The following is a 49525-nucleotide window of genomic DNA, read 5'->3' as shown; positions in this document are numbered from 1 at the left end:
TTTGCCAAAGGAACGGTATAAGAAAGACGTTTCTCCATTTCTGGAGAAACGTTTCAGATTGTTGACAAAGGGCTAAAATGCTTGATTTTAGCCCTTTGTCTTCATTTCAGCGTGATAGAAAACCTTTGCAGTCTAGGAAGGACGAGAACCGGAGCGGAGCGAATTTGACATTCGTGAGCACCGGAGCGCAGGACTGCGGGCGAATGCGAGGGTTTGTCTACACGCTGAAACATGCATCTGGCATGTCTTTTCCTATTTATTAGCGATTATCAATCGTTTCTGGATACATATCATGGTTCATCATACGATACGATGCCATTTCTTCATACTTTGTCCCAGGTTTCCCATAGTTCGTATACGGATCAATTGAAATACCGCCTCTTGGCGTAAATTTGCCCCAAACTTCAATATATCTTGGGTCCATCAATTCGATTAAGTCGTTCATAATAATGTTCATACAATCCTCATGGAAGTCACCATGGTTACGGAAGCTGAACAAATATAATTTTAGGGATTTACTTTCGACCATGATTTCATTTGGGATATAGCTGATATAAACTGTTGCAAAATCCGGTTGTCCTGTTTGCGGACATAGTGATGTAAATTCTGGGCAGTTGAATTTCACAAAGTAATCTCTATTTGTATGTTTATTTGGGAACGTTTCAAGCACTTGTGGTGCGTAATCAAACAAATAATTGGTTCCTTGGTTTCCTAGTAACGTGACACCTTCTAATTCTTCCGGTTTTCTTGTCGTCATGACATCTCTTCCTTTCTATACGCCTCGTTTATTTCCCCACAATAACGTGTGCAGCTGCGGCAGCACTCTTACGCGGTTTAAGTCTGGATCTTGTGCGACTTGATCTACAAGCGCTTCATATTTCTTTAATAAATGCGTCAATAAGTACGCATCATCACCTGTCGTCGTGTCATCATTTCCTACCTGCAAATAAAAAGGAAGCTCAGGGTATTTCGCATGAACATCCTTCGCATACGCTAGATCACGATCGTCAAAAATCACGACCTTCAGGCTTGCATGCTGCAATCTATTTCCGTTTTTCAGCTCATCTATGATACGTGTTAGTTTCGTAAAATCTGTTTTCATATTCGAGCTTGGCGGCTTAGGGGAAATGGTTAAGTCATCAATTTTCAAAAACCATTCCTGATACATCGTCCCTTGTGTTTCAAGCGCTGTATCAATCCCTTCTTCATGCAGCAAATCAATGAGGGATTCCATTTGTTTTAAAAGCGCAGGATTTCCTCCTGAAATGGTGACATGAGAAAAAGCCTGTCCGCCTATTCTTTTTAATTCTTTGACAATGTCTTCTGCCTCAAGCCACTGAATGTCATGCTTCGCTGAGCCGTCCCATGTAAAGGAGGAATCACACCAGCTGCAAGAGTAGTCACAGCCAGCCGTTCTGACAAACATTGTTTTTTGTCCAATCACCATTCCTTCTCCTTGAATGGTTGGACCAAAGATTTCTAATACAGGAATCGCTTTAGCCATTGATCTCAACTCGTTTCGGACGGTAAATGCAGTAGCTTGTTGGTGTCTCTCTGACAAAGACTTGAACACATGTTGGCTTGTTCGCTAAAGTCGATAAATACGCTGCGACTTTGTCATGTACGGTCTTTGCCACCACCTCAGTGGTTGGCATCGCGTATCGATCGTTTGATGAGAATTCCTCATGATCATTGAGCAGCGTGTGATCGTACTGCCCATGAATGAGCTTCTTCAATGTACTAAAATTGACAAGGAAACCCGATTCATCTAGGTCGTCGCCCGCAATTGTGATGTTGATGGTGTACGTATGACCATGAACACGGCTGCATGCGCCTGCATCTTCTCGCGGGATGAAATGGGCAGCCGATACATGCATGTCTTTATTCAATTCAAATGAAAATGGATGATCGGTTTGTGGATAGATTTGAGAAAGCATTTATTTTGCCTCCTTCATTTCCATATAAGTGTCATAGCCGTTTTTCCGCAGCTTACACGCAGGACATTCCCCGCAGCCATCAGAAATAATGCCGTTATAGCAAGTGAGCGTTTCATTTTTCACAAAATCCAGTGCATTGAGCTCATCTGCAAGCTTCCATGTTTCTGCTTTATTCAGCCACATCAGTGGTGTATGAATCACAAATGGTTTTTCCATTGCTAAATTCACTGTGACGTTGCAAGATTTCACAAACTCGTCACGGCAATCTGGATAGCCGCTAAAGTCTGTCTCACAAACACCAGTGATGATATGTCTTGCTCCAATTTGATACGCCAGAATAGAGGCAAAGGATAAGAACACTAAGTTTCTTCCTGGCACAAATGTGGAAGGAAGCTCTCCGTCTTTTTCCTCAATGTCAATGTCATCTCTTGTTAAAGCATTAGGTGCCAGTTGATTTAAAAGTGACATATCTAATAGATGATTCTTCACACCTAACTTGTCAGCAATTCTTTTGGCGACATCAATTTCTTCTTGATGACGCTGATTATAATGAAAGGTCACTGTTTCTACCTCTTCAAATTGTTGAAGTGCCCATAATAAACATGTCGTACTGTCCTGTCCCCCGCTGAAGACAACGACTGCTTTTTCATTTTTCATTTTCTGTTCTCCTCCTTTTGCAGATGCGTACAACCGTACAACACTGCATCTGAAAGGCTCCTGAAAACCCCTATTTTTCTCAAAAGAAAAGACACCTTTACATGAGTATGAGGTGTCCCAGCCATAAAAAATAAAAAATGCCACATCCAAGGATACGGCAAGTCCTTAGTTTTTTATAGAGGGTTTTGCTAGAACCTCTCCCGTCTTCACGGATTTTTGTTCAATTTTCACAGAGGATAGTGTACCACATATTTTTCATGCAGGCTATCCTTTCTTTACTTACCTAGCGATGCAGGCACTTTTTTTAGACAAAGAAAGAGAATAAAAAAGATGCTGACATATCCAAAAACCGGGTAAACCGTTGATATCAGTGTACCGTAACCAATTTTACTAATCACATAGCAGCATATGAGAATAAGGGATATCGTAAAGATGCTGTTCATTCGGATATATGCCCTTACTTGTCTCTCCAGCCCGTATAAATTGCCTATGACGGATGTAAAAACTTCACCGAAGATGACAAATAAATAAATGAGATGAATGGAGTTTGCAACTTGATACACGACCTGGGCCATTGGAATATCAAACGCCTCCAGCATATCTAATGAGGAAAGAGATAAAAAGCAAGCAAGCAAAATGAGTGTCAGCATGACGCCCCCAAGCACCGCTCCCTTTTTAATGACTGCTTCAGAGGTCATTTCATTTGCAACGGGTACTAACACTGCCTGTGACAGTGCTAAATTAAAGGCACCATAGGACACTGCTGATAGTATCCACTCGCCCTCACCCATTTGCAGCGCAAGAACATAACTTTCACTGCTGCTAAAAACAAATGAATCAAGAAACACAATCAATGAAAAGAAAATCAGCATTGGAACGACAAGGACGTTAACACCAAATAGTCCTTTTGAACCTTTAAAGAGTACAATGACGCTCAGAATGATCGTCAAAAAGATCCCATACTCCTTGGATATGCCAAGCTGTTCTTCAAAAATAGCCCCTGCACCTGAAATCATGACTGAGGTAACACCGAGTAAAATAAAAAACATCACAATATTAATATATCGACTCGCAGCTGCGCCAAATAAAAACCGGTTCATATCTTGATAAGATTCTGCTTTGATTCGTTTCGAAATCAGCATCATTTTTGCACCAAGGCCAGTAAAAATAACACCGCTAATCAGAATCCCTAATAGTCCAATCCAGCCAAAACGAACAAAAAACTCTACGATTTCTTTTCCTGTCGCAAACCCAGCTCCAACCACTGTTCCTACATATACAAAGGCAAGCTGAAAAGCGGATTCATTTGAACGTTTCATGTGACCCCTCCGCACCCATCACTTTCGATTGTCTCTTTTTTATCCTATGAGACAAGTTCCTTGAAAAGAAGGACAAACCATGATTAAATGCAAAAAAGGATTTTTATCCGTCTTTGAGCAAAACAGTTGAAAGTCAAAATAGGTCAGAGTATACTATAGTCAAAGATGGTCAAACAACAGACCATTTTCTTTAACATTCATTGGTCAAATAAAGTCAAACTTTATTTTAAGGAGGTCATGGCAAATGCGTTGTCAACATTGTCAAGTAAATGAAGCAACTATTCGCCTGAATATGCAAGTAAATTCGTCCCGGAGCCAAATGGTTTTATGTGAAGACTGCTATACCTCTTTGATGGAGCAGTCAAAAATGAAAATGGGACCTCAGCTTTTTGGAGGAAGTTCATTCTTCTCTCAGCAGGCAGGTCATGCCCCAAACATGGAGCAGCCAAAACAAAAAGGCTTACTCGATGAGCTTGGCCGTAACTTAACAGATGGAGCAAATGCTGGCTTAATTGATCCAGTCATTGGCCGTGATGAAGAAGTCGCAAGAGTCATTGAGATTTTAAATAGAAGAAATAAAAATAACCCTGTTCTTATTGGTGAACCAGGTGTTGGAAAAACAGCGATCGCAGAAGGACTCGCACTGAAAATTGCGAGCGGCGATGTACCAAATAAATTAAAGAACAAACAAATCTATTTATTAGATGTTTCTTCACTTGTCGCAAACACAGGTGTACGCGGTCAATTTGAGGAAAGAATGAAGCAGTTAATTAAAGAACTGCAGAGCCGTAAAAATATCATCTTATTTGTAGATGAAATCCACCTTCTTGTGGGCGCAGGATCTGCAGAAGGATCAATGGATGCTGGAAACATTTTAAAACCAGCCCTTGCAAGAGGCGAACTGCAGCTAGTAGGTGCGACGACATTAAAAGAATATCGCCAAATTGAAAAAGATGCTGCACTCGAACGACGCTTCCAGCCCGTTATCGTGGATGAGCCAACACCAGATGAAGCGATCGACATCTTAAAAGGTATTCAAGAGAAGTACGAGGCCTATCATGGTGTCACCTATTCAGATGAAGCCATCAAAGCGTGCGTTCAATTATCTTCCCGGTATATTCAAGACCGACATTTGCCGGATAAAGCCATTGATCTAATGGATGAAGCTGGTTCAAAAGCGAACCTCTCCATTGATGCAGCAAGTGAAGATGAACTGACAAACCGACTTGCGCAAATTGCCGCAGAAAAACAGGCTGCGCTAAAAGAAGAACAATATGAAAAAGCAGCGAAGCTTCGCGATGAAGAAGAAGCCATTGAAGCAAGACTTCAAAACAAAACAACTGACAAAGAGCATATCGTCACAGCAGAGGACATTCAGGCCATTGTGGAACAAAAAACAGGCATTCCTGTCGGCAAACTACAAGCAGACGAACAAACCAAAATGAAAGAAATTGATGTCCGTCTAAAAGCACGAGTAATTGGGCAGGAGCATGCGGTTGATAAAGTGGCGAAAGCCGTGAAAAGAAGCAGAGCTGGATTAAAATCGAAACATAGACCGACAGGCTCCTTCCTTTTCGTTGGACCAACAGGTGTCGGGAAAACCGAATTGTCTAAAACGCTGGCTGAAGAATTATTCGGTTCCAGAGATGCGATCATTCGTTTAGATATGAGTGAGTACATGGAAAAACACTCTGTGTCCAAACTCATCGGTTCTCCTCCTGGTTATGTTGGACATGATGAAGCTGGCCAGCTGACTGAAAAAGTGCGCAGAAAACCTTACAGCATCATTTTGCTGGATGAAATCGAAAAAGCACATCCAGATGTACAGCATATGTTCCTTCAAATCATGGAAGATGGGCGTTTAACAGACAGCCAAGGCAGAACTGTCAGCTTTAAAGATACAGTCATCATCATGACAAGTAACGCAGGCAGCGCAGATAAAACGGTCAAGGTCGGCTTCCAGTCTGATCAGGACGAAGCGATTGAGGAACAATCACTCATTGATTCGCTCAGCAGCTACTTCAAACCAGAATTTTTGAACCGTTTTGATAGCATCATTCAATTTGATTCACTAGACAGAGAGGACTTAGTGAAGATTGTTGATCTTCTGCTTAATGAGCTGTCAGAGCAATTAAAAGAGCAGAATTTAACAGTCCATGTCACAAATGAAGCGAAAGAAAAAATCGCAGAGCTTGGATATCACCCTGCATTTGGTGCTCGTCCACTTCGAAGAACCATCCAAGAGCACGTTGAAGATCAAATGACAGAGATCCTGCTTGAAGAGGAGCAGCTTTCTGGATTTACTGTGGATGTTGAACATGACGAAATCGTCGTAAAAAAAGGATAACTACACCTTCAGGATGATATGCACCTCCATCATGTTGCGGCGGCTAAGTTCCATCTGAACGCTGACGCTCCCCCGCCTCTTTTCCTTTACGATAAAAGAAAAAGAGATGGATCACATGATGAATTGGAGCTACGATCTTGTCAAAATCATGTATGAAGAAAAACTAAAAGAGCTGCTTCATTTAGATGAACCAGCACAAAATGATTAGATGGAGACTCCCTTTATATGAGAGGGAGTTTCTTCTTTTTACATATACAGAAAGCGCTTTCGTCAAAAATTCTTCACAGAAACTGTCTTAATTTTATATTCTGACTAAAACCCTTCTAGAACACACCGATATTAACTATAGAAAAAGATAGTTAAAGGATTTGGTGAGATAATGGACAAAACATCGTTAATTGGTATTATTTTAGCATTTATTGCACTAGGTGTCGGTATGGTTTTGAAAGGTGTGAGTCTAACTGCTCTTCTCAACCCGGCGGCTATATTAATCATCATTGTTGGGACGGTTGCAGCTGTTGTCATCGCATTCCCTTCTAGTGAAATTAAGAAAACACCAAAATTGTTCGGCAAAATTTTCAAAGACAGCCAGCTTCCAACGATTCAAGAAATGATCCCTCTATTTTCAAACTGGGCACAAATTGCGCGTCGTGAAGGCCTTTTGGCATTAGAAGCAAGTCTTGAGGAAGTCGATGATGATTTTCTAAAGAACGGGTTAAGCATGGCAGTTGACGGCCAAAGTGCTGAATTTATTCGAGACGTTTTAACAGAAGAAGTTGATGCCATGTCTGAAAGACATCAGTCAGGCGCATTAATCTTTACACAAGCTGGTACATACGCTCCGACACTAGGGGTACTTGGCGCCGTTGTCGGACTTATTGCAGCACTTGCCAACATGGGAGATATTGAAGCACTTGGACATGCAATCAGTGCTGCCTTCGTCGCCACACTGCTTGGGATTTTTACCGGGTATGTATTATGGCACCCATTTGCCAACAAATTGAAGCGTAAATCAAAGGAAGAAGTAAAGCTTCGTCTAATTATGATCGAAGGCATTCTTTCTGTTCTTGAAGGTCAATCTCCAAAAGTCATTGAACAAAAACTTCTTATGTACTTACCAGCAAAAGAACGTGCAAATCTTGTCATTGAAGAAGGAGAAAATCAAAATGGCTAGGAAACGTAAAAACCATGATCATGAAGACCATGTAGATGAATCTTGGCTTATCCCTTATGCCGATCTTCTGACACTTCTTCTCGCCCTCTTCATTGTGCTTTTTGCATCTAGTTCGATTGATGCGGCAAAATATGAACAGATGGCTAAGTCTTTTAATGTTGTTTTTACTGGCGGTACTGGTGTCATGGATCAATCCAGCATGCAAAGCACGGAAGAAACTGAACATAGCAACCAAGTCAAGAAAGCAGCCGAGGAAGAGAAAGATGAAGAAGCCAAAGCAAAGGCTCGAGACCAAGCGGTTCTCACAAAGGTCAAACAGCAGGTCGATTCATTCATTGCAAATAAAAAACTTGGTTCCAAGCTCGAAACAAAGCTTACGGATGAAGGACTTCTCATTACGATTGAGGATAGTATCTTCTTTGATTCCGGGCGGGCAGTTATTCGATCTCAGGATGTCCCGTTAGCAAAAGAAATCTCAAAGCTGCTCGTCATTAATCCCGCTCGTGACATCGTCATTAGCGGACATACAGATAATGTACCGATCAGAAATTCAGAATTTGAATCAAACTGGTATTTAAGCGCCATTCGTGCTGTGAACTTTTTAAATATTCTTCTTGAAAACAGCAACCTAGATCAAGAGAACTTTAGTACAAAAGGATACGGCGAATTCAAACCGATTGCCTCAAACGATACAGCAGAAGGCAGAAGTAAAAACCGGCGTGTAGAAGTACTCATTTTACCGATTGAGAAAAAAGCGAAATAAAAAAGGAAGCCAGCGGCTTCCTTTTTATTTATTCTTGATGATCATATAAATGCTTTGCACGCAGCCCTACATGTTTGAGCATATCGATGCAGGCATCTTTCTCTTCTTCGCTCAGGACACTGATCATCTCATGAATTTCTTTCGCATGATCTGGGAAGATGTCATCAAGCAAAGCTCGTCCCTGCTTTGTAATATGCGCAAATGTCACCCTGCGGTCTTCTGCACAAGCCTTCCGGCTGAGGAGTTCTTTCTTCTCCAATTTATCGACCACATAGGTGATGCTGCCGCTTGCAAGTAAGATCTTATCACCGATTTGCTGAAGCGGCTGATCACCTTTATGATACAGCAATTCTAGCACAGCAAATTCAGTTGGATTCAGCCCGTGCTTCACAATATGTTTGTTCATGTGATGATTAATTGAGCGATAGGCACGTGATAATACAATAAATAATTTCAATGATTTTTCAACATTATGATTTTCCATTTTTTATCATCCTTTATGAAATGCAACCCACTAATGTGACATTAATAAACAATAAGTAAAATGTCAACATTTTGATCCATCTTTAGCACGAAAATGAGACCAGAACGAATCACCTAATTTTTTAAAAATCACACAAGTCATCGTAATAAAGATAGGTTCAATGCTATAATAAGTCTATTAGGTAATACGTTGGAGCGATGAATGATGAGTATACTCAAAGGGTTTTGGAAGAAGATCAGACTTTACCTTATTTTGGTCATGCTTCCAACCCTAATCATTAGTTATTTTATCTACGAAAAAGAAACTGAAAAAATCGATTTAAAGAACAAACAAACCGCTACACTTATGTTAAATATTCACAAAAACCAAATGAATTATTTAATAAGTGAAACAGAAGCGAGATTAACTTCCCTTGCCATGGGATTTGACCAGCCGGTTGAGACGAAAAAAGTACAAAACATCCTAGAGAAAATTTATAAACAAGAACCTCGTTTTTCAGGTCTGTATCTCCTAGACAAAAAAGGAAATGTAACAGCAAGCACCACCCCGTTAAAGGAAAAAATCAACCTATCATTCAGAGATTACTTTAAACGCATTCAAGTGACCAAGCAGACCGTGATCACAGACAACTATGTGAGCCGAATTACAAAACAGCGGATTCTCTCCATTTGTGTGCCTGTTCTCGATGAAAATGAAGAGGTCACCAATGTGCTGATTGCCGCCATTCAAATTGATTATTTAAGAAATATTATGAATGTATTGAATCCTGATCTTCATTTTAAAATGCTGAATCAAAATGGACATGTCGTGTTTACAAGTGGTCCACAGCCAGTACCTGAGGGCGGCAGCACCGTGTCTACATATTTAGATGAAAACAGCTGGAAGCTGGAGGTCTTTCCGCAGCGTGCTTCAACAAGTGAAGTGCTGTCTGTGATGCTCATCCCTTTATCCAGTGCGTTTATTTTATTAAATATTTTATTCACACTAGTCCAGTATATCGTGTTAAGGCGGCAAACTCAGCAGGAGCGTCATCAAAATGAAGCGCAAAAGCTTGAATTGATCGGAACACTCGCAGCAAGTACAGCACACGAAATTCGCAACCCATTAACTGGGATCAGCGGATTTATCCAGCTATTGCAAAAGAAGTATCATTCAGAAGAAGATCAGCTCTATTTTTCTGTCATCGAGGAAGAAATTAAACGGATCAACCAAATCGTCAGTGAATTTCTTGTATTAGGAAAACCAACGGCAGAAAAATGGCAGAATAACTCTGTTAAAGAAATTGTAAGTGAGATCATGCCGATCGTTTTCTCTGAGGCAAACCTTTATAATGTCGAAGTGGATTTGCAAATCAATACGATTCAAGATGTGGGCGTGTATTGCACGAAGGATCATATTAAACAAGTCGTTTTAAATGTAGCAAAGAACTCTTTAGAAGCGATGCCAAACGGCGGTCATTTGAAGATTGTGATCGAAGCTGAAAAAGAACATGTCATCATTAAAGTAGCGGATACAGGTGAAGGCATACCAGAAGAGATGTTAAAGCACATCTTCCTCCCCTTTATTACGTCGAAGGAAAAAGGCACGGGTCTTGGGCTTGTCGTGTGTAAACGAATCATTTCGATGTATGGCGGAACAATTGATATTCATAGCGAAGTGAATAAAGGAACGACTGTTATGATCATGCTTCCTTCTGCTCACTCAGCATAGCTGAAGATGTCAGCCGGTTTTGCTTATGCAAGACCGGTTTTTCATGTCAATAAGAGGGGCGGTTCACAGATAAAAGACTCATTTGAGACACAAGATCATGAAAGGAGGGGGCAGATTGTTTCTCATGAAAAAGAAGATGCTGATACTCATTCATCAAGTTGTCCAGTTCTTGACTATATTTAATTGTCATCTCACCAGTGTACCCTTCCACTTGAGCAGCTTCTACCATCTGTTTTCTCTTCTCATCAATGGACATCAGCAATTGTTCTTTCCTTACATAAATATTCATGATCTCAGCTCCCGCAATGATTTCGACTGTCTATGCTCAAAATGATCCGACACCAAAATTATACTTTATTTGTAAATTAAATTAAATATGCTTATTTTATTTAATTTTTTACAGCCTAAAGACCTTTTACCCAATCAAATTTGGGGGTAAACTTCAAATTTGGACAGGACTGTCACATTGATTAAACAGAATTTTATCCTATACAGAAGATCAAAATCAACTATTTTCTTTCACATTTTATGTCTAATTTCCTAAAAAAAAGCTGATCTTCCGCCTCATGCGGAATGATCAGCTCTATCATTAAACCGTTTCTTCCTCGTAAATTGGCACCCAGCCCTCAGTTGTGACAAATATGCGAACTGCGACCACTTTGCGATCCTCTTGAAGTGTAAAGTAATGACGGATGTTTGGCGGAACAGAAATTAAATCACCTGGGTTCAATCTCACATCAAAAAAGACGCCATCCTTGCCTTGAATAGCAAAGATTCCGTGCCCGCTCACAATAAAGCGTACTTCATCATCTGTATGGTGATGCTCACGTTTAAAGTTTTGGAGCAGCTCATCAAGATTTGGCGTGGCATCAGATAATGAAATCACATCCTGCGCTTTGTACCCTCTTTTTTCAGAAATACTTTGGATTTCCTTTTGGAAAACAGTCAAAATCTCTTCCTTTTCCTCATCGGTTAAATCATACTTTTCTGATAAACGGTTTGGCAGCTTTTCAATATCCCAATGCTCATAAATAACCCCTTGGTTTTCTAAATATGATGCAACCTCTTGCTCGTTCTCAAGTAATGTGTTCTCTTCATTGTGAATCAAAATCGTCGCCATGTGCTTTTCCTCCTTTTTATCTTACAAGCTGCTGTTGATACAGCGCTAATTTTAAGTGATAGCTAAATAAAAATTCATATGCTTCTAATACTCGTTTTGCTTCAAAGGCTGTTTTTCCCCAGACCGTGATGCCATGATTGCGAATGAGTACAGCACCAGATGGCGCCTCTAGTGTCAGATGTTTGGCAAATTGCTCTGCAAGATGCGGAATATGAGCTGGATTTTCAATAATCGGAATCGACACTTCTGCATCCTCTTCCCAATAACCAAGCGCTTTGATGATTTCGTTGCCTTTAAAACGAATCTCTCCCTTATCCCCATACAGCTCTGACATCACATTATTATCAATGGTGTGGACATGGAGACAGCAGCCTGCTTTCGTCCGTTCATACACGTACGTGTGAAGCAGTGTTTCAGCTGATGGTCTAAGCGTCTCGTTCGGATCATGTGGCTGGCCTGCCGCGTTTACCAGCACAAAATCTTCGTTTGTTTCTTTTCGTTTATCTTTGCCGCTTGCCGTCACCAAAAACGTGATTGGATCATCCGACACCTTGATCGATAAATTACCGCTTGTTCCGAAAAACCAGTCTCTTTGGGCCAGTTCACGTTTAACGTCTGCTAGCTCCTGCCAGCGTTTGCTCTTTGCGTCTGCCATTCCTTCACTTCCTTTATTTGAACAAATTGCGCGTGTAGATCAACAAATGTGTCAAACTCCTTATGTACGAGCCCGAGCTCTTGACATTCATTGAGCAAGTAGTCGCGCGCAAACGTAAGATCTGCATGTTTCGCCGCCTCCACATCAGTCACTGAATCTCCGATCATGATGATGAAATCATCCTCATGAGTCAGGTTTCGAATGATTGAGGGCTTGCAGCATCCGCATCCATTTTGACATTGCGTATCGCAGGCATGCGGCCATTCAATCTGAATATGCTCTTCCCCAAATGATGCATGATTGCAATAAATATCGTCTCGATCGACAATGCCTTCGAGGATGGGGTAGACAAAAAAGTCCATCCCCCCACTAAGTACATAGAAAGGAATGTCTGCTTTTTTTACCTCATCCACAAATTCCTTAAATCCTTCTCGAATCTCTGTATCCTCTAAAATAAATGATTGAATGGCTTCCTTCTGATCACTTGTCAGTAATTGAAACATCTGCCCGACGCCTTCTTGAATGGTAATTTCCTTTGACAGGACACCATCCTTCAGTTTCGTCCATTCACTCGGTGCAAACTGTTTCATGATGCGGATGATATTATCATTTTTTGTAATTGTTCCATCAAAATCACAACACACAATTGGTTTTTTCATTATTCTGCTACCCTTCCCCAAAGATCAAGTGCCGCTTTTAAGTCTTGGCAGGAAGCCGCCTTATCTTGGATAGACTCTTCCTGTATAACGGCATCAATGATCGAACGAAATGCCTTCCCTCCGCCGATGGCTCCCCGCGGATGTCCGTGAATGCCTCCACCTGCGTTAATCACATGATCAATTCCAAAATCTTTGATCAATACTGGAACCATTCCTGGATGAATGCCTGCTGACGGGACAGGGAATGTTTTTTGAACCGTATCCTCTTTCACGCAAGCTTCATAGATTCCAAGGGCATCCTTTTTCGGAAGTGCAACCGATCCATAAGGTGAGGGAAAGAGGCTCAAATCAGCGCCAGCATATCGGTTTAATTTGCCTAAAAGAAGAGAATGCGAGAATCCATATTCAGTAGAGGATGTCAATGCACCACTCACTGCGGGATGCGCCATAATAGGCAGTGGAATATCTGGATCCTCAGCTAAGCTTTGCATGACATCAAGACCGTAAGCAAAGACATTGAATAAGAGCGCATCTGCTCCAAGTTCAGCGGCCTTTCTCGCTCGATCCCTCAGGTCAAAGGTTCTGCCCGTTAAATTGACAGCATACAGCGTGCGGTGTCCTGTCTCTTCATAGGTTTCTTTTAAAATCTCTTTTCCTTCTTTGATTCGCTCTTCAAAAGGAGCTAATGGACTTTCAAATAAAATTTCATCGTCTTTGATGAGGTCAACCTCGCCTAATGCCTGTAAACGGAGCTGCTCTTTTAAATCCTGCATATCACGGCCGATAACACCTTTAAAAATACTCATCAATAATGGACGATCAAATACATTTACCTTATTTCGTATGCCATCAATTCCAAATGCCGGTCCTGGCAGGCTTTTTTTAAATTCTTCAGAAAATTGGATATCGACTAGCTTCACTTTTCCGTCTAGTGAAAGCTTTCCAAAAATCGTCGTGAAAACAGCTGGTAAATCTGCTGAAAAGTTTGCCTCAGGATAAGCAATGGTCACCTCTGATTGATAAAGGCCATTTTCGGCTGGAGCAGCCTTTTCTAATACTTTTTCAACTCGGCCTTTATGCTTTTGAAGCTGCTCCTTTTTGAGCTGAGGCAAATCCGTCCATGATCCAACTGTTAAACCAAGCGCGATCTGCTCCGCTTTTCGATTTATTTGTTCATCCTCTCGATGTGTTAATACGTATGTTGCCAGTAATTCACTCACTAGGAATCCCCTTTCGATTGCATCATGCATATGTTCAATAAAAAAACCTCTTCAAGTGCTTCTTGAGCGCCTTAAAGAGGTTATTTCGTGTTATTCATCCGAATCTTATCTCTCAGCGCTTGCTGCAAGAATTAGCACCGTGCTTCATGGAAGTCGGTTGCCGGGCTTCATTGGGCTAGTCCCTCTGCCTACTCTTGATAAGAATATTCAATTTTCTTAAATATTGCCTGAATTATCGCACCATTTTTTTATGTTGTCAATGGCTTTTTTTCAAACAGCTTCAAGGCAGCGATGCGCTGAGCAGCTTCTTGTAACCGCTCCTCGCTTGTTAGAAGCCCTACTCTCACGTACCCTTCACCGTGAGCACCAAAGCCATTACCTGGCGCTACAACAACATGCGCTTTTTCTAATAATAAATCAGAAAAGGCTTCAGATGTATATCCTTCTGGCACCTTTAACCAAGCAAAAAATGATCCCTTTGGTGCACTGACTTCCCAGCCGATTTCTTTGCAGGCAGCTATCCACACATTCCGCCTTTTCTCATATCGGTCATTTTGCAGCCGTACGCACGTTTGATCGCTTAATAGGGCTTCCACTGCTGCATCCTGCGTGGCTTTAAACAACGAGACAAACAAATGATCCTGATAAAGCTCAATCGCTTCAATAACAGACGGATTACCTGCTGCAAATCCTACTCTCCACCCTGCCATATTGTACGTTTTAGACAATGTGTAAATTTCTATTCCCGTCTCTTTCGCTCCATCTACTTGCAGAAAGCTGATCGGCTTTTCCCCATCAAATCCAATGCCGCCATATGCAAAATCATGAACAACACATAGCTTGTGATCTTTCGCAAATGTAACGGTTTTTTCAAAAAATGAACGGCTTGCCGTAGCCCCCGTCGGATTGTTGGGGTAATTTAAGTACATTAATTTCGCCTTTTTCTTATCATCCTCAGGCAGCAAATCGTAGTCAGGTAAAAAATCATTTTTTTCAAGAAGTGGCATGGTCACCATATGAGCTCCAGCAAGTACAGCACCTGACCAATAATCAGGATAACCTGGGTCAGGGACGAGAAGCGTATCACCCGGATTCAGCAGGCATTGAGGCAGCTCAACAAGCCCTGCTTTCCCGCCAAATAAAATCGCAATTTCCGTCTTTGGATCAAGCGTAACGCCATATTCTCTTTCATAAAAAGCGGCAGCGGCTTTTTTTAATTTCGCTGTTCCACGGAATGAGGAGTATTGATGATTTTCAGGTTTTGCTACCGCTTCCTGCATGGCTTTTACAATGTGCGGAGGAGTTGGCTGATCAGGATTTCCCTGCCCCAAATTAATGATATCTGCCCCTTCCTGCACTTTTTTCTGCACCTTTTGGACAAGAGACGCAAAAAATTGTTTCGGTAATTGTTTCAACACATCTGATTGCTGGAATTCCATTTCTTCACCTTCTATTCAAGTTACGTAACAATACAATCACTGTAATGGATTGTTTTATGAATTGTAAAGCAATTTTGAAAAAAGATTGACATGTAAAGCGCAGCTCTGATAATATCTTGAATTAAGAAATGCAAACAGACACGAAACAATTACATATTGATTTCTCTTATCGAGAGTTGGGCGAGGGATTTGGCCTTTTGACCCCAACAGCAACCGACCGTTAATACCACTGTGAAGTGGGGCGCAGCAAGTAACGCGCCAAGACAATTGTCTTATAGGGCACGGTGCTAATTCCATCAGACGTATGTGCTGAGAGATAAGAGAGGCTTTGAGCATACACACCATCAAGCCTCTTTCTCTCAGGAGAAAGAGGCTTTTTTATATGATTTGGAGGGGAAGCAATTGGTTACACTTACGGCATCATATGAAGAACTAACAGAAAGCTCGGCAGTTGCACTCGCAATTAGACTTGGCTTAATCCAAGAAAGCAGTCATTTGACTTGTACTGAAATCGGCGACGGGAATTTAAATTACGTCTTTCATATTTATGATCACAAACAAGCAAAAGGATTGATCATCAAGCAGGCGCTGCCTTATGCAAAGGTGGTTGGTGAGAGCTGGCCTCTTACATTAGACCGGGCAAGAATTGAAAGTGCTGCCCTGATCAAACAGTCAGAATATGCGCCGCATCTCGTACCAGCAGTCTATTATTCAGATACAGCTCTTGCAGTGACAGCCATGGAGGATCTCTCACACTTAGAAATCGTCAGAAAAGGGCTAATTGCCGGAAAACAATATCCGCATTTATCTGATCATGTTGGAGAATTTTTAGGAAAAACACTTTTTTATACATCTGACTTTGCGACAAATCCTAAAATCAAAAAACAATTTGTGAAGCAATTTACGAACCCTGACCTGTGTGATATCACAGAAAAACTCGTCTTCACAGACCCTTTCTTTGATAGTGAAACAAATGACTTCGAAGAAGAATTAAGAGAATCAGCAGAAGCGCTTTGGGCAGATCTTGAGCTGCAAGCCAAAGCAGCAGAATTGAAGCGTATCTTCCTCACATCAGCTGAAACATTGGTTCATGGAGATCTTCATACAGGCAGTATTTTTGCAAATGAGACTGAAACGAAAATCATTGATCCAGAATTCGCGTTTTACGGTCCCTTTGGATTCGATATCGGCCACTTTATCGCCAATCTGTTCCTGAATGCTTTATCTCGCGAGAATGAACACGAGCAGCAGCACCTTTTTGACCATGTCGTCAATGTATGGGCAACATTCAAAGAAGTGTTCACAAAAGCTTGGAAAGAGGACAGCATTGAAGCATTTAGTGTATCGGACAGCTTTTTAGAAACAACGTTTGATCGGATTTTAAAAGAAGCGACAGGCTTTGCCGGCTGTGAGCTTGTCCGCCGAACAATTGGTCTTGCTCATGCCGCAGATCTTGATGCGATTCCATCACCAACTAGACGGATTCAGCAGAAAAAAGCAGCACTGACACTTGGTAAAACATTTATCAAACAATATCATGCAGTGGAAACAGCGTCTGACCTCGTCGCATTATTCCAGCCATCTGTAAAGGAGTGACGGGTTTTGTCAAAAGAATTTGAAGTCCCCCGTTCTGTCGAATGGGAAGAAAACCGTATTAACATTTTAAATCAGCAAAAATTACCGACCGAAACCGTCTTTGAGCATTTATATACGAAAGAAGATGTGTATGATGCAATTGTGACATTAAAAGTACGCGGAGCGCCTGCGATTGGCATTACAGCAGCATTTGGACTGGCACTTAGTGCGCAAGCCATTGAGACAGAAGAAATCGATGTTTTTAAACAAGAAGTGATTCGAATCAAAGAATATTTAAACAGTGCTCGTCCAACCGCTGTGAACCTCGCCTGGGCATTAGACCGGCTGCTGCAGCGCATTCAGCGTGCAGCGTCAGTGAATGCAGCTAAAACAGATCTTGTCCATGAAGCCATTCAAATTCAAATTGAAGATGAAGAAACATGCAGACAAATCGGCCAAAATGCACTTCAGCTCTTTAAATCAGGTGACCGTATCATGACCATTTGTAATGCAGGCTCCATCGCAACGAGCCGGTACGGAACAGCTCTTGCTCCCTTTTATTTAGCCAAAAAGAAAAATCTTGACCTTCACATTTATGCATGTGAAACACGCCCTGTTCTTCAAGGCGCTCGTCTGACAACATGGGAGCTCATGCAAGGCGGCGTGGATGTGACGCTCATTACTGATAACATGGCGGCCCATACGATGAAAGAAAAGCAAATTTCTGCTGTCATTGTTGGAGCAGACCGTATCGCTCGTAATGGAGATACAGCGAATAAGATTGGAACGTTGGGTCTTGCCGTTCTAGCCAAGCATTTTCACATTCCGTTTTTTGTAGCAGCACCGCTTTCAACCTTTGATGTATCCACCCGAGACGGATCAGATATCCCAATTGAAGAGCGCGACCCGCTGGAAGTAAAGGAATTAAACGGTGTCCCCATTGCACCGCCCGATGTTCAAGTATTCAATCCCGCCTTTGATGTCACTCCTCATCATCTTATTTCAGGCATCATTACAGAAAAGGGAATTATCACATCGAACTATGCAGAAGAGATTGATGCTCTTTTCGCCGAAAGCATCTCCCAATGATCGCAAAAAAGCGCCGTGTTCTTGTCATTTAAGAGCACCGCGCTTTTTTGTTTCTTGATTCGTTTTTGTTAAGATTTCTTTTTTCTGTTCTTCCGTCAAAACGTTCATTTTGACACATAGTGACGTAACTGCATACACTTTACCTTTTTTGCCCCAAAACATGCCAGCGCCCTCCTTTTTCCCTCAACCAACTTTTTTAGCTTAATAAAAGGATATGTCGCTTAGGAAAAATTCGGAACAGGTCAATCGATTTATTTTTGAACAAATGGGATGCCTTCTAATTCAAGGAGGACCGCTTTCATGTCTGTCTTCGATCCTGCATAGCCCGTCAGAGACCGGTCTTTTCCAATCACCCTGTGACACGGAATAAAAATAGGTAATGCATTTCGTCTGTTAGCTTGTCCGATGGCTCTTACAGCCTTGGGATTGCCTATCGCTTCTGCAATGTCTGCATAGCTTTTTGATTCACCATATGGAATGGCCGACAATGCTCCCCACACCTGCTCTTGGAACGGAGAACCTATTTGCTTGAGCGGGAGATCGAATACTCGACGCTCTCCCTTGAAATATTCATCTAGCTGCTTTTTCGCTTCTTGTAAGACAGGCGTATCTGCTTGCTTTAGATTCACTGCCTGCTTTTTTGCTAAAAACGGCTCATCATCAAACATCACCTCGATGATGGCACCGTCCTTTTCTAGTATGTATAATGCCCCGATGGGTGCGTGATAGACGGTATAATACACGTTACTGCTCTCCTTCTTGTTTCTGCTGCCTTAGTGGCAGCGTGAGATGGAAGACGGTTCCTACGCCTTCCTCACTTTCTACCTCAATGGTTCCTTGATGCTCTTCAATAATTTTATAACTAACCATTAACCCAAGTCCAGTTCCTCTTTCTTTCGTTGTATAAAAAGGCTCACCTAGACGCTTTAGCTTATCCTCTGCCATTCCGCAGCCTTCATCACGCAGTGAAATGACAATATGCTCCTCGCCCTTCCGCTGAATGCTCACATAGACATTTCCTTTGCGCGGCATGACTTCAATTGCATTTTTTAAAATGTTAATAAAGACCTGCTTTAATTGGTTTTGTTCACAATATATCAGTGGTATCTCGTCCAGCACATTGAGATGCATTTGAACATTGCCAAGATTAGCCTGTGCGTGCAGGAGATCCATCGTATCCTTCACAATTTGCACCACATTTTTCTCTTCATATACAATAGCTTGCGGTTTCGCTAAAATCAAAAATTCGGTGATGATGGATTCTATTCTTTTCAGCTCTGATGTGATGACATTAAAATAGAGCGAATACTCCCCTTCTATATTTCCTTTTAACAGCTGAATGAAGCCTTTTAATGCTGTCATCGGGTTTCTAATTTCATGAGCAATTCCAGCAGCAAGCTCTCCGACCACATGAAGGGTATCTGATTTTCTCACCCGCTCTTCTAATTCCTTCCGCTCTGTCACATCTCTAAAGATGGCCAAATTCATATTATGGATAATGTTACGTTTAAAAGAGAATTCCAGTATACGCTGATCTGGATGGTTCAGTACAAATGGAACCTCATTATCCATTTCATCTAATGACATCGCCTCGGCTGGTTGAGCCAAATTTTCAATTTGATAAGGGGCAAGGATGTGGAAAAGATTCATTTCTGTTAAATGATCGTCCTTCAATTGAAGCAGCTCGCTAGCAGATGGATTGACTTCAATGATTCGGTATTGATTATCAAAAAGAACAATGCCGTCCATTGACCCATTAAATACTTTACGGAATTTGAGCTCACTTTCGCGCAGCTCCTGCTCCATTCTTTTTCGATCACTTACATTACGTAAAATGGTTAAGTGCTGTCCTTCTAATACCGCATGCTTTGATGTAAACTCAAGCTCTTTATACTGCCCATTTGCCATTTTGAACAATAGCTCTTCCCTTATTTCATGATTGCGGATATAACGTCTTCTTGTTGGTCTATATCTCTTATCAGATTTGACGAGAAAGTCGGTAAGTTTTTTGCCAATCAGCGAGTGCATCGGTAATTCAAAAATTCGGCAGGCTGATTCATTGGCTCTCACAATCTCTCCATCATCCGCCCATATGATGATGGCATCCATTGCATTTTCGAAAATTTCTCTAAAGCGTTCTTCACTTTTTAACAGTTTCTCTTCCATCAGTCTTTTTTCTGTAATATCCCGCATGATGGACATATAAAAACCACTCATCACATTTGATGTAATGGTGAGTTCGAATAATTTTTGCTGGCCAGATTGAAGGGTAACAGGAAGCTCCCCTTTTGCTTTCCCTGTTTCTTTAAGTGACGTTAAAAGATGCTGCAATGCTGGAAGATTATCGCCTTCGACAAATTCATGTAAATAGCGATCGGTTAAATCCGTCTTTTGCAGTTCAAAGCTCTGACAAAAAGAATGATTCGCATCAATCATGCAGCCATCCTGATCAAATATGACCATCCCGTCAATAGCTCGGTCAAACAAATCTTTGAACAGCTGCTCATTCATGGAGCGTTCTCGTTCTAATATTTTCTTTGAAGAAATGTCTCGCATGACCACTATATATTGCTGATTCATGGTGTCATGCTCTGCGACAAATTCAATGTATTTTGTTTCACCACTTTCAAGCTGAATGGAGATTTCTCTTTTTAACGTACCTTTTCGAAAAAATAGATCGAGTGAGCATTCAACTTTATCTTTCGGGATGCCGTATAGGAAATCTAGAACGGATTTATTGAGGAGGTCTTCTTTCGGTGTCTGTACAAGCCTGCATGTTGCTTCGTTGGCTTGGATGATGTTGAGGTGTTGATCAAATATAAAAATGGCATCTAGCGTCTTATTTAACAGCATTTTTTGCTGCATCAACTCAGTTCGCAAATATTCGTTCTCTTTTTCTAATTTTCTGATATCTCCTGCAGGGGTTAATCTATTGCCATCGAGCGTTTCAGTCATTCTCTTACACTCCTTTTCCAGCCTCATTCCTCTACAATATTTCTACAATATTTTCATTGTTCCTTCATTCGACTCATAAAAAAAGATAACTTTTTACACGAAGACTGTCTCATTTATTTCATTTGGATGACAGGATTGTATAACAATTCACTTTTCTTACGCTTCTTTTACAACCGTTCTACAATTTCACATCAAATAGCGAATTAAGCGAAAATGTATTTTAGAATGGGGCAAATAAGGGAACAGTGCACTTAGAACATTTATGTTTGAAATCGAGCAGGAAAGGTGATTTTATGGCATCTTCACGAGATAGTTATTTTGATAATGCGAAATTCCTTCTGATTTTTCTAGTTGTTTTTGGTCATTTGTTACGATCATTCATTCACGATAATGACTGGATGCTCTATTTATACAAGTTTATTTATACCTTTCACATGCCCGCCTTTATTTTAGTTTCTGGCTTTTTTGCAAAAGGGTTTAGAAAACCGGGCTTTATGAAAAAAGTCGCCGTTAAGCTGATCATCCCATATTTAATCTTTCAGGTGATCTATTCGGTTTACTATTACCTATTACAGGATCAAAGCATAACCAATTTAAATCCAATTGATCCGCAATGGTCCTTATGGTTTTTAATTAGTTTATTCTTTTGGAATTTGCTGCTTATTCCTTTTTCAAAACTACCTTTCCACTGGGCGATGATCGTCAGTTTATCGATTGCATTACTTGTCGGTTATGTGGACAGCATCAGCAATACACTCAGCTTATCACGTACGTTTGTCTTTTTGCCTATGTTTTTAGCTGGATTTTATTTAAAAAAGCAGCATTTTGAATTCATTCGTACAAGCAAAGGAAAACTGGCAGCACTTTTTGTATTGATGGCTGTCTTCCTGTTTTGCTACTTCTATGAATTTGATTATTCCTTCTTATTTGGCTCAAAGTCGTATGCTTCTCTAGGAGATGAAGGAATGATTGCGGCGATGAAACGAATGGCATGGTATTTGCTTGCATTTGGTGCTACATTCAGCTTCTTTGCATTAGTTCCAACACGCCGTTTCTTCTTTACAAAATGGGGAACAAGAACGTTATATGTTTATTTATTACATGGCTTTGTGATCAAGCTGCTAAGAACCACTTGGTTTGATGACTGGGCGCTAAATGCAGCAAGTGTTCTTATTTTATTGCTGCTGACCATTCTGTTAACCTTTACCCTGTCTAGCACTTTTGTTAAAACCGTTGCACAGCCAGTGATTGAGCTCAAAATGAACAACTTCATGCGAACGATCACCGGTAGGCAAGGGAGTTATATCAAATAAAAAACGATCCTTATTGGATCGTTTTAGATTGTTGACAAAGTGCTAAAATGTTCTTTATTTTAGCACTTTGTCTTCTTTTCAGCGCGATAGAAAACCTTTGCAGTCTAGGAAGGACGAGCACTGGAGCGGAGCGAATTTGACATTCGTGAGCACCGGAGCGCAGACCTGACACCGAATGCGAGGGTTTGTCTACACGCTGAAACGATCCTTATTGGATCGTTTTTTCTATTTCTTATTCTGCTTACATGCAGCATCTTTCTTTGGCTTCATCAACGTATCAATCCATTTGCTGCTGTTGATATCTCCAAGCTCACTGCCAAATTCCTCTTCTAAAATATCTGGGTCCATTGGCTTTTTATGGTCCTTCATCTCTTTGCTCTTCATATGCTTCTTAGTCACGAGATGCTCCCCCTTGTTTCCCTTTATGAGAATTTCGGTTTGCCTGACGATCTCTTGATTGTTCGTCAAATTGGGTTTGTCCTTGATCATGTGCCATGCTTTCTGTCGGTGTCATATTATTTGTTAATGCTTCATTTTTCGCTGCTTTTCTTTTCATCTGAATTCAGTCCTTTTTTGGCAGGTTTAGTTCTTCTCTTAATTGGTCAAGGAATTCCTTCATCTGCTTGACCGTCACTGGCTTTTCCTCAGGTTTTAACTCATAGCCAATTTGTCCATTGGCTTCTAGCGTGGCTTTTTTGAGACTGCTGATGTCAGTGATGCCTTGCTGCTTTAAACGCATTCTAAATTCGTCCCTTGTGAGCCTTGTTTTCTTCAGCTTATGATCGAGCATTTCGCCATCCTGTAAAATCACGACCGATTTGCCTGAAAGCAACTTTTCAAAGAAATCAGATTGAATCGACAGTTTTTCCATAATGACAAGTGCCACAATAAAGATGGTAGCTGCATAAATGGTTTCAAGTAAATTATGCTCAATAAAGGGTTGGATAATAATCGATCCGATTGAAATCATAATCACTGTTTGTTGTACAGTTAATTGACTAATGGATTTAGGCCCTGCTATTCTCAGCAGCAAGGTACCAACTAGCAGCATGACAATTGCTTTCCATAACACATCCAGCACGTCTCGTTCACCTCTTACCTATAGATTGCGAACATCCCATGTGATTTAGCCAGTTAGATAATGGAAATAAAAAAACAGCATTCAAATTGAATGCTGTTTAGCCAATGATGACGCGCTCTTTCGGATAATGATAATTCGCTTCGCTTTCTCTTCGGCCGATTAAATATAAAAAGCTTGGAATACCGATCCGTCCAATAAACATGACAACCATGATGATACATTTACCAAACACAGTGAGATCTGATGTAATCCCAAGCGACAGTCCCGTTGTTCCGAAAGCAGAGCAAACTTCAAATAAATTTTCAAGAAGTGTATTATGCTCTGTTAAGGATAACAGGAACGTAGCGCCAAAAACCAAAATAAAGGCCATCATGGTCACCATAAGGGATTTATTAATATCCGCTTGATGAAGCTCCCTCTTGAAGATTTTGATGGACTTATTTCCCCTAGCATAATGAAACAATGCGAGTAAATTAAGGGCAAACGTAGTTGTCCGAATTCCGCCCCCCACAGAGCTTGGGGAAGCCCCGATAAACATGAGCATACATAAAAATAAAAGCGTCGGTTCGGTCAGCTGCGTAATATCTAACGTTGTCAGCCCCCCGCTTCTTGTTGCAGTCGATTGAAACAAAGAGTAAAACAAGATTTCGTGCCAGCTTTTCCCTACGAAGCTAAACCCGGCTTCAAGTGCATAGATTCCAAGCGCTCCAACAACGACAAGACCGCCAAACGTGAGCGTTGTGATTTTTGTAAACAATGAGAACGATGCGTGCTTTCGGTCCTGATTGAACAAATAATCCTTCACTTCCACGAGCACAGGAAAACCAATCGCTCCAAAGATGATCAGCAGCATTGTAATAAACTGGACGAAATAATCATCTTTGTAAGGGATAAGCGAGCTCCCCGTAATATCGAAGCCCCCATTGGTTGTCGCACTAATACTCGAGAAGAAGCCATGTAAGAAAGCTCCTTGCACATCATAATATTTGAGAAAATACATGCTTAATATCAGCCCGCCGACAAACTCAATCAGTAAAATTAAATATAAGACCTGCTTCATTAGTTTTACAATTCCAGATAAATTGCTCTGGTTTTGATCTGCCATGATAAGTTTTCTTTCTTTAATCCCAATTCTTTTTCGCATGACAAGCCATACGAAGGTACCGAGCGTCATAATGCCAATGCCTCCGATTTGCAGAACAAACGCAAGGATCCACATCCCTGTGACACTAAATGTTTGTGAGGTGTCGACAACAGTCAGTCCTGTGACACTTACAGCACTCACCGCTGTAAACAAGGCATCAATGAATGTCCATTTGACTCCCTCTTGATGAGCCACTGGAAGGCTGAGAAGAATAAGCGACACGGTTACAGCAAGAAAATAATAAAGGGCAATCAACTGAAACGCTGACAGCCGGTCAATTAGCTTTTTTATAGGATTCATTGTCATTCCTTCTTTTATCTATCTTTTCGAATACCTTTATCATTTTAATGAAAAGAGACATGATTTTAAAGCTATTTTATGCTTTATTTTCTTTTTCATCAAAAAGAAAAAGACATCCTGTAAAAGAATGTCTTTTCGTCCTTCTTATTTTGCTTCAAGTCTTCTGATTCTTTCATTTAAATCAGGGTGTGTTGAGAAAAGAGAAGCTTTTCGTTTACCGCTGATTTTTAGCGTAGCGACTGCTGTTTGATCATCATCTTTGATTCTTGACGTGTACGCCTCAAGTGAACGAAGCGCATGAATCATTTTATCTTTACCCGCAAGGTCGGCTCCGCCGCGGTCTGCATGGAATTCACGGTGTCTAGAATATGCAAACACGACAAGACTTCCTAGGATAGAGAAAATGATTTGGAAAACAATCACAGCGATAAAGTGAACAATCGGCACAAGCTCTTCACGTGAAACAAAACGGCTTGCGATCCATGCCGCAATTCTTGAAAGGAAGACAACGAACGTGTTGACGATTCCTTGAAGCAGCGTCATTGTCACCATGTCACCATTTGCAACGTGAGCGACTTCGTGGGCGATTACACCTTCAACTGCTGCATCATCCATTTCATGAAGTAATCCAGTTGATACCGCAACAAGTGATCTTCTCTTAGAAGGACCTGTTGCAAATGCATTTACTTCAGATGATTGATAAATACCAACCTCAGGCATTTTAGAAAGGCCTGCTGCTCTTGAAAGTCTGTGCACTCGGTCAACAAGCTGCTGCTCATCATATGTTAATGAATCCTTTTCTGGATTTAACACACGTACACCCATCATCATTTTTGCCATCCAACGAGACATTGCAAGTGACATAAACGAGCCAACAAAACCAACAACTGCACTGAATACAAGAAGATAAAGGATATTAAGTCTTCCGTCTGCTCCTATATAAGAACCAACACCAGTTGCTGCACTAATAACCGACAGTACAATACCAATCGTAGTGATAACAAGAATGTTCGTTAATATAAACAGAAATATTCTCTTACCCATACATAACCTCCGCTGTCATATTAAGTTCAAATGAACTTATTAATAAAATTATAAAAATAAACGTCTCAAATTGCAAGGAAAAAGGAATCACTTTCTCTGTTTATCATAACGGCTAAAGCCCCGTCACATCAATATTTACGACATTTGCTCCAGCTTAAAAGTGAACAAATTGTGACGCGCCGGCTTTGATTTTGAGTTTATTTTGCATTTTCATCAAAAAGAGACTATGATGTTGAATTAGATCAATAATCACGTTTTGACGTACAAATGAGGTGGAACATGGTTACTTTTAAATTAACGAGAATTGACATGACAAGACTTCTGTATTCTCTAAAAGGAGAGGGAGATCTGACTCCGCTTCAGCTTTTGAAACTATCTGTAAAAAATGGCAAGGATCATGACTATGATGAATTAAAGATCCCGTCTTTTTTTGAGAAGCTTGAACGGCGGAAGCAAAAATCAGAGCATGGTCTGTCTACAAATGAAATTGTTGAGCTTGGCAACTTGTGTGAGCTGACTTCTCTTAAATCGACGGCGATTCAAAATTGGATCAAACGTGATATTAAAGATATGATTGGCCATCCAGAGCTTGGCAAAAAATACTCTATTGATCAGGTCGTTATTTTATTAATTGTCAGGGATTTAAAATCAGTTTTTGACTTCGATACCATTCGTGTGATCTTATCTGCCTTATTTAACACCATCACAGATCGAACAGATGATATTATTAGTCCAATCCGTTTTTATGAAGCATATGCGCACGTCCTTGATTTTATTTATCACCATACACAATTTCCATTAAAGGAAACAAATTTACGAGAAATAACCGAGGAGCAGACAGACAAGCTCCATGACGAGTTTACAGAATTGACGAAGAGCCAATGGCATTTGATTAAAGGAATTATCAGTTCTACCGTCTTCTCTGTCTTTACTTCTCATTTGCAAAGCACAGCTCAAGAAATGATGTATAATACGCTGCAGCTGAATAAGGGATAAATAAGAACCGAGGTGACTTCCATCACCTCGGCTTTTTTGTACAGCAATTGCCAGCATAATTGCACGCCGTTTTTTTCAAAATAAGAAGGCGCAACAAACATGAGGTGAAAGGAGGAATATGACATGGCAAATCGAAATCAACTTCTTGTTCCTGGAGTAGAACAAGCTTTAGATCAATTTAAATACGAGATCGCGCAAGAATTTGGCGTCACTCTCGGTTCAGATACAGTCTCACGTGCTAACGGTTCTGTTGGTGGTGAAATCACAAAAAGACTCGTTCAACAAGCTCAATCACAAATGGGCAATCAATCTAAATAAAGACATGGTGAAATACGCCGGAGCTATTCTGGCGTTTTTTTATTGTTCATATGTGTGCTCATGCCGGTTCTCGCGATAAGGAAACGGTGCACCTTCCCCTTTTTGCTTTGCATGTTCTCTTTTTTGTTCAGCGGAAGGATTGTTCAGATCCCTGCCGTTTTTTTTTGCGTGTTTTTCCGCATCACCACGTGATGGTCCGTTCCAGTGTCTTCTTTCATCACGATCAGTTGAGTGATTTTTTTTTTGCTCTTTATCGAAAGAAGGAACCTTTTCTTCCTTTATTTTGTTGTCTTTGCTTTCATCCTCAGGTTTTTGAGGCTTTTGAACAGATCCTTGCTCTTCCCTCTCTGCTTCCTTCTGCTCTTTGTCCTCAGCTTCTGGAGCCTCTTGATCTGGCTGCATCTCTTTGCTATCGTCTGTTTTTACGTCTTCTTGTTTGTCTTGATCTGCTTGTTCTTCATCATGTTTCTTAGGATCTTCTTCCTTCACAGCATCGTTCTCTGCTGCGTCTTCATCCTTTTTGATATCTTCATGTTCTTTGTCTTGCATTTCTTGATTTCTAATATATGTTCCTGTTGAAATGCCTGCCTTTTGAGCTTTTTCCCTTGTTTCCAGGTCACTTTCCACAGCTTCCAGCTTATAATTGCGTTTTTGATATTCACCAGAAATGGTATTAATTTTGCTTTTTACGTTTGTTTTATATGTATTGTCCTGCTTGTTTTCATAAACGGTTGAAATATAAATACTTTTAGAGTCGTTCACATATCCTTTTTTGTCACAGTCATCTATAATTTCCTGCACGACTTTGGTCATGTCGTTTTTTTCTAAATCCTTCATACTCGCCAGTACTTGCTTCGCATCTTTATTCAGCGGTGTGACACCGATCACTTGATAATTGTGATCAAGCTTCAGCTCAAAGCTTGGGTTAATGTCAATTGTCATATACGCATATGCTTTTTGACTTGAGAAAGATGGCATCATAGTAAAAATTACGACAATAATCGCTGCTATTGATAGGATTCCTGCATTTAAAGGACGTAAACGAAGCAGGTCAAAAAAACCGGCTCTTTTTCTTTCAAGACGTGATTCATTTGGAAATGTCACTTCTTGGCCGATTTCATAGTTTTGCTCTTCATATTTTGTCCGCAGAAATTGTCCATCAGGGGTCAGCAGCGTGACATATTTTTTGTTTTTCTCTACTATAATGCCTCTTCTCATGAATTAAGCACCCCTTTAAGGTAATCTTTCAAATACACATAATCACCTGTCATAATGATCGCCATCGCAATGATATATTTTCTATTTCTCTCAATCGTTTTGCGGCTGACTTCCACTAGCTTTTCCAGCTGTTTGACCGGCAATTGTTTTTTCTGAAATAAAATCGTTCTCAGCTCATCGTGTTCAACGAGTGTATGGGCTACTTTAATGGCATTTTGCCTGGCATCTGCATGCTTTGGTGAATGCTCAAGCAGCTCTTGAAACGTGAGACCGTATACTTTCAGTCGTTCTTTAAAATGTTCAATCTCTTCTCTTCTATGTTCTTGTTCAATTAAACGCCTATATTCATTTGCAGAGAGCTCTGCTTCAATCATGCTTTGAGAGTATTCGCCATTCTCACTTTCTTGCAGGTCCATTTGAACCGTTGGCGCATTTCTTGCTTCTTTACGAATATAGTCAATCACTTTTCTTTTAATAATTAATTCTGCGAAAGCAAGCAGTGAGTTTCCTTTTTCGGCAGAGTATTTTTCTATCGCTTCATTAAAGGCAATTAAGCCTATGCTGAATTCATCATCTTTTTCATCTATATATCGTTTACAAACGGATGAAACCGTCTTAGCGACAAATGGTTTGTATTGCTCTATTAATGCATTTTGCAGTTCGCTATCACCTTGTTGAATACTGATAGCCGACTGCTCTAATGTTTGCTTTTTCTTTCCTTTTTTAAACAAAAGGCTAAGCAATGGTTTCACCTCAGTTCTCCCTATATTACTCATTTATGATAGCTAATTTATGAGGGAAGCGCAAAGGAAGAAATGAGGAATTCATTTCCTGTTACTCAATTATGACATGTATGTCATCATCTACTTTACAATGTTTCGTCTAAAAGCAAAGAAATAAGGGGGTATCTCCCCCTTATTTGTAATATACGTGTTATGAAAATGAAATGATATTTCTTTCAAAAAACCTACTCTCCCAGGCGCGCCTCTTGTTTCTCCTCGTTTTCCTGCCCGCCTTTTCTTGATGGACTTGATAAAAACCAGCCAAATGCTGCAATTGCGAGAAGCACTGTCCAGAAAATGATTTTCCATAATGCTGAATGGATAAAATGAGACGATACGACCCCAATGGCTGGATGTGACAGTGTATAAAGCGTGAGCTTCACACCCACCCATCCGACAATGACAAATGCTGCTGTTTCTAGGCTCGGTCTTGTTTTGAGCAGTTTCACAAAGACAGTTGCTGCAAATCGCATAATGACAAGACCAATAATACCGCCTAAAAGAATGACAATAAATTGACCGCCATCGAGTCCACCGATTTGCGGAAGACTTGTTTTCGGCAGTGTCACAGCTAAAGCGACGGCCGCTAATATGGAATCAACAGCAAAAGCAATGTCGGCAAGCTCTACTTTCACGACTGTTGCCCAGAAGCCGCTTTGTTTCATATTTGTTTCAGTTTCCTTTTTCTTAAATACGTGCGATTTTAAAATATGGTGAATGGAAATATAAAGAAGATAAATTGCGCCAATGGCTTGAACTTGCCATACATCCACTAAAAACGAAATAAGAAACAGAGAACCAAATCGCATGACAAACGCACCTGCAAGTCCGTAAAACAGTGCCTTTTTTCTTTGTTTTTCAGGAAGGTGTTTGACCATCACGGCCATGACCAGCGCGTTATCAGCTGCTAAAATCCCTTCTAATCCAATCAGTACGAGTAGAACCCACCCGTACTCTAAAATAATGGTTGCATCCATCATCATTCCTCCTTGTTTTTATCTATTGTCCCACAACAGACAAAGGCTTATGAATGCAAAAAAGACCTTTGCCTGTAATGGCAAAGGTCTTGCTAGACATGTGATATGTAGAATCATGCCAACAAAGCCGATGAACATCAGTCCATGTAATGACGACTTTGTTTCCGGTAAAACCGGACGCTACTCCCCTTTGGCGGGATTTAGAATATTTAGATTACTTATATCTTAATCAATAGACACTGGATTGTCAACAGGTGAAATTCACTTCGATCCATTGATTAGGCAGTTGGCGTTTCTGTTTTTCTTTTTCTTCGTTTTAGCAATAAGTAGAGAACAAACAATAACACAACACCGATCCCAATTGGTAAAAGATATGGATCTAAGATGGCGCCAACCTCTTTCCAGTTCTCTCCGAGCATAAATCCAAGATACACATACACAAACGTAATTGGTGTAATTGCCAAAAACGTATACAGGCAAAAGACCCACACATTCATCTTGGCAATACCGCACGGGATGGAGATAAGTGTTCTGACTCCTGGTATGAACCGGCCGCTGAATGCGACGAATCCGCCATGCTTTTCAAAGAAAGCATCCGATTTATCAAGCGACTCAGGTTTTATAAAAAAGTACTTTCCATATTTATTTAAAAAGGGTCTGCCGCCGTAACGTCCTAACCAGTACAAGGTCAAAGGACCAGCCACGCCGCCAATGGAGCCGGCCGCCACAACACCGATAAAAGCCATGTCCCCTTCTGAGACCCAGTAACCCGCAAGAGGCAAAACCACTTCAGCAGGTACAAATTCAATGCATAATGCGAGGAAGATGCCAAAGTATGACAAGTTCTTAAAGGCATCAGCTAAAGAAATAATAAAATCTTCGATGTTTATCAATCCCTTTCAAACATAATCATTTGACTGATTCTATCTCTTTTAGAATCACACCATATATTAAACGAATAAAACCGAAGAAACGATTCGCTTTTCGTCGTTTTTTTACATTAAATTTGATTTTACTATAAAAGAAGGGTGAAAAAAACGTTGATTATTGTATTTAAGTGAAGGAAAGGTGAACACAGAAGCCATTCGATCCGATATATTAAGTATATGTCTGTTTTAAAGTACTGGAGGTTTTCTTACATGACCCATTTAACAGGAAGCTACAATGGATGGCTTGTCTTTCTGTCAATCGCTGTCGCCGCTGTTGCCTCCTACTCAGCTCTTCATATAGCCAGCAGGGTAGCACAATCAAGCGGTGCAAAGAAAAAGGTATGGCTGCTCATTGGTGCAATGATCATGGGAATGGGGATATGGTCGATGCATTTTATTGGCATGATGGCATTTCAAATGCGTGTTGGCATCACATATGATACATACTTACTGATTTTATCGATTTTGGCCTCATTTATCGGATCCTTGATCGCTTTTTCAATATGCATTCAAAAGCAGCTCTCTAAAAGACGGCTGCTCATTAGTTCAATCACCATGGGTTCAGCTATTTGCAGCATGCATTATCTTGGAATGGAATCAATGACCAATGTCTCAATCAGCTATGATCCAGTCCTCTTTTTTCTTTCGTTTTTCATTGCTGCCATTACCTCCTACTTCTCACTGAAGCTCTTCTTTCGTGTTGACCGCACTAAAAGTAAACGGGAGAATTATCTTTTAAAGGGTCTTGGTTCAATGTTGATGGGCGGTGCTATAGCAGGTATGCATTATACTGGTATGGCTGCCTCTACCATGTTTTATCATACAAATGGACAGACCGCTGAAGGTGGTTTTTTTGAAATGTCGCCATTCAGCCTGTCGCTTTTCATAGGATTGATGACACTGATTGTCCAAACGCTGATGATCTTTGGTGCCTATATTGATCACCGGATCATGACACAGTCAGATCAGCTGAAGGAAAATGAACAGCGGTTTCAATCGCTGATCAAGCATAATATAGACGGTATTATCGTGTTATCTGTCCATCGAAAGGTGCTTTCTGCAAATGACTCAGGTAAACAAATCTTAGAGTTGTGCAATTCTAAGATTGGTGATGATGTCAGCCAATATGTGATGCCTACTGAATTGTGGGAAGAATTTATTTCTCAGTCAAAAAAAGCCATTACACGCGAAGCAGAACTGAAAGCAGCAGATCGTTTTTATTATTATCATGTCACTTACATACCTGTCCATGTAAACAATTCACTCGACAGCATTTATCTTGTTTTAAAAGATTTAACGCAGCAGCGGATAGCAGAAAAAGAAATTCATGTGATGGCACATTATGATGCATTAACAGAGCTTCCTAACCGCCGCCACGGCATTAATCATTTAAATGATGTTCTCTCCGCTCAAGAAAAGTCAAAAACATCAACAGCGGTTCTGTTTCTTGACTTAAATCGTTTTAAAATTATTAATGATGCACTTGGGCATAACATCGGAGACTTACTGCTGAAAGCTGCCGCAAATAGACTGACACAATGTTTACCGGACAATGGCTTTATCGCAAGACTTGGCGGCGATGAATTTTTAATGATCTTTCCTCACATGGATCATGATACATATAAAGTCGAACAATTTTCTAAAAATATCATTCATCAATTTGAACGTCCTTTTTTCATCCAGAACCATCAACTCATTACATCGATCAGCATTGGGATCGCTATCTCTCCGCAAAATGGCAAAGACGGAATGGAGCTGATGAGAAAAGCCGATATGGCCATGTATTTATCCAAAAAACATAAGCAAAGCCGTTATGAGTTCTTTACCGAATCCATGGAAAGATTGAGTGAGGACAGGTTAAACCGGGAGCTAGAGCTGAGGGATGCCATTCAAAGAGAACAATTTGTCCTTCACTACCAGCCGCAAGTCAGTGCCAAAACAAGACAGATGACTGGGGTTGAAGCCCTTTTAAGAATGAAGGCACCAGATGGTTCCTTAAAGTCACCTGAGGCTTTTATTGAGCTGGCAGAGGAATCAGGACTGATCATCGATATTGGCAGATGGGTCATTGATACGGCTGGTAAGCAGGCAAAAAGGTGGTATGACGATGGGCTAAAGATCCCTGTGGCTGTGAATTTATCTGCGAAACAATTCAATTCTGAAGACTTAATTGATTTGATCAAGCTGACACTGAAAAAATACGACCTGAAACCGTCCCTCTTGGAGCTTGAAGTCACAGAAAGTATGACAATGGACAATATCAAGCAATCAAAACAAGTGCTAACATCGCTAAAACAACTTGGCGTCCGCATTAGTATTGATGATTTCGGTACAGGCCACAGCTCCTTAAGCTATTTAAAGGATTTACCTATTCATCGACTGAAAATTGATAAATCCTTTATTGAGGATATTTTAAGTGATTCAAAGTCAGAACAGATTACAGGGGCTATTATAGCGATGGGACACCAATTATCTCTCGAAGTGATAGCAGAAGGTGTTGAAACATTTGCACAGGCCCAGCTATTATCTGCCCAGGGCTGTGACGACCTGCAAGGGTTTTATTATGCCAAGCCGCTGCCAGCAAGCGATATCGAAAAATTCATCGCCTATCCGGCTCATCTTGATACATAAAAAAGGTGCCAATCATGGCACCTTCCAGCGTGCAGACAAACCCTCGCATTCGGTGTCAGTCCTGCGTTCCGGTGCTCACGAATGCTCAATTCGCTCCGCTCCGGTACTCGTCCTTCCTAGACTTCAAAGGTTTTCTGTCACGCTGAGCTGAGAACTGAGAAGAAGACAAAGGGCTAAAATAAAGATCACTTTAGCCCTTTGTCCACAATTGAAAAGGTGCCAATCATGGCACCTTTTCGTTTTATCTAAATAATAAATGCTGACTGTGAATACCTGCTTTTTTCAATAGACTAATCAGTTGCTCTTGTTCTTCACGCGTCAGACCAGAGAATGCACGCGCAATCCGAAGAGAGTGGATCGGATAAATCTTGTCAAGATAGCTTCGCCCTTTATCCGTTAAATGGGCATAAACCGAACGTTTATCCTTGGGGTCCTGTTCTCTTTCAATGAAACCATTTCGTTCTAATTTGTCAATTACGTACGTCACATTCCCGCTGACAAGCAGGAGTCTTGAGCCGATTTGCTGAAGCTTTTGAGCACCTCTCGTGTACAGTAATTCAAGTACGGCAAATTCAGTTGGATTAAACCCATGCTCTTTGCTGTCTCTAATACTGTGTTCTGAAACGCTTTTAAATGCTCTTGCAAAAACCTTGTAAAGCGTCATTGAGCGTTCTACTTCTTCTTCATTAAACGATAGTCTCATCACATATCTACCTCTTATAATATTTTTTTAACTTCAAGGCTGTCTTGCGGTGCAGTTGGAGCCTTTCGTAAAAAATAGAAGTACGTTTTTGAAAACCCTTTCAACCACATAAGTGACTCCATTCGTGTTATGTATAAGTTTTCGATATAAACTTTTAAAATCCTTCTTATTTTTCACAATCATCTCGAAAAAAAGCTTTTTCAGCAAACCATCAAGATGCGACACACTTTAACATAATCTGTAAAGAATCTATGGTTTCTTGCACTTCATTCGCCAAATTTCTACAAAATTCAATATTGCTATAATATTAAACAAAAAAAGAACCCTTTATGTGACATACGCACATTTCAAGGGATTTTTACAAACAGCGCTCTGTTTTGTTGAAAAAGAAATGATACTCTTTTTTTAAGTCACTAATTGTCATGTTCTTGGCCGCATCAGGGCTGTAAACCCCCAATGAACATAGCTGCTTCGTATAATAATGTCTTTCTTTTGCTAAAGCTTCTTTTAATATACGCCGCACCGATTATCCCCTCCTATCAAGTGATTTGGATCGGGTGCTTATGAAGACCTCTTATACAAATCATTTTGCATGGCTCTTAGAAGCGCATGTGCATTCTGACCCGCAGCCTGCATGAATTGCTCGAGCAATTCATCCCTCTTCACATCTAATGCGATGATTTCTTTTGCCATACGAATGATCTGTGCTTGCTCCATTATATGCTCCTCCTCCTATGTCAACTCACCATGATTATATGCCGACGTAAGATGCATTGCACATTACCTGTTATCTTTCCTTCCATAGTTTTTTCATTTTTTTCGTTTTTGTGTTATATTTTCTAACAAACGATAGGTTTTTTTACTTCTCGTTCTATATAATATGAAGAAAAGACTTGCAGGGGTGAGTATATGACGCAGGAAGATGTATCTTATAAAGATAAAAAAGTCATTTCAATCGGGATTGTCAGTGAGTTAACAGGGCTTTCCGTCAGGCAAATCCGATATTATGAGGAACGTAAACTCATTTACCCCCAGCGCTCAACAAGAGGCACACGGAAATATTCTTTTGCAGATGTTGAACGTTTAATGGACATCGCCAATAAACGGGAAGACGGTGTGCAGACAGCTGAAATTTTAAAAGACATGAAGAAAAAAGAACAAGCGCTAAAAAGCGGACAATTTAAGAAAAAAATGCTTGAAGGCCAGATTAATGCACACTTTCGGTATAAAAATCGTTAAACAAAAAAGAATCGCTTACTCTTTAAAATCAAAGCTTTGTTCGTATTGATTGTTGCAATTGCTGAATGAAAAAGAGACAGCGATTGCTGCCTCTTTTTTAACTAACGCGCCTGTTAAGTGCAACGAGTTAGTGTTCATCGATTCGTTCAGGAATCGAAACGGTTCGTTCATTGACCACATTCCCAGTGTTTAGAGTCGTTTTAGGTTCAATTAATAGCAAATGAACTTCTTCTTCAGCAATTGGCTGATGTTCAATTCCTTTAGGTATCACAATAAACTCCCCTTCATTAAGAGCTATTTCTTTATCCCTGAAACGGATGACCAGCTTCCCTTTACATACAAAAAACATTTCATCCTCGTCATCATGGTGATGCCAAATGAATTCACCTTTAACTTTTACCATTTTAATGTATGAATCGTTCAATTCTCCGCTTATTCTAGGATTCCAATAATCATTTATTTGCAAAAATTTCTCTTGGATATTCGTCTTAGAAATCAATAGATTCCCTCCTCATTCATTGGAAACGTCTGTTTATCTTTTTCCAGATAAAATTCCCTACCTCACCATCCTCCTCATGATCAAATACCAAGGGACACAATTAGCATCAACCTCTTATATCATTAAGTTTACTTATTCCGTTGGATCACGTAAAATCAAAAAATAACGTATAGTTAATCACAATTTGTGATGCAAAAAGGAGAGTTATTTTGGATATTAAATCTTTGGAAGTTTTTAAAGCCGTTGCAATTGAACAAAGCATCACAAAAGCGGCACAGAAATTAAATTATGTGCAGTCCAATGTTACTGCACGAATCCAACGTCTTGAACAAGAATTAGGAGTTCCTCTTCTCTATCGATATCATAAGAAGATATCTTTAACACCTGCAGGACGCGAACTATTGCCCTATGTAAACAAATTACTCTACGATTTCGAAGAAGCGATAGAGGCAGTAAAGCTTTCCTCTACTCCGCGGGGAACTTTACACATTGGATCTATAGAGTCAACCGCTTCTACAAGATTGCCAAAAATTTTTGCCGAATATCATAAGAATTTTCCACAAGTAGAATTGAGTATGTATATGGCACCTACAGTAGATCAAGTTAACGCTATTCTCAACTACAAGGTAGACGGCGCATTGGTAGATGGGCCCATTCTTCATCCGGAAATTATGGAGTATCCTGTATTGGACGAATCCCTGGTCCTGATTACAAGCTACTCCTCGGAGCAATTCCAGGTAGAATCAATTTTACACGAACCATTGCTCTCGTCATTCGCTCATTGCATCTATTTAGGCCGTTGGCAGCAATGGCTAGAGAGCAGCGGTTATCCTCCTATGAAGGTAATGGAATATGGTACTTTAGAGGGCGTGCTTAAATGCGTTGAAAACGGACTGGGAGTTACCGTATTGCCAAAATCTATGGTTGAATCCCGGGTGCAAGGCGGCTTTACCTGTCATCCATTACCGGAGCCACATAGAATAGTACCCACTGTGTTTATAAGGCGCCGCGATTCTTACATGACCAGTGCCCTCTCACACTTTATGGAGTTAATGGGTATAACTGATTTGTGATAAAAAAGAGGATAGGAGAGCTTATTTTTGTCGGCTCTTCTATCCTTTTAAATATACCTTGACTTTTATTTAGAGGATGCCTCAGACCCTTCAACAACCCCTACAAAGTCAATTAGCACACCGCCTCTTTCTGGATCTTCTTTCACCCGGAGGGCAAGTGCCTTTTTCTTCCCGGTTTTTGCATCTTCGTAATTCGCATGGAACACATGAATGCTGGCTTCTTCCAATTGAAAGTCCTCATAAGAAAGTGTGTCTATGCCCCATTCTTTTTTCAATTTCAGAATGTCATTTGGGCTCGGGACCGCACCTTCGACGTAGACGTCTTCCATTTTTCTTTTATTTCCTTCAGTGATGGCTTCAAGCATATGCTCTGCAGCCACTAGCCTCCGGTCTTTCCCCTCGTCTTCCCTTTGACATGCATTCAGCAAAAGCAAACACATCACAATGAATAAAAACTTCTTCATGTTTCTCTCCCACCTTCTCCTTAAAATGTAAAGGATGGAAGCGCTATATGCAATCTTTATACAAAAAAAGACTGTAAAACGTCATGTTTTACAGTCTTCTTGCTACATAAGTGTATGGAGGAATGCTGTCGCAATTCCAAAATAGATGAGCAGTGATAAAATATCATTCAATGTTGTAATAAGCGGCCCAGATGCAATAGCAGGGTCGACGTTTAATCTGTGTAAAATAATAGGCACGATCGTACCTGCCATCGTTCCAATAATCAGTGTGGCAAGTAGTGAGGACCCGACAACAAAACCTAAAATCATATTGCCCTGCCACACCATTGCGACGACTGTAATAATGATGGAACAGACAATCCCAATGTAAATACTGGTTCGGAGCTCTCTAAAAATCAGGCGTACAATGGTTTTTTTAGTTAATTCCTCTTTTGAAAGTCCTCTAATGACGACCGCTAGCGACTGTGTCCCTGTATTCCCTGTCATCCCAGCAATCATTGGCATGAAGAAGGCTAAAGCGACGACTTGCTGAAGGGTATCTTCAAAGTAATTTAAAATACTGCCTGAAATCAGCCCAATGAATAAGAGCAAAATGAGCCACGGGAGACGTCGGTATGCTGCAACAAAAGCGGGCGTGTCGAATGTTATATCTTTACCAGAGGCTGCGAACTTCTCATAGTCTTCTCCTGCCTCTTGGATGACGACATCAATGATATCATCGACTGTGACGATTCCGACGAGGACATTGTTCTCTTCCACGACAGGAATGGCAAGAAAATCATACCGTTCAATCAGCTTGGCGATTTCTTCCTGATCCTGAAAGGCTCCAACGGCAATGACTCTTGTAAACATAAGATCCTGCACTTTTTCATCTGGTTCACCTAAAATGAGATCGCGGTAGGACAGAACCCCTACAAGCTGCTTTTGATCGTTAATGACATATAAATAGTTGATCGATTCTGCAATTTCAGCAAAGCTTTTCAACTTCACAACTGCGTCCTGAACCGTATAGTGCTGAGGAATCCATACGTACCGGTTGGTCATAATCCGGCCTGCTGTCTCAGCAGGATAATTCATGAGAAGCTGGACGGCCTTTGATTCCTCTGCCTCCATGTTTGATAAAAGCTGATCTTTCAGCTCATCATCCATTTCATCAAACAAGTTGGCTAGGTCATCGTTATCCATTTTGTTTGTGACGAAGGTGGCTTTGTCTTTCCCTACTTTTTCAAGCACAATTTCTTGGTACTCGCGCTCAAGCTCACCCATCATTTCCGTCACATCATCGACTGTTAAAAAGCTAAGGAAGCGGCCGCGGTGTTTTTCTGGAAGTTCTTTAAATAAATAGGCCATATCATATGGCTGAAGTTCTTCCATAATGTTTTTGAATTCTTTGCGTTTGCCATCTCTTAACAAAATAATGATTCTTAAAATGAGTTCATCGTACGTAATGTTCTGTATCATCGCTGTTACCTCCCCAAAGTCAGGAGATACCCGAATCCCTTAGAATGTGCGGGGGTCAGGATCTCCTCTGTCTGATGCGTCAATCTGATCTTTTGACATACTCTCTATGTGTCTCGAATCGGGATGATCCATCCCCACACCTCCTTTTCTCATAAAAAAGCACCTTCAACCGAATGAAGGCGCTTTGTAAGCATGACAAAATAAACACTTGCTCCTTCAATCGTAGAGCTTTAGCACTGTATGGCATAGGATAAAATCCAGCTGCATTAAAAATCACCTTATGTCGATGATTTCTGTTGACCCATTGGCGTCTTTGGACATTTTTGGGCAGCAGCGTATCTCCATACAGGAGCCTCACCTAACGAAGTCTCATATTGTTAACACACTGAGATTACAGAAAAAGCGGAATGATGTCAATAAGCAAGATGCCAAGTATTCTTATGTATTCGCTTACTTTTCAAAAAAAGAGCGATGGACAACTCTTACCATCGCCCTTTCATGTCTTTTTATTCCTCTTCCGGCTGATTCATATCCTCTTGGGAGAGGAGATGAAAGGAATCATGCAAAAACAAAGCATATCCTTCTCCATCAGGATGCGGAACGTATTCCGCATAATCCATTGTCTGCTCTTCTTCTTTTTTCTTCATATTCTCTCGCCTCCTTTCCCGTAGTTTGTCCCAATGAAAAAACCTTACACATGAAAGTGTAAGGTTTGATGATGGCTTAATCATCCCATTCTTGCTTCAGGATTTTGCCCGTTTTAGCGGAAATCTCAAAATCAACTTCCTCGCCGCTTGGTGTTGTGATTTCAACTTCATAGATGTACACACCATTTTCTTTATCTAGATCAGAATCGGTGACTGTGCCTTTTACTTTTGCAAGAGCAATTTTTTCAGCTTGTTTTTTCGTGATCTTCACATTCTGTTTCTTTTCTTTGACTGGATCATTCAGCGCTTTTCCAGTTTTTGCATCGACATATACTTTATATTCAAAGCCGCCTTTTTTAATCTCGACCTCATACACCCATTTTCCTTTTTTACGCTCAAGATCCACATCGTCTACATAGCCTTTCACCACTTTTAAGGCTGCTTTTTCAGCTTGTTTCTTTGAAACAAAAGACGATTTCTTTTGCACGACTTGCTCGGCGTTTGCTGTTTGATTTGTATTTTGCGCTTGAAGTGTGAAACCACCTGCGACAAGAGTTCCCGTTAATGCAGTAGCTACTAGTACTTTTTTCATCATGTTCATTTCCTCCTCTTTTTGATTTCTTCTATATCTTAAGAAAACAAGATGATAAAGGAAGGAAAGAAACATGAGAATATCATGAGAAAAGGATTAGTTTTCGTACGTAATGCCCTCAATGTCTCCTGTATAGGCGTTCACAAGTACCTCTGCCTCTCTGCCGTCAGGCAAATCCAGCTCCACCTCAAATACGAGCATACCGCTGAATGTTTCAAGATCGGCATCATCCACTGTTCCGCCAACTTCTTTGACAGCAATTTGGATGGCTTCCTCGACAGTGATTTTTGTGAGCTTCTTTTCTTTAGAGGTTGGTTTTTTCTTTTCTGCTTCAAGCACCTTGAATGACTGTTTGTCGACCTCGACTTGATACAATTCTTTTTTTGATTGGATGGTAAAAATAAAACGATCTGTCGTCTCTTTTTTTTGAATGACGGTTCCGCTCACCTTTTTAACAGCCGCCTCTTCTGCCTGGAGCTCAGCATTTTTTTCATTCGGCTTCTGATAGCTTTTTAACTGTCTAATTTCTTTCATTTGACCGCTTGCAGAAGATGCAATGATTTGGTAGATGCCATTTGCATTTTCCAGCGTCAATGTATAGTCCTGTTTATGGTTGATTAGATCAATATGTGTAATGTTTCCATTGTAGTCTTTTGAGATCATTTTTTTCATTTCTGCTTCACTTAATATTTTATGATCAATGGTTTGGATCATGAGCATTGCAAAGGCCGCAAGAATTGCAAGACATCCTGCGAGCGCAAGCACCATTTTCGTTTTTCTAGACATGCAGCGCCTCCTTCCTATTTCCTATTTTATAAGGAGGAAATGAGAAATTGATGAGAAAAGACCCATTCATTTCTGAAAAAGAATGGTCATGGCTGTCCCTTCGCCGATACGGCTGTCTACCTTCAGCTCGGCCCCATGTTCTTCTGCAATTTGCTTCGCAATTGAAAGACCAAGTCCGGTTCCGCCCGTCTCGCTATTTCTCGCTTCATCCACACGGAAAAAGCGGTCAAAGATTTTCGGCAGATCCTCTTCTTTTATACCGATTCCTTGATCAATCACTGAAATAAATGGCTTGTCTCCTGCCCATCCGCAGGTCACATCAACTGGCTCTCTACTATATTTGACCGCATTATCAATTAAGATGGTCAAAAGCTGTTTGATTTTCTCTTCGTCTCCTTCTGCGATCAGCGGCTGATCTGTCTGCACATGGGATTGAATCGTTCGATTGGTGGCCACCTCAAGTGTATGACATAGCTGCTTGCACAAATGACCAAGATCAACCGGCTTCATATCCAAGTATAACGGCTGACCGTTTTTCGCCAATGTCAGTAATTGATCTGTCAGTCTTTTCATTTTTTTCGCTTCATCATGAATCGCTTGGGAAGATTCTTCTACAACCTCTGGACGTGTTTGCCCCCAGCGTTTTAGTAAATTGCTGTAGCTCATAATGACGGTAATCGGAGTCTTTAATTCATGAGAGGCATCATGCAAAAATTGCTGTTCTTTTTCATAATGCTTCTCGAGAATCTCGGACATTTCATTAAAGGTTTGTCCCATTTGATATAGTTCATCCTTTGAATCGCCTGTTAATTCAATTCGTTTAAACGCCTTCTCTTTCATACTTGCCTTCATGGTACTCGTTATTCTGCTAATCGGCCGGACAATTTGCTTTGTTAACACGTGGCCTGCAAAATAGGAAAGCACAATAAACAAAACGCCGGTTGTGATTAAAATCATTTTTAATAACGCTAAGTTCTCTTCCGTATTTTCGATTTCTTCATATACTTGAAGCGACATAATCTCACCATTTGTCCAAATGACCGGAATAGCAGCGAACGCAACCATATGCTTATTGTATTCTTTGATTTCAGCCGTCTGGCCAGATTCGTATGTAAAAGGCAGTGAGCTAAACGTTGATTCCTTTGTGACAGTCAGTTTTGACTCTCCCGATTCTGTCACGACACGGATCATGCCATTTTGAGGCAGGTACGCCTTCAGCAGCTCCGAGGACGGAAGACCCTCTTCCTCTGATTTTTTTAAAGCAATGGCAATATTTTCAGCCACCTCAGACAAACGGGACATATCTTTTTGCGTCAAGGTCATCGAAAAAATAAAATAAATGGCTGTATGAAACAAGAGCACCATTAAAAACAAAGACAACGACGTATAAAGCTGAATCTTATTTTTTAATCTCATTCTTTATCCTTTCATCACATAACCCACACCTCTCACTGTGTGAATCAGCTGTTTTTCGAATGGGTAATCGATTTTTTTCCTTAAATAACGGATATAGACATCTACCACGTTTGTATCACCAAAATAATCAAAACCCCAAACCGCTGTTAAAAGCTGATCTCTTGTGAGCACTTGCTGCTGATGGTTCAGTAAGTGGACAAGCAGGTCATATTCTCTCGGCGTGAGTTCAAGCATTTGCCCAGCCCTTTGTATTTCTCTTGTTTTCTCGTTGACCGTTAAATCTGCTATGCTCAGCTCTGTATCCTTTTCTTCTTGTGCATGTATATTCAGTCTTAGCTGCGCGCGAATTCGTGCTAATAATTCTTCTATGTCAAAAGGTTTTGTTATATAATCATTCGCCCCAAGATCGAGCCCGCTTACTTTATCAGGGACACTTCCCCTTGCTGTAATCAAAATAATGGGTGTCGCTGTATTTGTCTTTCGAACCCTTCTCAGCACTTCAAGACCGCTTAACTCTGGAAGCATAACGTCAAGCAGCACCAAATCAAAGCTGTCTTCTTCAAGAGCCTGAAGGCCGGCCATTCCTGTCTCTTTGACTGTCACCTCATATCCTTCATATTCAAGTTCAAGTGACAGCACCCTTGCGATTTTCTTTTCATCTTCGACTACGAGTATCTTCCCTTTGTTCATCTCTATCTCTCCTATCTGAAAGGCAAGCTTGTCTTTCCATTATTATATGTTGCCTTTCTCATTTGGAACAGTCACAATCTTCACATCTATTTTTTCATAAAAGAAGAAATATATTGAATGAAGTTGTTTTTTAACACAGTAACCGCACATCAATTGAAAGGAAAATAAAACGGCTAACCACTCAAAAAAAGACCTCATCTTGAGGCCTGTTTACTTTTTTATAGGTCTGCTGACAAAGAGCTGATCTACTGAAGTTCCTAAAACAAAAGCTATGTCAAAAGCTAATTGCAAAGTGGGGTCATATTTATCATTTTCGATCGCATTAATGGTTTGTCTCGACACCTTACAAAGTTTAGCTAATTCTTCTTGAGACAATTTATTAGATTTTCTTAGCTCTCTAATATGATTCTGCATTTAATCACCATATTTTTTTCTGTAAATGAGGAATGTGAATACATATATTATTGAAACCACAGACAGGAACGCGATAGGTGAAATCCCAATCCCCTGATTTGAGTTCCCTTGAATCGTTAGAAAAATATTTTGTGCGACTTCTAATAAAAGCATACCGAAAACCACAATAAACGCATAAGATTGAGCTTTCGAGTAAATAAATCTCTTTCGTTCATCACCCTTTTGAATCATCGAAGTGATCAAAATGAACAATCCGATCAATAATATTATAACTGAATAGACAACCTTTACGTAATCCAATCTTTAGTCCCCTTTCAAATAAAATGTCAAATAGTCTTTACATTTATAATCATAGCATTAGTCCCTTAAATGTCAAATACTTTTTACATTTCTTATTCTTTATAAAGTTATCATTGAAAAGCAATAATCTGCTCTCATGGTTTATCTATTTTCTTCTCTTCTTTCATCTATTGATTCTTTTTCAATCTGCCTATTTTAGTTCTATTCACCCATTTTCATCTGTACAGGTGCAACCTCACTATGCAGCATTTCCTTCTTTTTCATATGATATCAAGAGTTTTCTTCAAAAGGTGAGCTCTTTCGTCAATAAGTGAGGAGAACTGCACTTTTGATAATAGATTGATTATTTGAAAAATTATTACAATTGACCCTTTCCGATCAAAAGTTTCTTTTATACAATAACATTACGCAGCCTGAATCTACTTTGAAAACAAAATAAGGAGGGCTTTCTTATGAAAGGTGAAATTCGCTTAATTCCGTATGAAGTAAAAGCCAATGTGATGGAAGCGAAAGAGACGCCGGAAAGTATTCAGGAGATTAAAGCACCCGAACTTTGGTCAAGTGGCTTCAAAGGAAAAGGCATAACCATTGCTGTCCTTGATACAGGCTGTGACACAGAGCATCCCGACTTAAAAGATCAGATTATCGGAGGAAAGAACTTTACCGACGATGACAATGGAGATGCTGAAAATGTCAAAGACTACAATGGGCATGGTACCCATGTAGCAGGAACGATTGCCGCAACAGATCAAAATGGCGGAATTTTAGGGGTTGCCCCTGAAGCCAAGCTGCTCATCGTGAAAGTTCTTGGCGGTGAAAATGGCAGCGGAAAATATGAATGGATCATTGATGGCATCAACTATGCTGCAGAGCAGAAGGTAGATATTATCTCCATGTCTCTCGGTGGTCCAAGCAATGAGCCAGCCCTGCAGGAAGCCATTCAAAATGCGGTGAAAAGCGGTGTGCTTGTTGTATGTGCAGCAGGAAATGAAGGGGACGGGGACGAGCGTACGGAAGAGTTCTCCTACCCAGCAGCATACAATGAAGTCATTGCCGTCGGTTCTGTTTCCCTTGCTAGAGAATCCTCTGAATTTTCTAATGCCAATAAAGAAATCGACCTCGTCGCTCCAGGAGAAGACATTTTATCCACTCTCCCTAACCATAAATATGGCAGACTCACAGGGACTTCAATGGCTGCCCCTCACGTAAGCGGTGCACTAGCCATTATCAAAAATGCCGAAGAAGAAGCGTTCCAGCGCAAGCTGACAGAGCCTGAGATCTATGCTCAGCTTGTCAGAAGAACCCTTCCATTAAAACAGTCGAAAGCCCTTGTAGGGAATGGATTTTTATATTTAACTGCGCCTGATGTCCTTTTAGAAAAAACATTGGAAGCAGATCTTTTATCTCTATAGCTTAAAAAGAGGTCCTGAGAAAAGTAAGAATTTTCTCAGGATTTTTTTAATTAAAATTATTCAAAATTTACTTTGACGAAATGAAGTGAACGTTATATAATCGAACACAATAAATTCATAGTTTGAGAGTCGGTAATTCGATTACACGTCGAATTTTAATTGGGAAGACCGGTGAAAATCCGGCGCGGTCCCGCCACTGTGAGTGAGGAGAGCTTTTCTCAGTAATCCACTGTCATTAAGATGGGAAGGATGAAAAGCTTGCAGATTCACCAGCCAGGATACCAGCCGCTCTATCACATCAAACCCCCTACGGTTGATAGGAGATGTCGGAAAAGCGTCAGTGATACTCACGCCTTATTTCGCACACACATTTTGTCTTTTAAACCAGACATTTACCTCATCAATCTTGATCATGAGCGTAAATGTCTTTTTATATTTAGAGGAGGAATTGGAATTGACAATTGTTAAAACAAGTAATCTAGGCTTTCCGCGAATTGGTTTAAACAGAGAATGGAAAAAAGCACTTGAGTCTTACTGGAAAGGTCAAACAGACCGCGAAACCCTCTTAGGCACACTGGATGAACAATTTTTAACTGCCATTAAAACACAAATCGATCAACAAATTGATGTTGTACCTTCTGGAGACTTTACCTTCTATGATCACGTACTGGATACTGCTGTTATGTTCAATTGGATTCCAGAGCGCTTCCGCAGCTTAAAAGACCCGCTAGATACATACTTCGCGATGGCAAGAGGAACAAAAGATGCCGTCTCAAGTGAAATGACAAAATGGTTTAATACAAACTATCACTACATCGTTCCAGAATACGAAAAAAGCACAGAATTTAAACTCACACACAACAAACCGCTTGAAGCTTACGAAAAGGTGAAAAAGGCATTTGGTGTTGAAACAAAACCAGTTGTACTCGGTCTTTATACATTTGTCTCACTTTCTAAAGGTTATGAAGCAAATGAAGTGAAAGAAATCCAGCAGCGTCTAGTGCCGCTTTATACGCAGCTTTTAAAAGAACTTGAAGAAGCCGGCGTCAAATGGGTTCAAATTGATGAACCTGCACTTGTCACAGCTTCAAGTGAAGACGTAAAATCTGTAAAAGAAATTTATCAAACGATCAAAGAAGCAGTACCTGGCTTGAACACTCTTCTTCAAACCTACTTTGATTCAGTAGATGCGTATGAAGAGCTTGTCACATATCCTGTTGAAGCAATCGGTCTTGATTTTGTCCATGATCAAGGGCGCAACCTGGATCAAGTGAAAAAGCACGGCTTCCCGAAAGATAAAATTTTAGCAGCTGGCATCATTGATGGAAGAAATATTTGGAGATCAGATCTTGGGGAAAGATTATCCTTTATTTCTGAAGTCATTGCTGAGGCTCAGCCGAAAGAAGTGTGGCTGCAGCCATCAAGCAGCTTACTGCATGTACCAGTTGCCAAACACCCAAGTGAACAGCTTGAAGAAAAACTATTAAACGGACTATCTTATGCCACTGAAAAGCTGGCTGAATTGACATTATTAAAAGAAGGTTTAACAAAAGGAGCAGCTGCCATTGATGCCGACATTAACGAAGCAGCACAAGCACTTCTTACCTTAAAAGAGTTCGCAAAAGGAACAAATGCGGATCTCACAGCGGAACGCAACAATCTTTCATCGAAAGATTTTAAACGTCCAGTTGCCTTTGAAGAACGCCTGCGTATCCAAAACGAATCTCTTGAGCTCCCGCTTCTTCCAACCACAACGATTGGCAGCTTCCCGCAGTCTGCCGAAGTGCGCAGTGCTCGTCAAAAGTGGCGCAAAAATGAGTGGACAGATGCAGAGTATGATGAATTTATTAAGAAAGAAACAAAACGATGGATTGATATTCAAGAAGAAATTGGCCTGGATGTGCTCGTACATGGAGAATTTGAACGGACAGACATGGTTGAATATTTCGGTGAAAAGCTAGCCGGATTTGCCTTTACAAAATTTGCTTGGGTACAATCCTATGGATCACGCTGCGTGAAGCCGCCAATCATTTATGGAGATGTAGAGTTTACAGAGCCAATGACAGTGAAAGAGACAGTTTACGCACAAAGTTTAACAGAGAAAAAAGTTAAAGGAATGCTGACAGGACCTGTTACCATCTTAAACTGGTCTTTCCCAAGAACGGATATCTCTCGAAAAGACATTGCTTTCCAAATCGCTTTCGCTTTGCGTAAAGAGGTAGAAGCTTTAGAGGCAGCTGGTATTCAAGTGATCCAAGTGGATGAGCCTGCGCTAAGAGAAGGACTTCCGCTCAAAGAAAGTGATTGGGCAGAATATTTAAACTGGGCAGCAGAATCATTCCGTTTATCTACATCATCCGTTCAAAATGACACACAAATTCATACACATATGTGCTACAGTAACTTCGAGGATATTGTCGATACGATCGAAGACTTGGATGCTGACGTGATTACAATTGAACATTCACGCAGTCATGGCGGATTCCTCGATTACTTAGAAAAGCACCCGTATTTGAAAGGACTTGGACTAGGCGTTTATGACATCCATAGCCCGCGCGTTCCATCTGTTGAAGAAATGAGCGAAATCATTGATGATGCGCTGAACGTTTGTCCAACAGATCGCTTCTGGGTGAATCCGGATTGTGGTCTAAAAACTAGACAAGAGCCTGAAACCATTGCTGCTTTGAAAAACATGGTCACAGCTGCTGAAGTCGCTCGTAAAAAGCTGGCGCAGCACGCATAATTGAATGCCTCTCCCCTGCTGAACGTGGCAGGGGTTTTTTATGCGTAAATTGGCCTGTTCGATCTTCTACTATGACGATTTCTTTTCTAGCATGATTCGTTTATACTAGAGAAGTCAGTCGAACAAAGGGAGGAAGACAATGAATCACGAAGATTTTTTACAACGCGCAATTGATCTTGCAGTAGAAGGAGTCAATAGTGGTACTGGCGGCCCTTTTGGAGCAGTCATTGTCAAGGATGGTCAGATTATTGCAGAGGGAAGCAACAATGTGACAACGAGTAATGACCCTACCGCACATGCAGAAGTCACAGCCATTCGAAATGCATGCCAAACTCTACATACATACCAATTAGAAGATTGCACTCTATACACAAGCTGCGAGCCTTGTCCGATGTGCCTTGGCGCTATTTACTGGGCTAGACCAAAAGCGGTGTATTTTGCTGCTGGACATCAGGATGCAGCGGATGCTGGTTTTGATGACTCGTTTATTTATGAAGAAATCAACAAAGAATACGAATCAAGAAATATACCATTTTACAAGCTGACACCTCAAAAAACCCTTGCGCCATTTGAAGCATGGAAAGCATACGATAAAAAGAAAGAATATTAAAAAAAGACACCTGCTCGTAAGCAGGTGTTGCGAATTGTTGACAAAGGGCTAAAATGGTTTTTATTTTAGCCCTTTGTCAACAATTCAGCGTGATAGAAAACCTTTGAAGTCTAGGAAGGGCGAGCACCGGAGCGGAGCGAATTCGACATTCATGAGCACCGGAGCGCAGACCTGACAAAGAATGCGAGGGTTTGTCTACACGCTGAGACACCTGCTCGTAAGCAGGTGTCTTCTACTATTACTCCGCCACTTCAAGCTCTACTTCAATGTTCCCTCTTGTTGCTTTTGAATATGGACAGAATTCATGTGCAGCATGGACAAGCTCTTTCACTTTGTCATGATCATGACCTTTCGCAGACACAATCAGCTTTACGCCAAGCTTAAAGCCGCCGTCGCTTTCATCTTTTAAAAGACTGACATGTCCTTCTACTTCCGATTCAATTTCTATCCCTTGCTTCTTGGCTACCTGTTCAAGTGCTCCTCCGAAACAAGCTGCATAGCCTGCTGCAAATAATTGCTCTGGGTTTGTACCAGTCTCTCCATCTTTCTTTGCGTTAGGCATGACAATGTTATGATCGAGCACACCATCTTCTGAACGAACATGTCCAGCTCTTCCATGCTGCGCCTTTACTTTTGCTGT

52 protein-coding genes and 6 riboswitches (1 of these 58 cut by a window edge) are annotated in these 49525 nt (G+C 40.6%); of the genes, 15 read left to right on the top strand and 37 right to left on the bottom strand.

Annotated features, from left to right (window positions below; genetic code table 11):
- Positions 1 to 259 precede the first annotated feature (259 nt).
- The 5 genes from queF to AMR95_RS17355 all read right to left on the bottom strand — a co-directional run bounded on the left by queF (position 260) and on the right by AMR95_RS17355 (position 3913).
- Entirely contained in the window at positions 260 to 757 is a 498-nt protein-coding gene (gene queF / locus AMR95_RS17375; RefSeq protein WP_003211403.1) for a preQ(1) synthase, read from the bottom strand.
- 15 nt (positions 758 to 772) lie between these two features.
- The gene (queE, locus tag AMR95_RS17370) at positions 773 to 1504 is read right to left on the bottom strand and encodes a 7-carboxy-7-deazaguanine synthase QueE (protein WP_047202223.1); all 732 of its coding nucleotides are present in this window, start codon (positions 1502 to 1504) and stop codon (positions 773 to 775) included.
- A complete protein-coding gene (gene queD / locus AMR95_RS17365) occupies positions 1497 to 1937 on the bottom strand; it encodes a 6-carboxytetrahydropterin synthase QueD (RefSeq protein ID WP_048238732.1) in 441 nt (146 codons plus the stop codon). Before queD ends, queE begins: the two co-directional genes overlap by 8 nt.
- Positions 1938 to 2594 (bottom strand): 7-cyano-7-deazaguanine synthase QueC, encoded by a 657-nt coding sequence (queC, locus tag AMR95_RS17360; protein ID WP_058838978.1) that lies wholly within the window; start codon positions 2592 to 2594, stop codon positions 1938 to 1940.
- 159 nt (positions 2595 to 2753) lie between these two features.
- Positions 2754 to 2798, bottom strand: a riboswitch (PreQ1 riboswitch).
- A 71-nt stretch (positions 2799 to 2869) separates the two neighbouring features.
- Positions 2870 to 3913, bottom strand: coding sequence for a YkvI family membrane protein (locus AMR95_RS17355; protein ID WP_058838977.1), 1044 nt, complete (start codon positions 3911 to 3913; stop codon positions 2870 to 2872).
- Positions 3914 to 4157: 244 nt separating this feature from the next.
- On the opposite strand from AMR95_RS17355, the gene AMR95_RS17350 reads away from it, so the two are divergent.
- The 3 genes from AMR95_RS17350 to motB all read left to right on the top strand — a co-directional run bounded on the left by AMR95_RS17350 (position 4158) and on the right by motB (position 8197).
- Positions 4158 to 6260 carry an ATP-dependent Clp protease ATP-binding subunit gene (locus AMR95_RS17350; protein WP_058838976.1) on the top strand — a complete coding sequence of 701 codons (2103 nt, stop codon included), beginning with the start codon at positions 4158 to 4160 and terminating at the stop codon, positions 6258 to 6260.
- A 379-nt stretch (positions 6261 to 6639) separates the two neighbouring features.
- On the top strand, positions 6640 to 7434 hold the full coding sequence (gene motA / locus AMR95_RS17345) for a flagellar motor stator protein MotA (RefSeq protein ID WP_024424680.1): 795 nt from the start codon (positions 6640 to 6642) through the stop codon (positions 7432 to 7434).
- Entirely contained in the window at positions 7427 to 8197 is a 771-nt protein-coding gene (motB, locus tag AMR95_RS17340) for a flagellar motor protein MotB (protein ID WP_039178076.1), read from the top strand. Before motA ends, motB begins: the two co-directional genes overlap by 8 nt.
- A gap of 28 nt (positions 8198 to 8225) precedes the next feature.
- On the opposite strand, the gene AMR95_RS17335 is transcribed toward motB, so the two are convergent.
- Complete coding sequence (locus AMR95_RS17335; protein ID WP_034281539.1) at positions 8226 to 8681, bottom strand: MarR family winged helix-turn-helix transcriptional regulator; 456 nt, start codon at positions 8679 to 8681, stop codon at positions 8226 to 8228.
- Positions 8682 to 8885: 204 nt separating this feature from the next.
- Here AMR95_RS17335 and AMR95_RS17330 point away from each other — a divergent pair, with 204 nt between their 5' ends.
- The gene (locus AMR95_RS17330; protein ID WP_058838975.1) at positions 8886 to 10391 is read left to right on the top strand and encodes an ATP-binding protein; all 1506 of its coding nucleotides are present in this window, start codon (positions 8886 to 8888) and stop codon (positions 10389 to 10391) included.
- Positions 10392 to 10437: 46 nt separating this feature from the next.
- Here AMR95_RS17330 and AMR95_RS17325 read toward each other — a convergent pair whose 3' ends face one another.
- The 6 genes from AMR95_RS17325 to AMR95_RS17300 form a co-directional block, all read right to left on the bottom strand.
- A complete protein-coding gene (locus tag AMR95_RS17325; RefSeq protein WP_039178071.1) occupies positions 10438 to 10680 on the bottom strand; it encodes an aspartyl-phosphate phosphatase Spo0E family protein in 243 nt (80 codons plus the stop codon).
- Positions 10681 to 10980: 300 nt separating this feature from the next.
- The gene (locus AMR95_RS17320; RefSeq protein WP_024426834.1) at positions 10981 to 11511 is read right to left on the bottom strand and encodes a 1,2-dihydroxy-3-keto-5-methylthiopentene dioxygenase; all 531 of its coding nucleotides are present in this window, start codon (positions 11509 to 11511) and stop codon (positions 10981 to 10983) included.
- A 16-nt stretch (positions 11512 to 11527) separates the two neighbouring features.
- The gene (locus tag AMR95_RS19460; RefSeq protein ID WP_058838974.1) at positions 11528 to 12166 is read right to left on the bottom strand and encodes a methylthioribulose 1-phosphate dehydratase; all 639 of its coding nucleotides are present in this window, start codon (positions 12164 to 12166) and stop codon (positions 11528 to 11530) included.
- The gene (locus AMR95_RS19455) at positions 12130 to 12825 is read right to left on the bottom strand and encodes a 2-hydroxy-3-keto-5-methylthiopentenyl-1-phosphate phosphatase (RefSeq protein ID WP_058838973.1); all 696 of its coding nucleotides are present in this window, start codon (positions 12823 to 12825) and stop codon (positions 12130 to 12132) included. Before AMR95_RS19455 ends, AMR95_RS19460 begins: the two co-directional genes overlap by 37 nt.
- Entirely contained in the window at positions 12825 to 14045 is a 1221-nt protein-coding gene (mtnW, locus tag AMR95_RS17305; RefSeq protein ID WP_058838972.1) for a 2,3-diketo-5-methylthiopentyl-1-phosphate enolase, read from the bottom strand. The genes AMR95_RS19455 and mtnW overlap by 1 nt, the downstream gene beginning before the upstream one ends.
- Before the next feature lie 102 nt (positions 14046 to 14147).
- Positions 14148 to 14249: riboswitch (SAM riboswitch) on the bottom strand.
- Between the two features lie 44 nt (positions 14250 to 14293).
- A complete protein-coding gene (locus AMR95_RS17300) occupies positions 14294 to 15484 on the bottom strand; it encodes a pyridoxal phosphate-dependent aminotransferase (protein WP_058838971.1) in 1191 nt (396 codons plus the stop codon).
- Between the two features lie 164 nt (positions 15485 to 15648).
- A riboswitch (SAM riboswitch) is annotated at positions 15649 to 15806 on the top strand.
- An 80-nt stretch (positions 15807 to 15886) separates the two neighbouring features.
- Between AMR95_RS17300 and mtnK the strand changes: the two genes are divergently transcribed.
- Complete coding sequence (gene mtnK, locus AMR95_RS17295) at positions 15887 to 17080, top strand: S-methyl-5-thioribose kinase (RefSeq protein ID WP_058838970.1); 1194 nt, start codon at positions 15887 to 15889, stop codon at positions 17078 to 17080.
- Between the two features lie 6 nt (positions 17081 to 17086).
- Entirely contained in the window at positions 17087 to 18148 is a 1062-nt protein-coding gene (gene mtnA / locus AMR95_RS17290; RefSeq protein ID WP_058838969.1) for an S-methyl-5-thioribose-1-phosphate isomerase, read from the top strand.
- A 24-nt stretch (positions 18149 to 18172) separates the two neighbouring features.
- On the opposite strand, the gene AMR95_RS19310 is transcribed toward mtnA, so the two are convergent.
- The 3 genes from AMR95_RS19310 to AMR95_RS17280 all read right to left on the bottom strand — a co-directional run bounded on the left by AMR95_RS19310 (position 18173) and on the right by AMR95_RS17280 (position 21103).
- Entirely contained in the window at positions 18173 to 18310 is a 138-nt protein-coding gene (locus AMR95_RS19310) for a hypothetical protein (RefSeq protein ID WP_186304662.1), read from the bottom strand.
- A gap of 89 nt (positions 18311 to 18399) precedes the next feature.
- Positions 18400 to 18891, bottom strand: coding sequence for a methylated-DNA--[protein]-cysteine S-methyltransferase (locus AMR95_RS17285; protein WP_058838968.1), 492 nt, complete (start codon positions 18889 to 18891; stop codon positions 18400 to 18402).
- 1 nt (position 18892) lies between these two features.
- Positions 18893 to 21103: a PAS domain-containing sensor histidine kinase gene (locus AMR95_RS17280; protein ID WP_039178058.1), complete on the bottom strand. Its 2211-nt coding sequence runs from the start codon at positions 21101 to 21103 to the stop codon at positions 18893 to 18895.
- 293 nt (positions 21104 to 21396) lie between these two features.
- On the opposite strand from AMR95_RS17280, the gene AMR95_RS17275 reads away from it, so the two are divergent.
- Positions 21397 to 22416, top strand: a complete 1020-nt coding sequence (locus AMR95_RS17275; protein WP_039178056.1) for an acyltransferase family protein — start codon at positions 21397 to 21399, stop codon at positions 22414 to 22416.
- Between the two features lie 225 nt (positions 22417 to 22641).
- Here the strand turns inward: AMR95_RS17275 and AMR95_RS19305 are convergent, their stop codons facing one another.
- The 5 genes from AMR95_RS19305 to htpX form a co-directional block, all read right to left on the bottom strand.
- Positions 22642 to 22815, bottom strand: a complete 174-nt coding sequence (locus tag AMR95_RS19305) for a hypothetical protein (protein ID WP_175297136.1) — start codon at positions 22813 to 22815, stop codon at positions 22642 to 22644.
- On the bottom strand, positions 22808 to 22972 hold the full coding sequence (locus AMR95_RS19300; RefSeq protein ID WP_087975542.1) for a hypothetical protein: 165 nt from the start codon (positions 22970 to 22972) through the stop codon (positions 22808 to 22810). The genes AMR95_RS19305 and AMR95_RS19300 overlap by 8 nt, the downstream gene beginning before the upstream one ends.
- 6 nt (positions 22973 to 22978) lie before the next feature.
- Positions 22979 to 23497: a DUF421 domain-containing protein gene (locus AMR95_RS17270; protein ID WP_039178055.1), complete on the bottom strand. Its 519-nt coding sequence runs from the start codon at positions 23495 to 23497 to the stop codon at positions 22979 to 22981.
- A gap of 97 nt (positions 23498 to 23594) precedes the next feature.
- The gene (locus AMR95_RS17265; RefSeq protein ID WP_082672267.1) at positions 23595 to 24941 is read right to left on the bottom strand and encodes a TrkH family potassium uptake protein; all 1347 of its coding nucleotides are present in this window, start codon (positions 24939 to 24941) and stop codon (positions 23595 to 23597) included.
- A gap of 144 nt (positions 24942 to 25085) precedes the next feature.
- Positions 25086 to 25985 carry a protease HtpX gene (gene htpX / locus AMR95_RS17260; RefSeq protein WP_024424664.1) on the bottom strand — a complete coding sequence of 300 codons (900 nt, stop codon included), beginning with the start codon at positions 25983 to 25985 and terminating at the stop codon, positions 25086 to 25088.
- Positions 25986 to 26264: 279 nt separating this feature from the next.
- On the opposite strand from htpX, the gene AMR95_RS17255 reads away from it, so the two are divergent.
- Both AMR95_RS17255 and AMR95_RS17250 read left to right on the top strand, forming a co-directional pair.
- On the top strand, positions 26265 to 26981 hold the full coding sequence (locus AMR95_RS17255; protein WP_039178049.1) for a DUF1836 domain-containing protein: 717 nt from the start codon (positions 26265 to 26267) through the stop codon (positions 26979 to 26981).
- Between the two features lie 123 nt (positions 26982 to 27104).
- Complete coding sequence (locus AMR95_RS17250) at positions 27105 to 27299, top strand: alpha/beta-type small acid-soluble spore protein (protein WP_024424662.1); 195 nt, start codon at positions 27105 to 27107, stop codon at positions 27297 to 27299.
- Between the two features lie 39 nt (positions 27300 to 27338).
- Here AMR95_RS17250 and AMR95_RS17245 read toward each other — a convergent pair whose 3' ends face one another.
- The 4 genes from AMR95_RS17245 to AMR95_RS17230 form a co-directional block, all read right to left on the bottom strand.
- Positions 27339 to 28517 carry an anti-sigma-I factor RsgI family protein gene (locus AMR95_RS17245; RefSeq protein WP_058838966.1) on the bottom strand — a complete coding sequence of 393 codons (1179 nt, stop codon included), beginning with the start codon at positions 28515 to 28517 and terminating at the stop codon, positions 27339 to 27341.
- Positions 28514 to 29269, bottom strand: coding sequence for an RNA polymerase sigma factor SigI (gene sigI / locus AMR95_RS17240; RefSeq protein WP_039178045.1), 756 nt, complete (start codon positions 29267 to 29269; stop codon positions 28514 to 28516). Before sigI ends, AMR95_RS17245 begins: the two co-directional genes overlap by 4 nt.
- 215 nt (positions 29270 to 29484) lie before the next feature.
- Positions 29485 to 30276 (bottom strand): TerC family protein, encoded by a 792-nt coding sequence (locus tag AMR95_RS17235; RefSeq protein WP_058838965.1) that lies wholly within the window; start codon positions 30274 to 30276, stop codon positions 29485 to 29487.
- Between the two features lie 31 nt (positions 30277 to 30307).
- Positions 30308 to 30477, bottom strand: a riboswitch (yybP-ykoY riboswitch).
- A gap of 77 nt (positions 30478 to 30554) precedes the next feature.
- Positions 30555 to 31169, bottom strand: coding sequence for a DedA family protein (locus AMR95_RS17230; RefSeq protein ID WP_039178042.1), 615 nt, complete (start codon positions 31167 to 31169; stop codon positions 30555 to 30557).
- 246 nt (positions 31170 to 31415) lie between these two features.
- On the opposite strand from AMR95_RS17230, the gene AMR95_RS17225 reads away from it, so the two are divergent.
- Positions 31416 to 33836: a bifunctional diguanylate cyclase/phosphodiesterase gene (locus AMR95_RS17225; RefSeq protein ID WP_058838964.1), complete on the top strand. Its 2421-nt coding sequence runs from the start codon at positions 31416 to 31418 to the stop codon at positions 33834 to 33836.
- 241 nt (positions 33837 to 34077) lie between these two features.
- On the opposite strand, the gene AMR95_RS17220 is transcribed toward AMR95_RS17225, so the two are convergent.
- The 3 genes from AMR95_RS17220 to AMR95_RS19295 form a co-directional block, all read right to left on the bottom strand.
- Positions 34078 to 34542, bottom strand: a complete 465-nt coding sequence (locus tag AMR95_RS17220) for a MarR family winged helix-turn-helix transcriptional regulator (protein ID WP_095408317.1) — start codon at positions 34540 to 34542, stop codon at positions 34078 to 34080.
- 355 nt (positions 34543 to 34897) lie between these two features.
- Entirely contained in the window at positions 34898 to 35062 is a 165-nt protein-coding gene (locus AMR95_RS17215) for a hypothetical protein (RefSeq protein WP_024426818.1), read from the bottom strand.
- A gap of 38 nt (positions 35063 to 35100) precedes the next feature.
- Positions 35101 to 35256 (bottom strand): hypothetical protein, encoded by a 156-nt coding sequence (locus AMR95_RS19295; protein ID WP_099663201.1) that lies wholly within the window; start codon positions 35254 to 35256, stop codon positions 35101 to 35103.
- A 192-nt stretch (positions 35257 to 35448) separates the two neighbouring features.
- On the opposite strand from AMR95_RS19295, the gene AMR95_RS17210 reads away from it, so the two are divergent.
- Entirely contained in the window at positions 35449 to 35778 is a 330-nt protein-coding gene (locus AMR95_RS17210; protein ID WP_024424656.1) for a MerR family transcriptional regulator, read from the top strand.
- Between the two features lie 127 nt (positions 35779 to 35905).
- Here the strand turns inward: AMR95_RS17210 and AMR95_RS17205 are convergent, their stop codons facing one another.
- Complete coding sequence (locus AMR95_RS17205) at positions 35906 to 36277, bottom strand: cupin domain-containing protein (protein WP_082672266.1); 372 nt, start codon at positions 36275 to 36277, stop codon at positions 35906 to 35908.
- 209 nt (positions 36278 to 36486) lie between these two features.
- Here AMR95_RS17205 and AMR95_RS17200 point away from each other — a divergent pair, with 209 nt between their 5' ends.
- Positions 36487 to 37350, top strand: coding sequence for a LysR family transcriptional regulator (locus tag AMR95_RS17200; RefSeq protein ID WP_047202741.1), 864 nt, complete (start codon positions 36487 to 36489; stop codon positions 37348 to 37350).
- Between the two features lie 65 nt (positions 37351 to 37415).
- On the opposite strand, the gene AMR95_RS17195 is transcribed toward AMR95_RS17200, so the two are convergent.
- The 8 genes from AMR95_RS17195 to AMR95_RS17165 all read right to left on the bottom strand — a co-directional run bounded on the left by AMR95_RS17195 (position 37416) and on the right by AMR95_RS17165 (position 43820).
- Positions 37416 to 37814 carry a hypothetical protein gene (locus AMR95_RS17195; protein WP_058838963.1) on the bottom strand — a complete coding sequence of 133 codons (399 nt, stop codon included), beginning with the start codon at positions 37812 to 37814 and terminating at the stop codon, positions 37416 to 37418.
- Positions 37815 to 37916: 102 nt separating this feature from the next.
- Positions 37917 to 39275: a magnesium transporter gene (gene mgtE, locus AMR95_RS17190; RefSeq protein WP_048238682.1), complete on the bottom strand. Its 1359-nt coding sequence runs from the start codon at positions 39273 to 39275 to the stop codon at positions 37917 to 37919.
- Positions 39276 to 39483: 208 nt separating this feature from the next.
- A riboswitch (M-box (ykoK) riboswitch) is annotated at positions 39484 to 39648 on the bottom strand.
- A gap of 133 nt (positions 39649 to 39781) precedes the next feature.
- Positions 39782 to 39922 carry a hypothetical protein gene (locus tag AMR95_RS19290; protein ID WP_180272400.1) on the bottom strand — a complete coding sequence of 47 codons (141 nt, stop codon included), beginning with the start codon at positions 39920 to 39922 and terminating at the stop codon, positions 39782 to 39784.
- A gap of 76 nt (positions 39923 to 39998) precedes the next feature.
- Positions 39999 to 40517, bottom strand: coding sequence for a PepSY domain-containing protein (locus AMR95_RS17185; RefSeq protein ID WP_039178030.1), 519 nt, complete (start codon positions 40515 to 40517; stop codon positions 39999 to 40001).
- Positions 40518 to 40610: 93 nt separating this feature from the next.
- The gene (locus AMR95_RS17180) at positions 40611 to 41300 is read right to left on the bottom strand and encodes a PepSY domain-containing protein (RefSeq protein ID WP_058838962.1); all 690 of its coding nucleotides are present in this window, start codon (positions 41298 to 41300) and stop codon (positions 40611 to 40613) included.
- A 66-nt stretch (positions 41301 to 41366) separates the two neighbouring features.
- Positions 41367 to 42716 (bottom strand): ATP-binding protein, encoded by a 1350-nt coding sequence (locus AMR95_RS17175; RefSeq protein ID WP_058838961.1) that lies wholly within the window; start codon positions 42714 to 42716, stop codon positions 41367 to 41369.
- 3 nt (positions 42717 to 42719) lie between these two features.
- Positions 42720 to 43406, bottom strand: a complete 687-nt coding sequence (locus tag AMR95_RS17170; RefSeq protein WP_058838960.1) for a response regulator transcription factor — start codon at positions 43404 to 43406, stop codon at positions 42720 to 42722.
- Between the two features lie 210 nt (positions 43407 to 43616).
- Entirely contained in the window at positions 43617 to 43820 is a 204-nt protein-coding gene (locus AMR95_RS17165; RefSeq protein WP_039178022.1) for a helix-turn-helix transcriptional regulator, read from the bottom strand.
- A gap of 752 nt (positions 43821 to 44572) precedes the next feature.
- Between AMR95_RS17165 and AMR95_RS17155 the strand changes: the two genes are divergently transcribed.
- The 3 genes from AMR95_RS17155 (at position 44573) to AMR95_RS17145 (ending at position 48885) form a co-directional block, all read left to right on the top strand.
- Complete coding sequence (locus AMR95_RS17155; protein ID WP_041085049.1) at positions 44573 to 45532, top strand: S8 family peptidase; 960 nt, start codon at positions 44573 to 44575, stop codon at positions 45530 to 45532.
- A 112-nt stretch (positions 45533 to 45644) separates the two neighbouring features.
- Positions 45645 to 45836: riboswitch (cobalamin riboswitch) on the top strand.
- A 150-nt stretch (positions 45837 to 45986) separates the two neighbouring features.
- Positions 45987 to 48275, top strand: a complete 2289-nt coding sequence (gene metE / locus AMR95_RS17150; protein ID WP_058838959.1) for a 5-methyltetrahydropteroyltriglutamate--homocysteine S-methyltransferase — start codon at positions 45987 to 45989, stop codon at positions 48273 to 48275.
- A 139-nt stretch (positions 48276 to 48414) separates the two neighbouring features.
- Entirely contained in the window at positions 48415 to 48885 is a 471-nt protein-coding gene (locus AMR95_RS17145; RefSeq protein WP_058838958.1) for a nucleoside deaminase, read from the top strand.
- Between the two features lie 238 nt (positions 48886 to 49123).
- Here AMR95_RS17145 and AMR95_RS17140 read toward each other — a convergent pair whose 3' ends face one another.
- A protein-coding gene (locus AMR95_RS17140; protein WP_034281509.1) for an organic hydroperoxide resistance protein crosses the window boundary here: on the bottom strand, positions 49124 to 49525 show its 3' portion. It continues 15 nt past the right edge of the window; 402 of the gene's 417 nt are visible here — the last part of the coding sequence; the start codon falls outside the window, past its right edge; its stop codon occupies positions 49124 to 49126.

This window comes from Bacillus sp. G1(2015b) (assembly GCF_001482475.1).
GTDB classification, from domain to species: Bacteria; Bacillota; Bacilli; order Bacillales; family Bacillaceae; genus Bacillus; species Bacillus safensis.
The sequence above is the reverse complement of the archived record's forward strand: the minus strand, read 5'-3'. Positions and strand labels throughout refer to the sequence as shown.

Excerpts from the sequence above, each read along its gene's own strand:
- AMR95_RS17185 (WP_039178030.1), bottom strand. The coding sequence starts at position 40,517 with ATGATGAAAAAAGTACTAGTAGCTACTGCATTAACGGGAACTCTTGTC.
- AMR95_RS17155 (WP_041085049.1), top strand. The coding sequence starts at position 44,573 with ATGAAAGGTGAAATTCGCTTAATTCCGTATGAAGTAAAAGCCAATGTG.
- AMR95_RS19310 (WP_186304662.1), bottom strand. The coding sequence starts at position 18,310 with ATGTTTTGGGGCAAAAAAGGTAAAGTGTATGCAGTTACGTCACTATGT.
- AMR95_RS17225 (WP_058838964.1), top strand. The coding sequence starts at position 31,416 with ATGACCCATTTAACAGGAAGCTACAATGGATGGCTTGTCTTTCTGTCA.
- AMR95_RS19460 (WP_058838974.1), bottom strand. The coding sequence starts at position 12,166 with ATGGCAGACGCAAAGAGCAAACGCTGGCAGGAGCTAGCAGACGTTAAA.
- queE (WP_047202223.1), bottom strand. The coding sequence starts at position 1,504 with ATGGCTAAAGCGATTCCTGTATTAGAAATCTTTGGTCCAACCATTCAA.
- mgtE (WP_048238682.1), bottom strand. The coding sequence starts at position 39,275 with ATGATACAGAACATTACGTACGATGAACTCATTTTAAGAATCATTATT.
- AMR95_RS17255 (WP_039178049.1), top strand. The coding sequence starts at position 26,265 with ATGGTTACTTTTAAATTAACGAGAATTGACATGACAAGACTTCTGTAT.
- AMR95_RS19295 (WP_099663201.1), bottom strand. The coding sequence starts at position 35,256 with ATGGAGCAAGCACAGATCATTCGTATGGCAAAAGAAATCATCGCATTA.
- AMR95_RS17275 (WP_039178056.1), top strand. The coding sequence starts at position 21,397 with ATGGCATCTTCACGAGATAGTTATTTTGATAATGCGAAATTCCTTCTG.
- AMR95_RS17265 (WP_082672267.1), bottom strand. The coding sequence starts at position 24,941 with ATGAATCCTATAAAAAAGCTAATTGACCGGCTGTCAGCGTTTCAGTTG.
- AMR95_RS19300 (WP_087975542.1), bottom strand. The coding sequence starts at position 22,972 with ATGAAAAGAAAAGCAGCGAAAAATGAAGCATTAACAAATAATATGACA.
- AMR95_RS19455 (WP_058838973.1), bottom strand. The coding sequence starts at position 12,825 with ATGAAAAAACCAATTGTGTGTTGTGATTTTGATGGAACAATTACAAAA.
- queD (WP_048238732.1), bottom strand. The coding sequence starts at position 1,937 with ATGCTTTCTCAAATCTATCCACAAACCGATCATCCATTTTCATTTGAA.
- motA (WP_024424680.1), top strand. The coding sequence starts at position 6,640 with ATGGACAAAACATCGTTAATTGGTATTATTTTAGCATTTATTGCACTA.
- AMR95_RS17350 (WP_058838976.1), top strand. The coding sequence starts at position 4,158 with ATGCGTTGTCAACATTGTCAAGTAAATGAAGCAACTATTCGCCTGAAT.
- AMR95_RS19290 (WP_180272400.1), bottom strand. The coding sequence starts at position 39,922 with ATGAAGAAAAAAGAAGAAGAGCAGACAATGGATTATGCGGAATACGTT.
- AMR95_RS17180 (WP_058838962.1), bottom strand. The coding sequence starts at position 41,300 with ATGTCTAGAAAAACGAAAATGGTGCTTGCGCTCGCAGGATGTCTTGCA.
- AMR95_RS17145 (WP_058838958.1), top strand. The coding sequence starts at position 48,415 with ATGAATCACGAAGATTTTTTACAACGCGCAATTGATCTTGCAGTAGAA.
- htpX (WP_024424664.1), bottom strand. The coding sequence starts at position 25,985 with ATGGGTAAGAGAATATTTCTGTTTATATTAACGAACATTCTTGTTATC.
- AMR95_RS17170 (WP_058838960.1), bottom strand. The coding sequence starts at position 43,406 with ATGAACAAAGGGAAGATACTCGTAGTCGAAGATGAAAAGAAAATCGCA.
- AMR95_RS17330 (WP_058838975.1), top strand. The coding sequence starts at position 8,886 with ATGAGTATACTCAAAGGGTTTTGGAAGAAGATCAGACTTTACCTTATT.
- motB (WP_039178076.1), top strand. The coding sequence starts at position 7,427 with ATGGCTAGGAAACGTAAAAACCATGATCATGAAGACCATGTAGATGAA.
- AMR95_RS17210 (WP_024424656.1), top strand. The coding sequence starts at position 35,449 with ATGACGCAGGAAGATGTATCTTATAAAGATAAAAAAGTCATTTCAATC.
- AMR95_RS17175 (WP_058838961.1), bottom strand. The coding sequence starts at position 42,716 with ATGAGATTAAAAAATAAGATTCAGCTTTATACGTCGTTGTCTTTGTTT.
- AMR95_RS17245 (WP_058838966.1), bottom strand. The coding sequence starts at position 28,517 with ATGAGAAGAGGCATTATAGTAGAGAAAAACAAAAAATATGTCACGCTG.
- AMR95_RS17300 (WP_058838971.1), bottom strand. The coding sequence starts at position 15,484 with ATGGAATTCCAGCAATCAGATGTGTTGAAACAATTACCGAAACAATTT.
- AMR95_RS17280 (WP_039178058.1), bottom strand. The coding sequence starts at position 21,103 with ATGACTGAAACGCTCGATGGCAATAGATTAACCCCTGCAGGAGATATC.
- AMR95_RS17235 (WP_058838965.1), bottom strand. The coding sequence starts at position 30,276 with ATGGATGCAACCATTATTTTAGAGTACGGGTGGGTTCTACTCGTACTG.
- AMR95_RS17320 (WP_024426834.1), bottom strand. The coding sequence starts at position 11,511 with ATGGCGACGATTTTGATTCACAATGAAGAGAACACATTACTTGAGAAC.
- queC (WP_058838978.1), bottom strand. The coding sequence starts at position 2,594 with ATGAAAAATGAAAAAGCAGTCGTTGTCTTCAGCGGGGGACAGGACAGT.
- AMR95_RS17335 (WP_034281539.1), bottom strand. The coding sequence starts at position 8,681 with ATGGAAAATCATAATGTTGAAAAATCATTGAAATTATTTATTGTATTA.
- queF (WP_003211403.1), bottom strand. The coding sequence starts at position 757 with ATGACGACAAGAAAACCGGAAGAATTAGAAGGTGTCACGTTACTAGGA.
- AMR95_RS17325 (WP_039178071.1), bottom strand. The coding sequence starts at position 10,680 with ATGAATATTTATGTAAGGAAAGAACAATTGCTGATGTCCATTGATGAG.
- AMR95_RS17165 (WP_039178022.1), bottom strand. The coding sequence starts at position 43,820 with ATGCAGAATCATATTAGAGAGCTAAGAAAATCTAATAAATTGTCTCAA.
- AMR95_RS17250 (WP_024424662.1), top strand. The coding sequence starts at position 27,105 with ATGGCAAATCGAAATCAACTTCTTGTTCCTGGAGTAGAACAAGCTTTA.
- AMR95_RS17195 (WP_058838963.1), bottom strand. The coding sequence starts at position 37,814 with ATGAAGAAGTTTTTATTCATTGTGATGTGTTTGCTTTTGCTGAATGCA.
- AMR95_RS17355 (WP_058838977.1), bottom strand. The coding sequence starts at position 3,913 with ATGAAACGTTCAAATGAATCCGCTTTTCAGCTTGCCTTTGTATATGTA.